Origin of the sequence: Erythrobacter ani (assembly GCF_019204025.1) — a bacterium.
In the GTDB taxonomy this organism is placed as follows: domain Bacteria; phylum Pseudomonadota; class Alphaproteobacteria; order Sphingomonadales; family Sphingomonadaceae; genus Erythrobacter; species Erythrobacter ani.
In genome coordinates, this window is sequence record NZ_JAGSPB010000003.1 from 394,766 (window position 1) to 451,939 (window position 57,174).

The window sequence follows — 57,174 nt, forward strand, 5'->3', positions numbered from 1 at the left end:
GACGATTTCAGCAACGAGAAATGACGTAGCAATCCAGGTGCCTTCGGCGCCTGTGGCACCGATCTCGCCCTGAATGACGGGGAGTGCGGAATTGACGATTGATATGTCCAGCGTCGCGAGCATGGCGCCAAGCGCGCCCGCGGCCACAGCGACCCAGGCAGTCACGTCTGCGTTCTTTCGGCCCCCGGCCGGCCCGATCGAAGTGTCCTGCGCTGCCAGTATCTCGGTCATTGAGTCCGACTCGAGATCTCTTCCAATTCGCCGGCAGCATTCCGGGTGTCGACCGTAGCCACTACCGACATGCCGGGAACGAGCAGACGCCGCACTTCAGGGGGAGCATCGATACCGATGCGGACGGGTATCCGTTGAACGATCTTGGTAAAGTTGCCGGTGGCATTTTCGGGGGGGAGGATGGAAAATTCCGCGCCCGTTCCCGGCGATATGCTGACCACTCGCCCCGCGATCTCAAGGTCGGGTAGGGCGTCAACTTCGAGCCTGACGCTTTGGCCGGCCCGGATCAGGCCGACCTGCGTTTCCTTGAAGTTTGCCGTCACGTAGATCGCCCTCACCGGAACCACCGTCATCAAACGTTGACCCGGTTGCACGAACTGGCCCACCCTCACCGAGAGATCGCCGACGCGGCCGGCCTTGCTGGCGCGCAGCAAGGTCGATTCAACCGTAAGGTCGGCTGTTTCCAGCTGAGCGCGAGCAGCGTCCGCCTGCGCCTGGGTCTGGTTGATCTGCTCGAACAGGGTCCCTCGGCGCGCGGTCGCGGCAGCCACCGCTGCCTGCGCGGCGACGAGTTCGGCCCGCGCTTGCCGCGCCTGCGCCTCATACTGGTCTAGCTTTTCCCGCGGTTCGGCTCCTGTCGCGGCAAGGGGCCGATATCGCGCCACCTGGTCGTTCGCGAGGTCCAGTGCTGCGCGCGCGGCGGCGAGTTGGCCCCGCGCCTGGCGAATGGCTGCATCCTGTTCGGCTACCTGAGAACGGATTGTGTCGGCACCGGCCAGGGTCGCAGCGATCTGTGCGCGCGCCTGTTGCGCTTGCGCCTGATAATCCCGCAGATCCAGTTGTACGAGGGCTCCGCCGCGAGCAACCTGCTCGTTCTCCCCCACGAAGACCTCTTCGACGTATCCCGCTACCTTGGAAGAGATAACGACGCTGTCGGCAGCGACATAGGCGTTATCGGTCGTCTGCATGTACTGTCCGTAGGTTACGTGCCGGTAGTACCACCAGATCCCGCCAAGCAGCACGGCAAGACCAACGATGATTAGCACGATGCGCAAGCCACGCCGCGATTGCGGTTTCGTTGGGGTTGTGCCCTCCTGCTCCGGTTGGTTGGAGTTATCGGTCATCTGACTCTTTCGGCAGCCTCAGTAAAAGGTGAACGCGTCTCGCGCCCTATGAGCCGTGAGTCAGATAGTAAAGGCATTTAGCAGTTTGCATTTGGGCATCCGAGGCTATCCGACTACACAGCGCTATGGATGAAAAACCAGATACCATGTCACGGTCTCAGCGTCGGCAGAAGTTCATCACCGATGATGACCGCATTCTCTATCTTATGGACGAGATCAGTCGCGGCGCGCGCAGAGTGTACGATGCGAGGGTCGCCAGGATCGGTCTCAATCAGACACAGTGGAGGATCATCGGACAACTTCTTCGCGATCCTGCCCTTACGCAGGCTGAAATCGCCAAGAAACTGGAACTGGAATCGGCGACCATCGGCCAGGCGGTTGCAGGTCTTTGCGCACGCGGGCTGATGAAAAGGCTTCGAGCTGAGACGGATCGGCGAGCGTGGCAGCTCATCCTCACGGAGCAGCTTGACGATCTGCTGCCCGAACTGAGAGGCTCCGCGGATAGGCTTCATGGTCTGCTTTGGCGCGACATTGCCGCCGACGAGAAGCAAACGTTGCAGCAGACTCTTGAAAGGGTATCGGAAAATCTGGACCAACTCCGGGCCGAGGCTGAGTAAAATCATGGCATCGCCCCCGGAAAAGCCTATCAGCAGCATCGCTCGCGCCGCGGAGATCGGCCAAATCCTAATGAGGCACGGCGCGAAGAATCTCGCCGGAGCCCTCGGATTTATTCCCTCTTCGAGCAATGTCATCGATCCTCGCGAATTTCATCCGGCTGCAGTTGTGGCGTTCCTCCGTGACATCGGGCCAGTCGGCATAAAGCTGGGGCAACTCCTCGCCACCCGAAGCGATCTGTTTACCGAACACTGGATCACGGCATTCTCAACCCTGCACGATCAGGTGTCGTCAGTGCCCTTCGCAGATATCGAGCCCGTACTTGCTTCAAGCTGGGGTGAGGACTGGCGGAGCGACTTTGCGCAGTTCGACGAAAAGCCTTTGGCCTCTGCCTCCATAGCGCAAACCTATTCCGCCAGACTGCGGGACGGAAGCGAGGTCATCGTGAAGGTTCGGCGGCCAGGCACTGCCGCTCGGATGGAGGCTGATGTGCGCCTCCTTATACGCCTTGCCGGGATCGTGGAAGCACGGTCGCCGGACATCGCGCGTTACCGGCCAGTCGAGTTTCTGCGGACCTTCGGCCGCAATCTTGCCTGGGAGATGGACCTCGCTGCGGAATCCCGAGCCTGCGAGCGGATCGGCGCATATCTCGATACCATCGGCGTCAGGTCCCCGGCCATCCATTGGGAACTGACCGGGCTGCGGGTGAACGTTCAGGAACGCCTGTACGGCAGGCCCGCGTCTTCGCTGGGCAGCCCATCGGGCGACCCGCGGGTGGCGGCTTTCGCTAAAAGCTATGCCAACGCTGTCCTGCGGATGATCATCCTGAACGGCGAATTTCACGGCGACCCCCATCCCGGTAACGTCTTCATGATCGGCGAGCAGGATGTCGGCTTCATCGACTTTGGATCGGTCGGGACGCTCACCAAGGCCAGGCGCGACGAGATCGTCCGCCTCGTCCTTGCGATCGCTGGTGAGGAAACCAGCGATGTCGCGAATGTCCTGCTCGCATGGGCGGGGGAGCCGAAGGTGGATCGCGATGCGCTCGCGGTGGATCTGGATCAGTTGATCGGAGAGTTCAGGGGGACCGTGCTATCTGGCATCGAGTTCTCGCAGATTTTTTCCCGCGCTTTCGACCTGTTGCGGGATTATCGACTGGTTCTGCCACCTGATCTGGCCATTCTTCTGCGTACCTTGTTGACTGCAGAGGGCTTCGTCCGATCGCTGGCACCGGACTACAACATCGCCGAAGAGACCCGGCCGATCATCACGGAGCTTCTCGCCGAGCGGTTCTCGCTCGGCAGCGCTCGGTCGGGTTTGAAGAGACTTCGCGGTCAGCTGCTGGGTTTGTCGGCGTCCTTGCCCGACATACTTGCCACTGCGAACTCGATCGCAAAGTCAGGATATGTGCCGGTTCAGCTCGATCCGCTCAGTATCGAGCAGCTCGCTGGACTTCGCAATGAGCGTCAGTCCTTGAAAGGCCCTCTAGCTGCCGCATTGATCATAGCTAGCGCGTTGCTTGTCGATCAATCCTGGCTTCTGGCTGGCGGCGCGCTTGTGATTGCTGGGGTGGTGCTCATCCGAAAGTCATAATGAAGGAGCAACTTAATTCGTGCACGGTCACGATACGGCAAAGCCGAACTTAACGAGGATTTCATGCGCCTCACTTCAGCGACCAAGACGCATCGCGAAGAAAATTTTTCGACCTATTGCGATTGAAGGCTTATTTTCCCTCAATCAGACGAAACTTTGGAACGGCAGCTTTCAAGCGTGTCCTGGCCTGACTTTATGGCCGCTATTGGGGCGCATAGCTGCCATCGACGCTAGTCTGAACCAACGGCAGCTTTTGGGCGAAAATCGTGACTACTCGAATGACCGGGATTAGGGCGCATTGCCGCCGTTGGCCTTCCTGACTGAATGGCAGATCTCTGGGCGAAAGCTCTGTCATCGAAAGAGCGGGAAAAGGCTCTTTGAAGTGACGACGGCTCACGCTTTATGCGCGGCAAACACTACCCATGATATGCAATGGCCTATCATGGGTAGTGTATATATGCCATTGCATATCTCTATTGCCTTTCTCAACGATCATGGTATATGCTAAAACATATAGACGTAGGCCAGCATATGTAGAAACATATTTATGAGCACGACAATCGAGGACATCGCCGCAAGCATCAAAGCGGCACGGATAGCAAAAGGCTTTACCCAGAAACAGCTGGGTGAACGGGTAGGCTTGCCTCAAAGCCATATCTCCAAAATCGAAGGCGGGAGTGTAGACCTACAGATTTCCAGCCTCGTCGAAATAGCGCGCGCGCTCGACCTCGAACTGAAGCTAGTGCCTCGAAGGACCGTACCGGCGATCGAAGGCGTAGTTCGCTCACAGCGCGAAAGAAGCGAGGCAAGTCGAGTGCTCGCAACGATTGCCGAAACCAACCGGTTCGCCGAGCGAGTACGGGAGAGCTATCCGAGCGTCACCGAAGTGACCGAGCTTCAAAGCGCACTTAAGGATATCCAGGCCGTTAATTTCACTCCCGAAACGCTCAAAGCCATCGAGCAGGCCTTGCAGCCCGTCGCTCATCTGAAAAAGCATCTCCAGGATCTCGGCTGGGCGCTTGAGCAGCAAGAGGGAAGGAAGAAACTCACCCAACAGATCGCAGCATCCACGCGTGCCCTCCAACACGTCAGAAACTCGCAGGTTCAAGCAATCGGTCAAGACAGTGCCTCAAGACGGCCTGCTTACCGCCTTGGGGACGACGCCACATGATCGACGCAGCTGCTCTCGATATCTTTCTGGGTAAGACGCGCGTTGGAACCATTGCGCGCCTCGATGGAGATGCGAGCATCTTCACATTCGACGAAGTCTACCTTGCCGACCAGGATCGGCCAACGCTGTCGCTGGCCTACAAGGACGCGAACGGCGAAATCATTGCCGAGACACGCAGCTATCGAACGAAGATTGAGCCGTTCTTCTCCAACCTCCTTCCCGAAGGCACGCTTCGCGACTACCTGGCCCGCCGCGCGGGCGTGAAAGCCATGCGCGAGTACCACCTTCTCGCACAGCTCGGGCACGATCTTCCCGGCGCAGTGCGCGCCGTCGCCGTCGATGCCGAGGAAACGGAGGCCGACGAGCTAGATGAAGAAGCGGCGGGGAAGCAGGCAGAGCGCGCGCTGCGCTTCTCGCTTGCCGGCGTGCAACTCAAATTCTCGGCGATCAAAGCCCAGGGCAAGAATGGCGGACTGACGATCCCAGTCACAGGCAGCGGCGGCGACTGGATCGTCAAGCTGCCCTCTGCGAGACATCCGGACGTGCCCGAGGCTGAATTCGCAGCGATGAAACTGGCGGCAAAGATCGGGATCGACGTACCTGAAATCGACCTTTTGTCCCTCGATCAGATCGATGGCATACCCGAAGGTATCACCCGTTACGGAGAGTCCGCTTTTGCCATCCGGCGCTTTGACCGGGGGGAAGAAGGACCAGTGCACACCGAAGACTTCGCCCAAGTGTTCGGTGTCTTTGCAGACGATAAATACGAGAATGCGAGCTACCGCCAGATCCTCAATGTGCTGGCGATCGAGACCGATGAGCAAAGCGTGGTCGAATTCGTCCGCCGGCTCACCTACTCGGTGCTGATCGGTAATGGCGACATGCACCTCAAGAACTGGTCGTTGATTTATCCGGACCGGCGCAACGCGCTGCTGGCACCTGCCTATGACTTGCTTTCGACGCTCGCCTATATCCCAGGCGACGATGCTGCGCTCAAATTTGATGGCTCGCGCGAGTGGGCGTCCTACACCTATGATGTACTCGAGGCGATCGCCGACAAGGCAAGGCTGCCTGCAAGGCTGATCACCGCGACAGCGAAGGATGTCGTTGCACGGTTCGATGACGCCTGGAGCAGCGAAAGCGGACACCTGCCCTTCCCCGACGATGTGCGAAGCGCGATTGAGAGGCATCGCAAGACTCTTGCGATCTGAGAGTAGTTCCGAAATCCGGCCGTTCGCGCGCGGGCACGACCCTAAAGTACTGCCGGACCCAACGCGTCTGAAATTTGCTGCGCAAGGCGGCCTTTCAAATCCCGAAATCCAGTGTCTTGCTCTTGCTTCGGGCGATTTCCTTTTCGGCCTTGTTGGCCTCTTCCGGTTTCAGCTGATCAAGTTCGCCGTTTTTCTTTTCTGTCGGGGCCACCTGTGCGGTGACCTCGAGGGCCGAGGCCTTCTCTCCTTTGTTGCGTGCCACGGCTGCTCCGAGCCTGTCCGAACTATCGACGACCAGTGTCAGGTGATCGCGCAGCCTCGTGATCGTCACCAGGAACGTCTTCTGGTTCGACAGGTTGCGCTCGCGGCTGTCCATGACGGCTATGCCGCGATCGGATGTCAGACCCTGCGCCATGTGGGCGTTGAGCGCATAGGCAAGATCGATCCGCTTCAGCATCGGATCGTCCTTTTTGAGCTCGACCTGGTCTCCCTTGGAAGTTTCGAAAGTGACCTTCCCGCCGACAACGGCAACCACCCTGGCCTGGTCGGCATTGAACAGGCCGCGGCGATGATCGTTGCGGGTCCATCGGATCCGGTCGCCTTCATGGATCTCGAGCTTCCTCGGCTCATGCAAAGTCAGATTCTGGTCGCCCTTCCCTGCCCTGATCCGTGCCGGGTCGAACCGGAACCGCTTGCCGCGCTTGTCCGCAACTTCGACCTGCCTGCCCTTCCGGTCCTGTCCCAGGACACGATACTCGCCCGCTGACAGTCCCAGGGCCTGTTGCTTTCTCGAGACCTCGAGCACCCGGCCAGGCTGGTAGGCTGACAGATGTCGCAGTTCTTCGCGGGTCGTGTTGACGCGATCCAGCACTCCAAGCTCGGCCTTGCCCGGTCCGATCTCGCCATTGGCGAGAAGTCCCTGCTGGACGGCAGCATTGACCGCAGAGCGGATGGCGCGGCCCGAAGCGTAGATCGAGGTGCGCGAGCGGGTGTCCTTGTCGAGCGCCAACCAGGTGTTAGCCGCGACCAGCGCGCCATCGCCCCTGGCCTCGAGTGTGTGCGGCTGCAGGTGACGCAGCGCCGTGCGCACATCGCCCGCCTGCGCTGCCGCCTGCGCCTCGCGAACGACAGGGTCGCGCGCGCGCAGGTTGGTCGCCATTTCAGCGCGCGCCATGCCTGTCCGCTGCAGGAGCGCGAAGGGTTTGCCCGCATCGACTGCGCCGAGCTGCTTGCGGTCCCCCATCAGGACCAGGCGGTGAACGTCAGCCAGATTGGCGAGACGGACGAGCTTTTCCTTGTCCTCGTTTGAGACCATCGATGCTTCGTCGAGCACCAGCACATGGTCTTTCAGTGCCGCCTTTGCCTCCGCGCGAAGCGCCGCGTTGCCGGGATCGTCGAGCAGCTTTTTCCAGCCACCAAGAAAGCGGGCCAGCGTCTGCGAGCCGATACCGGTGTCGCGTTCGAGCATCTGGACGAGAGTGTTTTGGATTGCGAGGCCAATGACCGAGTGGCCCTCGTCGCGCAGCACCTCAGCGACTGGCTTCAGAACACTGCTCTTGCCGGCACCGGCAATTCCCTGGACCGCGATCGTTCGATCCTCGGACGTCAGGATCAGCTTCGCCGCCCCGAGCTGACCCTCGTTGAGACGGAACCCCTGCCCTGTCATTGCAGCGGCCTGGACACGATCAGTCGCGCTTTCCGGCTCAACTGCAGATGAGCTCGCACCCTTGCCGGCGGCAACCTCGGACACGATCCGCTGCTCGGTCAGCACCTCGTCACGCGAGGCGAGCCAGTCCTTGTGCTCTCCCATCCCTGCTATGAGATCGCCAGAGCGCACCAAGGCGCGGGTCCGTTTCTCGATATCAGCAATCGTCGCTGGCAACCCGAAATCGAGCGCAGCCTTGTAGAGCGCGGTGCGCTCGAAGGCAGCCTCGCGCTGCGAAAGATGACGCACCGCCGAAGCGACGGCCTGTGCCGCTGCGATCGTTTCACGGTCCTGTCTGAGGACCGACTTGGGCACAAGCGGATCAGCCGGATCGCCCCTGACATGCGCGACGAAGCGTCCCAGCCATGCGCGCCCGCGCTCGACAAGCGAGCCGAACCTGCCAGTTTCGATCGACTGTTTCAGTGAGCGGGTCTGCGCCCGCTCGACCAAGGGCGCGAGGTCCAGCCCGATCGATTTCGCGGTGTCGCTCCATTGCATGCCGAGGGCCTCGCGGTCCTCGATCCCGTCCTTGCTCGCGCGCGTATCGAGCGCGGCAATGCGGCCCGCTTCAAGACCAGAACCGCGCCGTGCATCGAGCACTTCCTGGCGGCGGCTCGAGAACGCCATGACCTGTTCGCGGGTGATACCGCGCGCTTCGAAATTGCCGTGCTTGAGGGTCGGTCCCGGCTCATAGCCAAGCTTCTCGACCGCGACGCGAAAGCGCGCCATTGCGATAGAATTGAGCGTGGTGTTGAGCTGCCAGAGCCGATCATTCTTGAGCGTTCGCCACTTGCCGTCCTTGCCTTGCGTGACATTGGCGATGACCGCATGGAAATGGAGGTTCGGCTCCTGGTTACGGTTGGTGTCGTGCTGGAACAGGCCGATCGCGAGGTTCCCGGTGGCCTGTGTGACGGTTTTGCCTTTCTCGACCATCCGGGTCTCGGCCGCATTCTTCTCAGCCCAGTGCAGCGCTTCGAGGACGGCTTCGCGGTAGGCGGCAATGATCCGCTCATCCTTCCCGACGAGCGCCAGCAGCGACCAGCTCTTGGGAACGGAGAAAGTGAGGTCTGTACCCGGGCGGTGTGCCTGCCCGGGATTGCCGACGCTGCTGCCGTCGGGCAGCTCGCCTCTCAGCAACGCGTCGAACGTTTGGGCCTCGACCTTGCCATTGAGACCAAGGCGCTTTGCACCCTCGCCCACCCACTGCCCCGAACGGTCGGCATCGGCGCTCGCGTAGTAATTGTCCGAGGCGAAGTAGCTCGCCGCGGCCGAAGGCGAGCGGACATTGGCGACGGAAAGCATGTGCTGGGATCACTTTCTCTTGGCCCTCGTCCCCTCCCCTGTTGGGCGTCACATGTCCGGATCAAAGTCCCCGTAATCGTGACCATGGTCCTGCCCCTGATCGGCATCGCGACCCTGCTTCGCTGCACCGCCAAGCAGCGACTTCTGCTGCTCTTCCTGGAGCCTCTGGTCAGCCTTGCCGCGCGCATCCTGCGCCCGCTGATGCGATGCGGGATCGGGAATGTCAGACCTCGCTGAAGGTGCATCCCGTTGCTCCTTGCCGCGTTGCTCCTCGGCTTTCGAAGACAGAGGAAGGTCGGATTGAGCCGGCCGCTGAGGGTCTGATGTCCCCCTTTCCTCTTGCGCATTCGGATCGCGACGCTTCCTTGTCTGGTCCGGTCGAGCCTGATCGCCCTTGTTGCTGCGACGGGTCCGGCGCAGTTCCTTTTTGTCTTCCTGGTCGGCTTTCTTTTCAGCGCTGTCGGAGCGATCGTGCGCGACCCTCAACCGTCGAGGATCACCATCATTGTCGCCTGTTTCAGAGGCTGCTCCGGCACCGCCACCTGCTCCTTCTTTGTCATCACCGTGGCGGGCCTGTGGTGGTAGCTTAGGCATATCCCGGGGAATGAAGCCTTCGGCCACCCGAGGCCAGTTGCGCGGTTCGAGGACCACGGGTGCCGCCGGAAATCCTTCGGGAAACTTGATGAAACCATGTAGGTTCTTGAGCTTCATCAGCTCGTCGGGAAGCAGCAGTGGGACGACCTGGCGCCGGGGCGTCAGGCTGACCGCATCGCGCGCATTGTTGTAGCCGTAGCTGTATCCTTCCTCCATCTCGCGAACCTCGCGGTGGCCGATAATATCGGAACACCAGGTGGCGGTCTCGCGGTCTGCTGTGCCGAGGATCAGCTTGGTTCGGGCAAGCGAGGACAGGGTCATGGCCATGTTCTCGCCGTAGACATCCTTGAGCTTGGCAAAGGCATGGATCCCGGTGACGATCGCGCCCCCGAAATTGCGCGCGGTCTGGAGGCCCTTCTCGAGCGAAGGCAGGCGATGCAGCGCGCCAAGTTCGTCGATCAGGAACCAGAGCCTGATGTCCCGCGAGCGCTGGCCCGCCATCAGCGTAATGATCGCGGTGTCGAGCCACAGGGTGAGCAGCTGCGAGAGCACGCTCATGTCGATGTAGCGCGCGGACAGAAACAGGATAGAGCGCGGTTCACCTGCCCCGTTGACCCACTCGCGGACCGAAAAGGGCGTCCCGTCTTCGGGCAGCATCTGGAGCGCCTTGGCGTTGACATTGAACACTGCACGCACCGATTCCGCCATGCGCGCCGCGCTCGGCGTGCTGATGGGACCGGCCATGGTATCTTCGACGAGACGGTGCAGATCGGAGAGATCGGCGTTCATGAGTTCGTGGGCGAGCGCGGCGTTGGTGCCCCGCCCTGCTTCGGCGAGCTTGAGACAGGTCTCGACGAACAGCGTGCGCGCGGCGAGCACCCAGAACTGTTCGGCGCCGCCCCCATCGTGCGGGACGAGGGACTCCGCTGCGGCATGGAATTCGGCACGCGTGGAGCAATCGTTGAACACGCTCCAGGCGGGGCAACGCGCGTCGAGCGGGTTGAGAATGATGTCGCGTTTGGGATCGTAGAAGGTTTCGACAAAGGCCCCAGTAAGATCGAAAATGACCGCACGTTCGCCCCGTTCACGGATCTCCCTGGTAAGCTCGGTTAGGACGACGGTCTTGCCTGTCCCGGTTGTGCCAACAAGCATCGCGTGACTCTGCTCAAGCCGCCAGGGCCAGCTGACCCCGGCCAGATGCGCGGGAGAATAGAAGCCCGCATCCCGCAGCGAAGCCGACCCGGCCAGACGCCAGCGCCAGCCCAACGCATCGCCATACTCGCGGGCACGGGCATCGCGGTTGTGTGCAGCGATCTCGCGGCTAAGGTCGCGCAAGGTAGCAAGCTCCGCCCCGCGTACATGCTTCTTTTGTTTGGACTTCTCGCCGAAGCGTTCGGCAACCCACCAGAAGAGCGCGAAGAGCGGCGCAAGAATGAACCCTGCAAGCCACAAGGCGCTGATGACCGCGCTCTGGAAAAGCGCGACCGCTTCGCGCATCGGCGGGTAATCGGTCACCACGGAAATGGGAAATGCGACGAGGCTCCCATCGGCCAGCTTGAGGTTCACAAGCTTGTCTGGATCGAACTCCATGAAGGCATAGCCAGAGGCATAGGCATGCATCCACAGGAGGTAGACATGGTACTCGTCTAGCGCCCCGCTTACGTCCCAATAGACGAGGCCGAGAACGACCAGGAGGGTCACGATCAGGGGCCCCTTGAGGCCTGCGGCAAACATGAAGCCGAAATGCCCGAGGAGCTGGCTGCCACGGGTGAAGTTGACGAGATTATGCTTCATCATCGCCTCCCATGGGTCGGGGTGCAACGATACCGAGGCGCTCCAGCCGGCGCTGGTAGGCTGCGACCGTTCTGTCGCGCAGTGTGCTGTCGGGATGATGCGTAAGCAGCGCATCCAATGCGACCGTGATGAAGATGTTCTGGCGCACTGGATCGGTCGCCGGGGTCCTCAGATCAGCTTCGGTTGCGCGCTGCCAGGCATCGAAGATGCAATCGCAAACAACGATACTCGCGCTGACCCTGCGCTCTTCTGCTTGTTTCCTGATCCATTCGGCGATCAGGGGCGTGACATAGGTCACGAACCGGTGGTGTCTTTGCATTTTTCCAAGTTCCTTGTGTTCAAAGAACCTGGCTCACCCTTCGAAAGGCAAGTGCCACTCTAGGCCGCAGCATGGGGTGTAGGAAAACGGAAAATTCACATCGCTTTTCAGCAGATTAAACGGATCTGTGCCGACTCGGCACGGACGAGAAAGCAAGTGGACCGCATCCGGCACAGAAGATGGTATCAGCGCATTTTCGTGAATTCGTGAAGCAATTCCGCGCCTTCCATTGCAGCACCCGCTGCGTACGGTGTGCTGGGTCAAGCCCATTCTCAAGTGCACGTCATTGACCAGGAAATTTGCCCGAAAGAATCCCGCAGAAAATTGTTGGATTTCAAGTTGGATAGGCGGCGGCGCGCGACAAACGAGCGCCATGTTTCCTCAAAAATGCGCGTCCACAATCGGCCCCAAGGTTCATTCAATGTTCCAGAACGGGGACCAAATAGCCAACACCAGTCCTGAAGCCAAAGACGCCGCGCTTCAATTCCAATGAACTTCGCAAGCGAGGTATTCTCGAAGCACCATCCTGACCCGCAACCCTGATTCCACCGTGACCTTAAAACGGTAGCGACCAGGTTGAATATCCAGCCAGCCTTCGCTGAAGGCATTGTCTTCGGCAATTAGGAGGCGATGCATCCCGCGGCTGCCCACTTCGGGCCAAACCGCCACATCATTTTGATCGTTCTCGAAAGCATCTAATGCCTCTGGAGCCATGAGGGAAAATGGCTGAAACCATATACCATCCGGCTTGTCGATCCGAGGTTCATTCATCTCATATGCAACATGGCAGCGAGCCAGCTTCAGCACCACATTTTCAATTCGTTTTTGGTCAAATGAGAAGACGACGCATTCATCTTCATACCGCTTCAACGCGGCTATTTCGGCTGTCAATTTGGGTCTGCCGCGCATCAATGCAGCGATTTTCTCCCTTTGCACTAACGCAGGGTTAGCATCCCCTACCATAACGCATTCCAGCAGGCAGGCGACGTAGGCTTCATCATTCGAGAAACCCTGGTTACAAGCCGCGCAAGAAGGACTGGCTGGCAAATCAGGGGGCAGCGGTTCGTCCAGAAAGACGACGGAAGGAGCGTGATCGCGAGTCTCGTTGGGGCCTCCGCAGTGCACGCAACTTCCCTTGTTGCGGTTGTCTCCCAGGTTTTGGATTTTACGCATCAATCACCATCTTCGAGGAACGAGACGAGATGTGTCCGCGTTGATATCAGCATTCCCCAGTTCGCACTCCCAAACAATCGCCACGGACCAACCAAGGTCCTTCAGTGCCTCTTGTGAGCGAGCGCCTCATGCGAGGTGCCGTTCACCTTCACCGCACGGATTATTCGGCTGCGGACGGGATCGGCTTGGTCCATCTCCTATGAGCGTCTAATCGCGGTTGGTCCTGATTGTTGTGCGATTGCGCCATCGCGCGTTATCGTCGTAGTCCTGACGGTTTCGGAACCTTGATGAGCTACTTTGAAGTCAACGTAGCTCACTTCGGCATCATCGCCTCCGAAACATTTATGGAAGGCATTGAGCAGCTCAACATCGTCCAGCTTCTGCGCTGGTGGGTGTGAGTTATTTCTCGGGCTAGGGGTGGTCGCGGGCATCACATAGATGCATGCGGGCGGGAGCGAGAATGGGCCAACTTCTGTCGTTCGTTCAGGCTGGTTCTCAAGTTTCGGGCACGGGCGACCCAGAGTGCCGCAGACCATATCCCAAACGACAACACCGTCTACCCGTTGTTCCCGATAAATGATTTCGGCACTCAGGCGGGTATGGATGCCCGACCAAGCGTTATGGCGTGGATCGGCACCAGGATTTGTGCAGACGCTCCAGATAATGAATTCTTGGGCATGGGGCGGGCGCTCGAATATGTTGGTGTTATTGCCATCCAGACAGCCTTTGAGTTCGATCACCGCAGTCTTGCCGCTATTGAGCTTGACGGCATAGTCATGACGGTTGGCCTCCCCCGCAGACTCCCAGTCGACGATAAAGCCGCCATCTTGCATATAATTCAGGACGTGCTTTACGAACTCGCGCTTGTCACGCATCGTAGCGGAAAACTGACCTCGAACGCGTTCGATCGCCCCGCGAAACAAGCCGCTGTTATAGAACTCCTGATCATCCAGTCCGTGATCACCGAGCTTATGCGCTTCGGTTTTTAGTGTCTCCGCGAACGCCTCGATCTTCTTGCGAAGCTCCGCGTTCTGACAGCATGGAATTACACTCACGCAGCCTCCTTCATGTCTCTTGGCTGCGCCCTCAGAACAGGCTCGAATATGTGTGCTGCCAAATATCTGACCACCGGTGCCACAACGCCATCGCCCGTCAAATGGTAAGCTTCATTGTAACGTGAAGGAAGTATGTAGTCGTCAGGCAAGCCCATTAGGCGAGCAGTTTCACGCGTTGAAATGAGACGCGATTTTACCTTGTCACCATCGACTACCATGATGAGTTGCCGGCTCGAACCACCTGCAGGAGTTCGCAAACAGCCGGCCACTTCGTCGAAACGGATCTCGGCCCTTTGGACCTTTGCGCCGGTTTCGTCGTGACGGGTGCGTTTGTAGATTGCGCCCACCATTCGACGACCGACTTTTTTGGCAGCTTTGACCTTCTCAAGGTTCACTTCGCTCATCATTGCAATAAGCTGCTTGGTCTCTGCTGCGGTATGCCAGCTTACGCTTTTCGGATTGTCTTCGATCAGATCGGCGAAGCGAGAATTCCTCACTGGCGGGGTCGGCATCGTCCACCACAGCCAGCTGCTCTTCGCTACCGGCGAAAGCTTTGCATACGCATTGCGCAAGCCTTGCGTGTGCCAACCGCTCGTGGGCCCGCTTGCGATCACGCCGTCGGGCAGGATCACATCATCGCGAATACCAATTATGAAAAGCCTTGGCCGTGATTGCGGCACGAAATTCGCCGCGTCTATTACCATCGCCCCACAGCGATAGTTCTCACGCGCGAAGGCCGCGCAAATGGCAGCGAAGTCCTTGCCCTGGTGCGAAGTAAGCGCACCACAGACGTTCTCAAGCACGATGATTGATGGCGCGCGGTCTTCACGCATTAGCGATTGCATCAAGCGCCAGAACGGCCAGAATGTGCCCGAGCGTTCGCCTTTAAGGCCAGCCCCACCGCCAGCCAGCGATAAATCCTGACACGGGAAAGAGCCCCAGACCAAGTCCGCTTGGCCAGGGAGGTCTTTCGCTTCGACCTTTTTCACATCACCGACCGTAAGCGCCCCTACACCCCAGTTGGCTTCATAAATTTCGCCCTTCTTACGGTCGAAGTCGTTTGCGAACAGACATTCCCAGCGGCTGCCAAGACCGGCCCGCGCCATGCCTCCACCCGCAAAAAATTCGTAAAAGTTAGGCATTGGCGACTCTCCCGGCACGAGCATTAGCGACATCGCGCTCCAGTTTCTCAAGGACCGCTTCAGTTATCCACGTATTGCGTGAGATACTGCCCGGTCGTTCATCTCGCGCCTGATCGATCCTATCCCACAAGTTTTTGTCCAGCCGGATGTTTTGACGGATACGTTCGCCTCTCTTTGGCTCAGCTCTTGTCATAGCGGTCTCCATCACCCGACTAGGCGCCCTTTTGGCGCCAAAATCAAGAACAATTTAGGAACATGCAGCAATTTCTGGCACAAGACACGCCAAGCGGCACCGCTTTGTTGACATTGGTCTGTGTACGCCGTACACAAATGTGTACAACGTAAACAGAAGGATTCGACCTGTGGAGCATGATATTGTTGGCATTAACGAGATCGCCGAGATGGCAGGTGTTTCTCGTCAGGCGGTAGTTAACTGGCGTTCACGCGCGCCAGATTTCCCACGCCCCCTCAAGGAGTTGGCCTCAGGTCCCGTCTTCCGGCGCGCACAAATCCGCGTCTGGCTCCGGCGCAACAATCGAAAGTTGGACGACTTGCAAAAGGGTCCGCAGTTCTACGCTCGCTTGAAGAGCTTCCGCAACGACAGCGACGAACTCGCCGAGTGCATTGAACGTGTTGTCGATCAGCTAAACAGTTCGATGACCTCCGACAGCCTTCCCGGCATGCTTCTCGGAAAGATTCAATCTGGTAAGACACGTGCATTCGTAGGTGTGATCGCAGGCGCATTCGACCACGACTTCGACATCGCACTTGTATTGACTAAGGGCACCAAGACACTTTCTGCGCAAACCGTATCGCGCCTTAATGCCGACTTTGCCGAGTTCATCGAAGAAGATGAGTTGATCGTGCTGGACATTATGAACCAGCCGGGCAAGCTTACCCGTAGTGAACTTCGTCGCAAGATCGTCATCGTGGCGAAGAAGCAAGTTCACAATCTTGCAAGACTGATCGACTTTGTAAAGAATCAGCCAGGTCTGCAAAAGCGCAAGGTCTTGATTGTCGATGATGAGGCCGACCTCGCAAGCATTCGCTTCGTCAAGAACAAGGATGATCCTGACATCGCTCAGGGGCGTATCGCGTCGCAAATGGACGAACTTCGCGACTTGAGTGACGGTATCGCTTTCTTGCAGGTCACCGCGACACCGTATTCATTGTATTTGCAACCAGCGAACTATGAGGATCCGGCTTCGCAGGCGAATTACGTCTTCAAACCCAAGCGCCCTGCCTTCACCGAACTGCTACCGATCCATGGTGGCTATGTCGGGGGAGATCATTATTTTGGATCTTTTGACGACGACGATCCCAGCTCACACTTGATTGTCGAGGTGGCCGAGCACGAACAAAATGCTCTCCGCAAGATGGATTTGCGGCGTATCAGTCAAGATCGCGTCCTCGATAGCGACAACACCACAGGCCTTCGCCGCGCCATTACAACATTCGTGGTCGCCGCTGGTGTTCGGCAGTGGCAACAGCGCGAAAATGGGGACCGGCAACAGAAGTATTCGATGCTCATCCACAACGATACGCAAAAGGCTGCCCATACATGGCAGAACCAAGTGATCGACTGGATTTGCGAAGAAATCATCAAGGCAGCCGAAACTGATCCAGCACGTTTGCGCCCTCTTTTTGATGAGGCTTATGAGGATCTTGAGTCATCGGTTGTGGCGAATGGCGGGGCGATGCCGCCGCATGACGAGGCATTCGACGAGTTTATTGACGCCCTGCAAAACGATGACATCGTGGTGGAGAAAGTGAACTCAGACGGTGAAGTTTCAGCCCTGCTGGACGAAAAAGCCGAATTGAAGTTGCGCACGCCCTATAACATTTTCGTCGGCGGTAACATTCTTGACCGAGGCATCACGATTCCTAACCTCATTGGATTCTACTACGGTCGAAATCCAAAGACCACACAAGCAGACACAGTCTTGCAGCACTCGCGGATGTACGGAAACCGTCATTTGGATGACGTCGCGGTCACCAGGCTCTATATTTCGCGCGCCGTCTACGATCGGCTATTCGCGATCAACGAGTTTGAAAATGCACTGCGCAATGCGTTCGAATCTGGCGCGCACGACCAAGGCGTCGTTTTCATTCAGACCGATAAGAAGGGGCGGATCCGGCCATGTGCTCCGAATAAGGTCTTGCTGTCCGATGTCGTGACGGTTTCGCCCAAGACCTTGTTGCTGCCGTCAGATTTTCAGACGCGCGGTGGCAAGCGCATGGCCGAATTGCAATCGAAACTCGATGTTCTGATCCCCCTCGCTTGGCGAGACACTGGTGAGTTTGTCGAAGTCGACCGTGACACTGCTTATGAAATCATCGCTACAATCCAAGAGACGATGGAATTTGATAGCGTAAAGTTTGAATGGGACGCCATGCGAAGTCTCATCGATTATTACACGGAGAATGGCGAAACAATTCTTGTCCACGCGGAAACCGGCAGAGGGCTGGATCGCGCCAAGTCGGGCGATAAATCGGGTCGTTCTATCCTCGGTCCAGTGCTGAGAGGGAAAATCTTCGGTGAGCGGAGAACCAAACCTGCATTGGTCTTGCTGCAACAAAAAGGCGGTCGTGAACGGGGCTGGACAGCACATTCCTTTTGGTGGCCGCTGCTTGCGGCGCCCACCGATGCAGAACCTTGCGTTTTTGCCGCCAAAGCAATGGCCTAAGGTCTAAGGTATATCTCACTCTGGCGTTAAGAGCCGTTCGAGTAAGATGCCCACCTGCTGTGCTGATTTAAGTAGGTGCGCATCGTCAAGGTGGGCGTACCTCGCGGTGGTCTGCACGTTGGCATGACCGAGCAGGCGTCCGATCATCGGCAATGTCTCTTTGTTCATCGCCGCGTGACTCGCGAAGGTATGGCGCAAGTCGTGGATGCGAACGCCGGGTAGTCCGGCTTCTTCTCTGAGCCTGCGCCAGAAGCCATTCACGCATCGAAGGGGCTTGCGATAGCTGTAGTTCCAGAACGGATATGGAATCCTCTCGAAGCGCGGTAACGCGGCGATCACCTCGCGCGCTGCCGATCCAAGCCAAACCGTTCGCGGCCCGGTCTTGCTGTCGCGCAGGTGTAGCCGGTTGCCCTTGATGTCGCCCCATTCGAGCGTGAGGATTTCGCTCTTGCGACAACCGGTCAGCAGCAGGAGCGTGATAGCCGCACCCGCGCATTGCTTCGTGCGATCGTCCGATGATCGAAGCTTCGCAAGTTCAGCTCCCAAGCGAGCAAGTTCTTCGTTCGTGAGAAAGCGCTCGCACTGGCGCTTGCGGTTGGGCCTCACCGACCGGCACGGATTCGTATTTTCGAGCCGGTAGCCCCATTCTTCCGCCTTGTTGAGCATGTGCTTGAGGATCTCGAACGTCCGGTTCGATGCTCCGGGCCCGGTCCGATTGTTGAGGTCTGCGAACCAGCTCGTGACGTGGCCCTCGTTCAATTCGTCGATGTAGACGCCAGCAAACGCATCATCGAGATAGCGGCGGCGATAGCCGGTGTGCGTTTCCAGCGTCGACGCTTTCCAGCGCGGCGCCCAGCGATCCCAATACTCGGTCACGAAATCGGCGAAGCTCGGCGCGGACCGGATGCGCTGGCGTTCGGTCGCTGGATCGCGACCGACCTGCGCGTAAGCGATGACGCGGCGCGCGACCATCTGCGCCTGGTAACGAGTAAGGACCGATGCAGGCCCGATTGTGACCGTACGCATACGGCCAGCCATGCGGGTCTGCACGATGTAGACGTTGCGACCGCTCGGATAATGCCGGATGCCAAAGCCGTGCTCAACACCTAGCCAGGTCGTGGTCCGCGCCTTTCCCTTCGGAACGAGCTTGAAGTTTACGCTTGCCCCGACCTCGGCAAGCGCCTCCTCGACGATCCGCTTGAGACTGGCGGCGGTCATGGCCTGAGGCCAATCGCCTGCGCCAGAGAACCAGAAACCCGCTCGGCGGCTTCGCCGATCACGTCATCGGAAAGGTGGGCATATTTCGCGGTTGTCTCGACGAGCTTATGTCCCAGTAGCTTGCCGATGGTCGATAGTGGTACGTTGTCCATGATCGCGGTCGAAGCGAAGCTGTGGCGCAGATCGTGGATACGAACGTCAGGCAGAGCGCATCGCCGCCGGAAACTATACCACCACATCTCGAAATTGACCGGGCGCTGGCCGGTCTGATTCGGAAACACCAGCTCGCTGTCTTCGCGCCGCTCGATCCCCGCAAGGATATCCTGCGCCTGCGTGTTGAGCCAAATCACCTTGGGACCGGTCTTGCTGTCAGGCAGCATCAGTCGGGGCGGTTTCACCCAGCCCCAGCGGAGATTTGCAATCTCGCCCACGCGCGCACCGGTGAACAACAGCAGTCGAGCGATGGCAACTTGTGCAGGCTTATCGACCTCGACCTCGCGCAAGGCAGCTCCGATCCTGCGATACTCGGCTGGCGTCAGATAGCGCTCCATGCTCGGCCGCTTGTATCGCGGCATCCCTCGGCAGGGGTTCGAACCTGGCCGACGCATCTTGAGCGCCTCGGCATACTTGAACAGCGCGGAAAGTACTGGAACGGCACGGTTGTACTTAACCTCGCTCTCTCCCGCGCATCCATCGCGCCAGCGGTGGATGTCTGGCGGAAGGATGTCTGCTACGCGCGTGTTGCCAAATGTGGGCTTGATGGTGAGCCGCCATGCAGCCCAGTTGCGCTTCGTAGTAGATGGCTTCCAGACGCGCGAAAGATCGTCCCAATAGGCCTCTACGAAATCGGTCATCGTCGGGGTGGCCTTCACCACCGCGCGCTTGGGCAAACCATCGAGCGCGGCTTCGGCGAGGATGCGGCGGGCCTGTGCCCTCGCCAGCCTCGCCTCAAGCTCATCTGTTCGCCCAAGGGTGATGCGGCGATGCTTGCCGCGATGGCGCAAGCGAACGAACCAGAAGTAGTTGCCGCTCGGCCTTACACGCAGTCCGAAGCCCGCAAGCTCGGTGTCCCAGATGCAGTATTCGTGTTCGCGCAGCGGCAGTTTCCGACGCGCGAAATTACCATCGAGTAGTGCCCGGCGTGCGGGCTTTCGCCGCTTGGGGACCATATGGCATTCCCCCTTACTCGAACTGCCCTCAAATGTCGCCAGATTCCCGTCATTTGCGGGGACCGGGCAGCATTCAGCAGTGCCCTCTCTGCCGAGCACCTTGAGCGTTTCGCGCACTGATTTTATTGCACTTTTCCCCAAAACACAGCAGTGCTACTGCGTACGGTGTGCCAATTCTGTTCCCCATTGTGCGGCGAAATCCAGTGATCATGGTCGCTCCTTTCTCTAAGGCATTTTCCAACTGAGCCCTCGGAGGCGCGAGCATCCAGTTCGCGACCGTAATTGAGCCTGATCTGCGTTTGAATGAATACCACGCACAAGGACCGCACACCCCGCAAAGGCGGCGGCAAAGGAGCGCGTGCGGTGCCCGGGACCGGGGCCTGTCGGTTCCCGCGGCACCGCGCCGGTCCGACCCGCTGTCGTTCGGGCGTGCGTGCGGGGCCCAGAACAAGAAGGCCGCGCCCGCAGGAGCACCGCCGAAGGCGGGGCGGGACCGAGCGCGACCCCAGCCCCGCTCCGCTTTTCGTCCCGCTCCAGTGCCAGCGAACACGAAAAAAGGCAGGAACCGTCACCGGCTCCTGCCCTCGTATGGTCGTCAGTATTCGTCCAGCATGGCTCCATGGACCGTGTGCACCACGCGGCTGGCGAGATGCGCAGGCAGTGCGTTGTAGTCACCCTCGTCCAGGGCGAAGTAGCCCAGGTCTTCATCTTCCACCACGTGCTGGTCGAAGAAACTGTGCTGGGCGCGCCTTTCGGCAACTGCAAGCGCTTCGAAATAGCTGTGCGCGTTCATGTCCAAGGTGCTGAGTGTAGTCATGATATCCTCCTGAAACCTGTCGCTGAGACGACAGGAAACAGGCGGAGGGGCATGGGGCCGGCGGGTCAGGGATCGCCCCGAGGGCGACCGCGAAGCGGCGGTGGGGGCAACGATTTTGTCGGACCGGAGCAAAGCGCAGGGGAGGCAAAATGGTGGGGCCCCGCCGTCCTTGACGCGCCGGCCCCATGCCCATCACCCTTGGAATTCGGTGAGCCAGCCCCCTCCCCCGCTCCGTTACGTAGTGCAAGGGACGACCAGCGCGATTGGACTTTCCTACAGGCTGTGCCCGGGTGCATGTTGATCGAAGGGAGGAACCACCGAGGGGTGCAGGAAAGGAACCCCGATGCCAACCAAACGAAGCGCTGTCGCAGCACTCCGGAAACTCGAGGCCGACCGGCTGGCACTTGCCGAGCGCCAGAAGCTACTTGAAGCTCAAGCCGCCCTAGAACTGGGACGCATCATCCTGGGAACGGGGCTTGAGACCTTCTCGAAGAAGGCGCTCGCAAGAGTTGCCGGAGAGCTCGGAAAGCTCGGTGAAGAGGCGTCTCTGCAGAAGCTGCTTCCACCGGCTCGCTCGTCTCCTCGCACCGAACAGCCATCCGGAGAGTAGGAACAGCAAGAAGGGGCCCTGTCCGGTTGGACAGGACCCCTTCGGGAGGGAGATCGACGGGAGAGTTCAGTCGATCTCGGGAGCATCTTTGTTGTCGTCGTTCTCGCCGGAGCCGTTGCCGCGGGAGAGGAAGTCGACCTTGTCGGCGAGGATTTCGGTGCCGTAGCGGGTGACCCCGTCCTTGTCCTCCCACTGGGTGTAGTGGATGCGGCCCTGGACGCTGACCAGCTGGCCCTTGGAGCAGTACTGGCCGACGGTCTTGGCAAGGCCGTTGAAGCAGGTCACTCGGTGGAACTCGCTTTCCTTGGCGGTGTAGCCGTTCTCGTCCTTGTATGTCTTGCCGTCCTTGTCCCGTGCTGGGCGATCGGTGACGACGGTGATCCCGGTGACGTTGGTGCCGCCCTTGGTCTCGCGGGTGTCGGGCTCGCGGGCGATGCGACCGGTGAGGATTGCGATATTGGTCATGGTGTAAGTCCTTCAGTTCCTCAAACCGGAGACCATCTCCGGCTTGCGAACATCCAGAAGAAGCAGGGCATGGGAGGACTGCACCGCAGGAGCGAAGCTCCAAGGGAAACCTGTTCATGACGGGTGGTGCGGGCAGGCGCGCGAAGCGCGACAACACGGCCGTCAAAGGAACGGGTTGCTGTCCTCAGCTGGCCTGGTTCAGGACTGTTCGCGACAAAAGCCGGATGGGTATCGGGTGCGGGTCTGAAGGCTCGCGTGTTCCCGATGCAATCAGCTTGCCCCATCGTCTTCCGATGCCGCTAGGAGATCCATAAAGTTGCGCGCAGCTTCCCGGTCTTCCTCGTTCTCGAACGCCACATCGAGGTCGGGGGCGGACCCGAACATGTGCAGGAACGACCACAGTGCAAAGCGCTTGCCCCGGTCCTCCTCAAGGCCGAAATCGACCCGGCAATGCTCGATGCCGGCTGCAAATGTGTCGGGAGCAACCGCGGAGAGGTCGGTGGTAGCAAAGTAGCGCTGCAGCAGATCGTCAAGTTGCATGACCTCATGCATAGTCGGGTCGGCGCCGAATGCACATCCAGGCAATTCTCATGCAGATGATGAAGGGCCCCTCAGGACCCGGGAGAGGTGCCCAAGTGGCCACGACGATCGACCACGGTGATCCGGCGCGCCTTGGCATCGATGACGAGCCGTTCGGTCACGCCATTGCCCGGAAAGGCGACAACGTAGCGCGGATTGAGCGAGAGCATCTGCTCGTTGCGCTTGAATCCGGCGCGGGCACCAAGCCGACGATCAAGTGAGTAGGTCAGTTGCTGTACTTCGCGGCGCTCGGCCCAGCTCGCGGCCAGGCGATCGGCACCCTTGCCGTCGCCACCATGAACCAGGAAGAGATCAGGAACCACATCGCGAACCTTGTCCAGCGTCGCCCAAACATTTTCGGCATAACGCTTCGCATCCTCGGCGCTCTCGAAGCTTTGGCGACCACCGGCAAAGACTACCGGAGTGCCCTCCGGAATCAGGGCATGACGCCGGTTCTCCGCGCGTGCGCGGAGGAAATCGCGGGCATCGATCACGGCCGATGTGAGATTTCGCGAATGGTTCGTGCGCGAGCCGGAAACGGGCTTCCACGAGGAACCGGTCTCGTCGCGATAAAGTGCTGCCGTCGCCTCGCGCATTTGCTCGAAGGCCAGCATGCTGGCTTCGGCAGCCTGCGCGCGCTCGACCTGCTCTTCCAGATTGCTCGAATGCACTTCGGATCCATCAGCGGATGCCAGCAGAGTCCGGATCTCGTCGCTGGCCCGATCCAATTGAGCCGACTTACGGCTGGCTGCGCGGTGAAAGAGATTGACCATGCCCCAGGCAATATCCTCGGCATCAGCCTCCAAAGCAGTGTCGGAAAACATCGCGAAAAGGTCGGACCATACGGCGCCAAGTGTCTGGTCGATCGCGTCCTCGCAGGGAAAGTCGGTTGCATTGAATGGGGCGGGCCTGATGCTGAGGCTTGAAAGGTCAAGGCCGCTCAACTGGTCGATGAAGCTGTCGTACATGGGGTGTCTCCTGATCGCGGGGACAAGGAGAGGAGGCACCATTGCCTCGGCCCTGTCCGCCGGAGCCCGATCAGAGCCGGGAGAAGGGGCGAGACGCACCGCGCAGCGGGAAACCTGCGGCCCTAGGCTGGCGCGGGCAACACGGGCCGACGGGCCGCAGGTTGCGGCTCGCCACGACCGGCCCAAGGGCCTCTCCCGGCGGACTGGGATGAGGCAGGATCAGGACCCGCTGTCGCAGGTGGATCGGGAGCGCTCGAAGATCGCTTCACCATTCGAGAACCGCCCAACCAGGCGCAGCTCACCAAACAGGTCGATGAACTTTCCTGACACCTGGGCGAGCCAGTGCCGTGCCCTTGCCGTTCTTGGGATGTAGAAATCCGCCTCCCAGTACCGGGCATCATCGCGTTCGGCGAGCCAGATCGCGGCGAGCCCGCAATAGGTCGATATGCCGCAATCGGCGAAGGCGTTTCGCAGGAGGATGCGGTCCTCGCGGCCGCGCCATCCATCGAAGCGTTCAAAGGAAGGAAAGGTCGCCTTCGTGATATCGATGACCTCGTCGACCAGGCACTCGTAGACCCAGTCGACATCGCCGCCTTCGCCCTCATCAAGCAGGCGAAAGGCCACCACGGAGCCAGTTGGATAGCTGACGGAACGTCCCATCTCACTGCTCCTCAGGCTGCATCAGAGAGATCGATGTCGGCCTCGCTATCGCAGGATTGGTGACCCCCAAGCTCGAGCAACAGGCTTGCCGCTTCCTCGGCCTTGGCCGCAGCGGTCAAGATCGCGCGCTCGTCCGATTTGAGGATCTTGAGCCAAGACGCGATGTAGCTGGCGTGATGGTCGAGATGGGTAACAGGAAGACCCAGTTCTGCCCCGAGAATGGCCGAGGAAAGTTCGGCGATCAGTTCCTCGGCGGCATAGGCGTCGCTGCCGAAGCGGTTCTTGAGATCGCGGTCGAGCCGCGAAGAGTGACCCGTCCAGTGCGAAAGCTCGTGTGCGAGCGTCGCATAGTATTGGTCGTAGGCTTCGAAGAGTTCGGCTGGCGGCATGGTGACCCGGTCGCGCAACGGCTCATAGTAAGCCTGCGCGCCATGGTGGCGCAGGTGTGCGCCGACATGAGCAAAGAAGGTATCAAGGCGATCTTCTCGTCCATAGGGCTCCAGCGCGGCAACCAGTGGCTCTGGATGGTAGAAGTCGGGGAGGCCGTCGCACTGGTCGGCATTGAACACGGCATAAGCCTTGAGCACGCGCCGGTTCTCGGTGTCAGCTTCGCCTTCGGCGCTCTCGACCTCCTTGGTGTAGCTCTTGTAAAAGATTGCGATGGTCGACTTTTCGCCCTTGCGGACCTGTCCGCCGAGCTGCTGGCACTGGCGGTAGGTCATCCAGTAGGGCGAGGCGTAGCCACAGCCATCGGCCACCGTCCACAACCAGAAGGTGTTCATCCCGCGATAGGGGGTCCCGCAGGAGCGTAAGGGCCGCGAAACCGGTACGCCACGCCACGGCTTGACCCAGGGCTTTGTGCCTTGCTCGAGCTTTTCGATGATGGCAGCGGTAATGCGCTGGGCTGGCGAAGTCGAAGCACTGCGGCGATACTTGGTCATGGGAGTTCTCCTGATGGCCGGGACGGACATATCCCGGCTCAGGATGAGCAAAGCTGCCTCCTCTCTCCTTCAATGATGACCGTTATGCGCCCCAATTCTGGTCGTAGGCCGCACATTGCAAGGTGCCCGAAAGCGGACCGCTTGCTTTTCTGATCCGGCAGGCTGCGCCAATTTTGAGTGCTGGGTGGAAACCCGTTGGTCTGTAGCTTGAATTCGCTGGGCTAGCCTTCGCCCGCGAGGCTTTCCAATACCGGGCACCGATCATTGCTCGTGGTGCCACATTGCTCGATCAGTTTAGCGAGAGCGTTCTCCATACGCTCAAGGTCGGCCCGCTTCGCACGGATGTTTGCGAGGTGCTGTTCGGCGATCGATTGCACCTCATCGCAACGCACTTCCTGACCTGGCGTTAAGTCAAGCAATGCCCGCACCTCTTCGAGGGAAAATCCGAGTTCGCGCGCGCGCCGAATGAAGCGGAGGCGCTCCGTGTCGTGAGGACCATAGTCGCGGTAGGCGCCCCTTCTCGGCGGAGCATCGATAACGCCTATCCGTTCGTAATACCGGATTGTCTCGATGTTACACCCGGTCCGCTTCGCCACTTCGCCAATTTTCAAAGCCAACCTCTTGAGTCTGTAGTTGCTACAGACTGTAAATAGGTGTGCGAATCGAGGTTTGCAAAAGGACGATCGATGCGCGGCATCAGCACATGGTGGAACGGATTGGCGACGGGCGGAGGTATCTTTGCAGCCTTCGGGGCAGCTGCATGCTGTGCACTGCCCTTGATGCTCGCGTCGGTGGGTGTGGGCTCGGCGTGGCTTGGCAGCATCTCGCCGGTCCTGGCCCCCTATCGCGTCCCGTTGCTGACCCTGGCGTCGGCTCTTCTTCTCGCTGCGACCCTCCGTTTGCTCTGGCAGTTTCGGCAGGCACGAACATGCCCGGCGGACAGTGCATGCGGATCATCGACTTATCGAGCGCTGACCGCCATAGGAATTGCCATCGGTGCGGCGCTGCTGACAGGTGCCTTCCTCTATGGCTGATCCGATCCTGATCTCGCGCTTGCGCTGTCCCGAATGCGGTCATGAGGAGGACATGGAAATGCCGACCAACGCTTGCCTGTTCTTCCATAACTGCGCGGGTTGCGGCGTTCGCCTTCAGCCGCTCCAAGGCGATTGCTGCGTGTTTTGCTCGTACGGCACCGTTCCCTGCCCCCCAATACAGGAAGGGGATTGCTGCCATGGCTGAGGCTTTCGATTTCGTCGCCATCGGATCGGGAACTGCTGCGCAGGTCGCGGTCCACCAGATGGCCAACGCCGGGAAGCGCTGCGCGGTTATCGATTATCGGCCTTACGGTGGCACATGTGCGCTTCGAGGGTGCGACCCGAAAAAGATGATGGTGAGCGGAGAGGAAGCGCTCGCGGCATACAGGCGAATGAAGGGGATGGGCATCAAGGGCTCGGTTTCAATTGATTGGGCCGACCTCCAGGCATTCAAGCGCAGCTTTACCGACCCCGTCCCTGAAAAGCAGGAAGCTCGCTACGAGCGTAAGGGCGTCGCGACTTTTCACGGCGCGGCACGCTTTGCTGGCCCCGACAGGATCGTGATAGGCGACCGGGAACTGAGTTTCTCGCACGCTCTTATCGCAACGGGAGCAGAGCCTCGACCGCTTGGGATCGAAGGTGAGGAATTGCTGATTCACAGCGATGCATTCCTAGAACTCAAAACCCTTCCAGATCGGATCGTATTCGTCGGCGGCGGATACATTGCCGCAGAATTTGCCCACCTCGCCGCGCGCGCCGGTGCAAAGGTCACAATCTTCCAACGAGGCCGCATTCTGAAAGCCTTCGACCCTGACACGGTCGATTGGCTCATGCCAAGTTTCGATGATCTCGGCATCGAAATTGTGGACGCTGAAGTGGACCGCGTAACGAAGAAAGGCAGCGTGCTGACCGTCCATGCTGGCGACCGCAGGATCGAAGGGAGCCTGGTGGTGCACGCTGCCGGAAGAATCCCTGCGATCGGCTCGCTCGATCTGGAGGCGGGAGACGTCGCCTGTGACGCGGGTCGCTTGGCACTTACCGCCCAGCTACGGAGCCAAAGTAACCCCAAGGTCTTCGCGGCAGGTGACGCTGCTGCAAATGGCCCGCCACTGACTCCAGTCTCCAGTAACGATGCCAAGGTCGTGGTAGAAAACATACTCGATGATACCGGTCGAACTCCGAACTATCGAGGGGTGCCAAGTGCACTTTTCACGGAGCCGCCGGCGGCCAGGGTCGGAATGCTGGAAAGCGAGGCGCGTGAGGCAGGGCTGGATTTCACGGTGCATGCTGGCTCGCACCCTGGTTGGTTCTCGGCGAGGCGGCTGAACGAAGAGATCTACGGCCACAAGCTGCTGGTCGAGAACGGAACGGGACGCATCCTTGGAGCCCACTTGGTCGGCCCTGACGCCGACGAGCTCGTCAATATCTTCGGCTTGGCCATGCGCCATGGGCTAAACGCGGACGACATCAAATCTACCATGTTCGCTTATCCGACGGCGGCCTCCGATGCAGGGTATATGTTGGGATGAGCAACGCGGAAGCCACCAACAAGCGTGACTTGGCCGCCAACCGTCTGCACCGTATCCTAATCTGGGGCGTGCCGTTTGCGGCGCTAATCGGCCTAAACTTTACCGCAGAACTTCTGCAACCGAACGAGAGGGTGGAAATCGCGGCGGTGCTGTTCCTATGGATGGGGGCGGCGTGCTCGTTAAACGCTTTGCGTTGCCGTCGGCTTCACTGCATGATCGCAGGGCCAGCATTTCTGATTGGTGCTGCGCTTTTTGCCATGGTGGCATTCGGCTTGGCTGATTTCGGGAAACACGGTCCAAGCGTCATCATCTGGGTCACGTTTGGGGTAGTTGCTGGCAGCTTTATCGCCGAACGGATAGCAGGGAAGTATTGGCGAAGACCGGCGTAAGCTCAGGTTTCTGTTCACAGCGAAATAGAAACGAGACCCTCTCCACCAAGAACCTTTTCAAAGCGAACACGAGCGGGTGGTCTCGATCAAGCAGACTGCCGTCTGCTTCTGCTGCGCAGTCGCCTGGGAGCGGACTGTTAGCAACCGGCCCAAAATTTGACATGGAAAAGGCGGCCCGTCCCGATTGGGACGGACCGCCCGCCGAGTGACCTGGACCTGTCAGGAGGGGTCAGGCAGCCTGCTCGGCAATTTCGTCAGTTGCTTCCACGTTGGCCGCCTCGTCGCCTCCGTGGTCCGCCAGTTCGGCTTCTTCAGAACCGGCGAAACGCATTATAGGTGGAACCCAGGCCTGCGCCCGTTCCTTGACCTCGGGCTCGCCAATGAAGTTGCCGGAGAAGATGCGCTCGGCAGCGCTCGCCAGTTCGGCCTTCTTCGATGCGGCATAGCGACTGACGAGTTCGGGACCGCCGGCGCCATCGAGCGCTTCGAGCGTGCGAGCCTTGGCCACGCGGTCGAAGTAGTTGGCCGCCGTGGGACGCCACCAATGCGCGGTCTCGATTTCAAGTAACGAGCCAAGCGCCTCGTGCAGCGGCACCGAACGTTCGCCTTCGCACGCAAGGCTTGCAACTAGAGTGCGCGAGACGACATGGCCGAGCCAGGCCGAACGCGCCTCATCGGAAAGCGCCCGGAACCTCGCAAACCGCTTCACGTCGCATTCACCAGCACGCCAGCTTTCATCGAGCGACCCGGCAAACTCGGCCAGGGCAGCGCTCGCCGGCGCATCCTTGGCCTCAAACCCGGTGACCGGGCCGGAAGCGACAGAGCCGACCAGCGTCGACGCTTTCTTGGCGCGCCAGTCATGTCCATCGACATCGGCAAGCGTGAAGACCATGAAGTCGAGCGCCAGTGCCGGATCGTTGGCGAGATGGATCGCAAGGATGTCGCGGCGCTGCATGGCCAGTTCGTCGAGCAGGCGCTGGGACAGCGAGCTGCCCTTGGGCTTCGCCGCACCGCTCTCTTCAATGGCCTCGATCACGCCTTCGTCAGCGATGACTTCGGTCTCGGTGTAGAACTGCGGGACCAAGGTCGGCTCGCCATTGCGCGAGAGGACTAGGAAGGCACCAGCCTCGGATTTCAGTTCGTCAGCGAGGACCGGCGGCCGGTCATTGAGCGCGCGCATGGCGCGGTCGATGACGACGAGTTCCTGTTCGGCCTTGGCGACCTCGTCCTCGTCGCTGTCTTCGTCTTCGAGCACGGCGGCGACGCGGTCGTAGTCGGCCTCGAGCTCACCGAGCTCCTGCGCTTCCTGCTCGGTCATTGGCGCAGGCTCGCAGGGCAAGCGACCGAGACCTTCAACAAGGTCGTGGCTGACGTAGTTGCCAAGCGTCGGCCGGACCCAGGCAAGGCCAAATTCGAGCGCGGTCTTTTCTGCGGCTTCGTCCATGGCCTTGTGCGCGAGGTCTTCGAGCAGCGCGACATCGATCCAGCTCTCGCTGGCGTCATCGTCGAACAGTTCGCGCTCAATCCGGCCGCCTGCGGCGAGATAGGCATCGCGTCCGACAAGCACGGCCCGCGGATCGGAACCACGCACCGTGGCATCAAGCACCATGCGGCGGATCGTGTCAGGCGTGATCTGGTACCAGGCATCCTGCAGCTCGGCATAGACATGCGCCTGGCGCTCGACGTCGGAGATCGCGCCGTAGGCCTTGGCCATGTCGAGCGTGATCGTGCCTTCGGCGAGCGCTTCGAAGACGCAGGGTGCCAGACTTGCCAAACGCAGGCGCCCTTCGACGAACCGGACGGTGAGGCCGAAGCGTCGCGCTACGTCTTCCGTCGTAGCTCCTGCTTCGATGATGGAGGCGAAGGCCTGCGCCTCGTCGGCCGGGTTCATCGCGAGTCGCTGGAAGTTCTCGGCGAGGCTGGCTTCGCGCACTTCGCTTTCCTCGCCTTCGATCACGAGGCAGGTGACTTCGTGCGTGTCAGGCAAGGTGCCCTCTTCGGCCAGCGCCTGCAGCGCGGCGAGACGGCGACCGCCGGCCTCGACTTCGAATTTGCCGCGCTTTCCTTTGCGCACGACGAGGTTCTGCAGCAGGCCGCGCGCAGCAATGTCTGCCCGCAGCTGGAGGTCGGCCAGCACGTCGCTCGACTTGCGAACGTTGCGCGGGCTCGGGACGAGCTTCTTCAAGGGAATCGAATGGATCATGGGTGTTCTCCTGATGGAATGAAGGCGCAGGTGAGGATCACGAGGCCCACAAGCCCAAAGGGCTCCCTCCACTCTCATTCTGAGATTGGGGTCTGCCCTAAGGATCAGGCGGCAAGCGCGGGGAGGACCGACGAGGCTCTCGACACCGGGACGAACAGCCGCGTGCGGTAGCGGATGATCTCGGTGAAGCAGCCCTTGTTCTTGTACCAGTCGAGCCGATCGGGGGAGAAGCCGATCAGTTCAAGGCGCTGTTCGCCGCCGACCAGCGAGCGTTTCACGGTGAGTGGATCATGGCTAGCAAGGCCCAGCGGTTTGCCGCTGGCAATCACAAGCGCGCCGATCTGTTCTGCCGATGGTCCGGTAACCCCGGATAGACCAAAGGTATCGGCGATCGCAGCGAGATCGATATCGAGCACTTCGCGACCGATGATCGACTGACCATCTTCGGCAACGAGCCGGGTGACCCGAACATGATCGCCTGGGAGGCGCTTCCAGACCGGAAGCAGAAGTCCGGTAGCGAAATGGACTCGCTCAGTGACCGGTGATTTGGCCGCCTCTTCTTCCTCGGCCCGCCAGGCGCTGGTGAACGCAGAGACGCCAATTTCCTCCCAGTGGCTCTCAGCGAGTGCCTCAAGGGTCCAGTTCGCGGACTTGAGCGGGCGCAGCAGGCGCCTGCGTTCAATCACGGCCCCGTCGTCGGCGATGAGGCGACGGGCTGGAACCGACAGCGCGACCTTGCCTGACCGCATATTGCGCATCGGGATCGCGTGCCGACTGCCGATCTCGTGCATCCGCACCAGGCGCTGCAATTGCAGAGGCCGAAGGTGCCTCGTCACTTCGAGCGAGACGAGGCGGGTCTCGGCTCGGGTCACGGGATCGGTGCGCAGGAGTTCATCTGCCAGGACCGTAAAATGATCGACCCTCACGGTTTCCAGTCCCTGGTCGAGCGTTCCGGCCTCGCGCGCAGCTTCGATCCGCGCTTCGACAAGTCCGAGATACTCCTCGAAGATCGCGTTCTGGAGCGCGATCGGCAGCGCAAGAATGCGGTTGAGCCAGCGTTGGATCGTGGGGAGATTGTCGGTCAGTCCACCATCTGGACTTTCGAGCCGGAGGCCCGTTCGCTCGACGAAGTTGCCGAATGTGGTGGCTTCGAGCCTGCCGTCATAAAGCAGCTGGAACCATCGGGTGAGCGCGTCGCGCGCATAGTCGCTTTCGAGATTGTCTGCCGGGTCGAACAGGTTTTGTCCGCCGGTCTGGCGCTGGCCGCGCGTCAGCGCGCCTAATGCGTCGAGCCTTCGCGCAATGGTCGATATGAACCGGCGCTCGCCCTTCACGTCGGTGGTTACCGGCCGGAACAGCGGAGCCGAGGCCTGGTTGGTGCGGTTGGTACGACCGAGACCCTGGATAGCGTTGTCGGCGCGCCAGCCCGGCTCGAGCAGGAAATGGACCCGGCGTTGCTGGTTCCGGCAGCCGAGGTCGGCATGGTAGGAACGCCCCGTACCGCCCGCATCCGAGAAGACCAGGATGCGCTTGGTCCCTTCCATGAAGCTTTGGGCTTCGGCGACATTGGCGCTGGGGCTACGCCGTTCGAGGCGCTGCTCACCATCGCGGCCCAGGACAAGCCTGCGGGTCCGGCCCGTGACTTCGGCCACGGCGTCGGTTCCGAAATGTTCGATAATCGCATCGAGCGCAGTGGCGATGGGCGGCAGTGCGCAAAGCTGTTCGATCAGCGCATCGCGCGCAGCAATTGCGCGCGGGCAGAAAACGGGATTGCCCTCTCCGTCGCTCATCGCCTCGGAGCGAAGATTGCCGTCCTCGTCGGCGAAGACCTGCATCAATCGTATCGGGAAGCTCTTCGTAAGGTAGTCGATGACGTATTCACGCGGGGACAGATCGATATCGAGAGCTTCGCGTTCTTCCACGGTAAGGTCGGCAAGGCGCCGGTCGAGCATGGCCTCGGCGGTCGAGACCAGCTGCACGACAACCGAATGCTCTTCGCCAAGCGCTACTTCCATCGCGGGGATCAGGCTCGGCAATTTCATCGAAAGCAGGAGCTGGGCAAAGAAGCGCTGCTTGGTGCCTTCGAAGATCGATAGCGCCGCAGTCTTGGCATTGCGGTTGAGCGTGTCGCCGCTGTCCTCGTCGACCACGCGGGTTGCTTCGAGCGCCGCTTCGAGGTTGCGGTGGATGATCGCCCAGGCATCAGCATAGGCATCGTAGATCCGTACCTGTGCTTCGGTCAGGCTATGTTCGAGGATGTCGTACTCGACCCCGGCGAAGGACAGCGCACGGGCAAGATAGAGGCCCTGGGCCTTGAGATCACGGGCGACGAGCTCCATCGCCGCGACGCCGCCAGCGCGGATCTCGGTCATGAATGCCTCGTGGGTCGGAAAAGCGGTCTCGGGTCCCCAAAGGCCGAGGCGGGAAGTGTAACCGAGGTTGGCAATATCCGAAGCGCCAGTGGCAGAAGCATAGAGCACGCGGGCGCGCGGGAGATGGTTCTGCAGCCTGAGGCCCGCCATCCCTTGTTCGGAGCCCTTGGCCTTGCCGCGGATTGAAGAGCCCCCGAGCGCATTGGCCATGGCGTGGGCTTCGTCGAAAGCGATCACGCCATCGAAATCCTCGCCCGCCCAGGCAAGGATCTGGTCGAGCCGCGTATCGTCGGCGCGCCCCGAGCGCAGCGTCGGGTAGGTGACGAAGAGAATGCCTTCGGACATCGTGACGGGCTGGCCGAGTTTCCAGCGCGAGAGCGGCTGGAGATCGAGCGGCAGCCCGCCAAGCGCTTCCCAGTCGCGGCGTGCATCTTCGAGCAGCGCCTCGTTCTTGGTGATCCAGACATGGCGGCGCTCGCCTGCGAGCCAGCGATCCATGATGACTGCGGCGATCTGTCGTCCCTTGCCCGCTCCGGTTCCGTCGCCGAGGAAGAAGCCCTGTCGGTAGGCGTGCCCATTCCCCGACAATTCGAGCGAGGTGCCTTCCTGGCTGACCTTGAAGCGCCCCGGGAGATCGCGTGCGAATGCCTGGGCAGCATAGACCAGTGTCTCGCATTGCGCTTCGGACAAGAGGCCATTGGCCTGCCAATTTGCGGGGAGACGCGGGCTAACGTTCGGCTGCGGAGCCGCAACCGACCCCATGGCGACCGATTCCACGAGTGGGGTGGGATGAACCGGCGCGCCTTCGAAAGCGATTCGGCTTGGCCGGTAAGGTAGGTAGATGCCTGTCTGTTCGGGCACCGGCGCGGGTTCGGCGAGGACCGAATAGGTGAGGTCGATCGCATTCGCTGCGGCTTTTGATGTCGCTGCGAAAGGCGCCAACGGCCGGACCGGCGTGCGTTGGTTCGAAGTCTTGCCAACGAGGCGCAATGGTTTTCCGACTGGCAGGCGATGGAGGTTGGCGGATATATTCGCCCTTGGCGAAAGCTTCGTGACAAGCGCGTGGAGCGCGATCAGGTCGCAGGTATCCCCGTTGATTGCGGGCGAAGACGCAGTCGGCGTCTTGTCGATGACGACCAGGCGAACGGCAATCCCCGTCCCTGTCCGGCGAAACATCTGCTGCAAGCGAACATGGAGGAGCAGCGACGCTTCTTGCTGTGACTTGGCGAAAGTGGAAGCATCGAAGCCTTCGGGCATGATGGCGACTATCCTTGCGCCACTGGCCGCGGCCCGGATTGCACTACGAAGGTGGCGCTGCGCCGTCTCGCCATCCTTGCCGCGTTCTTGGCTACGCGCGAACGGCGGATTCATCAGGACGACCGACGGAATGGGGCCGCGATGCAGGTCGGCGATCAGTTCCCCGTCATGCGCAGTGATCGTGGCCGAAGGGAAGATGTGGGCCAGACCATCTCGTCTTGCCGGATCGATCTCGTTGAGGAGCAGCGAAGCATTCTGGAGGGAGCTCCAGAGAGCGAGGGCGCCATTGCCGGCGGATGGTTCGAGGAGTGTGTCTTGCGCGCATAAAGCTGCAGCCTTCGCCATCAGCCAAGCCAGCATCGGCGGGGTCGAGAACTGCTGGAGCTCGACCTGTGTTTCGCTGCGCACATGCCGCGGCGGCAAGGCTGCTTCGAGCCAGTCGAGCCGCGCGTCGGCTTCGTGCACGCTTGTTGCCAGATCGATGCATGAGGACTCCCTAAGCCAGAGCAGTGCGCCGATCTCGACCGCGTTGTTGTAGTCATCGATGGTCCAGGCGCTTCCCCAGTCCGGGGTGCCGGTCTCTTCGGCGAACAGCCCGGAAATGTCGGCACGGGTAAGATGCCGTCCCGAAGCGAGTAGTTCGGCAACTCGGGTGCCGATAGCGTAGGCCAAAGGCATTGACGGCAACTGCTCGCCGGTGGGAAACAGGTCTGATTGAAACATGGCAATTCGTCCTCCTGATGAAGGCATCGGGACACGCCCTCTGCCGGATCAGGAATTCGAGAATCCCTCTCTCCTCTACGGCGCCGCCTTGCGGCGCAGCCATGCCGTGAGTTCGTCGTTCCAATCGGTGTCGCGTGATGACGGTTTGCGGACATGTACCGTGCGTCCATCGCAAGCATAGGCGGACAGGCCACGCGACGCAGCCAGCTCGCCGCCAGCGTCGTGATCGACGAAGAGATGAAGCTCGGTCACGCTCTCGGGCACACTGACGAGGCCGAAGCGCTCATTCCCGAGGGTCGCCCAGACGGGGACACCGGTGAGAGCATAAGCCGACATTGCGCTTTCAATGCCTTCAGCAAGGCCGAGCTTGCCAGAGGCCGGAGCGAAGAGGCGGACAGCAGATTCACCGAGCGCGCCAAGCGCGCGTTTCGGCTTGTCGAAAGCGGCCTTGGTATTGCCCGAAAGGAACGTGCGATGGACGGCGACCGGCCCCTCGTCGAGGCTGACTGCCGCGATCAGGGCGGGCAAAAAGCGGGTCCGTCCTTTTGGACCAAGCGGCGTTCGTGGATGGAAGCGGAGCGCTGGAGATGCGGCGAGGATGCCGCGGCTCTCAAGATATTCCTTTGCCGGACTGGCACGCAGTGGCTGTGCATCGCGCCAGATCCTCAGCGCTGCCGCCGAGGGTTTGCGGGTGCTGGTCGGTTCGGGGCCGTTGGTGGTCGCAGAAGCTGAAAAAAGCGCCGGTGCCTCGAATCCTTCACGCGCCAATGCAGACAACACGCTCTGCTGATCGCATCCCGCAAAGCAATGGAAGAGGATGGCCTGTCGGCCGAGCGACACACCGAGTGACGGCGTGCGATCATCATGCGCAGGGCAGCAGGCCATGCCCTTGGTGCCGGACCACTTGCCGCCCCGGCTTTCGCAGATCTTGCGGGCGGTGTCCTCAAGCGAGGTACGTGACAGGGTTGAATTCGAAACGGGCATACCGGCTCCATCGCCTCACAATTGCCCCTCCAACCGACCCTCTCTCCTCTCGGATAAGCACGCAAAAAAGCGTTTTCCTACACCTATTTGTTCTATTTATGTTCTCTTGCAGATCGAGGCAAGGTGAAAGGTTATGCGATGCGAATGTATCTGGTGGCCTGCGGTTGCGGTGCGCTAGCGATTGCGATAGCGATAGCGATTTCCGGGTCTGCGCGGGCGCGGGAGTTTCAAGTCTTCGACCATGACCTCAGCAAAGTTGAGGTTACAACCGACAAAGGTCTTGGCTTTAACCCGACTGCAATCGACTTGGCCAAACCAGAAGGCGGCAAGGCTTATATCGATAGAAGCTTCAAGGAAGCTTTGTACGAGCCACTCATCCGGCAAGCTGAAGCGCGATACCAATTACCGCCTCGACTGCTTCAGGCCCTGATTTGGCAGGAATCGCGGTTCAACCCGATGGCGATCAGTCCGGCTGGCGCCGCTGGTCTCGCTCAACTGATGCCGGGAACGGCAAGAGAACTCGGTGTCAGCAATCGCCACGATCCGGCTCAGAACATCGACGGTGGCGCGCGGTATCTGAAGCAGATGCTAGAGCGCTTTGGTGCGATCCATCTCGCGCTGGCCGCCTACAACGCTGGACCCGGCGCCGTGTCGCGAGCCGGCGGGATACCGAAAAATCGGGAAACGCCTGGATATGTGAAGAGCGTTATCGACCGATGGATGGCATACAGCTCGATATGACTACGAATCGGAAAAGGATCAGCGGACGGCTCGAGCATCTTCCTCGGGGAGCTGCAATTGTAACCGATGCCGGTGATCACTGGGTTCTTGAAGACTATGAACCCTCAAACGATGACTTCGGATTTGAAGTTACCGCAGAGGGTATTGTCGTCGGGTTCGACCGGCTTCGCGTCGAATGGCTTGGTCAGGTGTCCGCTTAGGAGCAGGTCAAGCGGCCCTCAAGACCGCAATGTTTTGCGGCTTGCCGCCGATGGAGTCGAGGAAGTCTGCCCAATCCTGCAACATTGCACGCCGAGGAGCGAGATATTCGGCAGCATTGTATGCTCCGCGAACTTCGTTTTCTTCGCTGTGTGCCAATTGCAGTTCGACCCAGTCTTCATGATATCGACGGATCCACATCGGGGGATCGCCGACCTCGACAAGCTGCTCATTCGCCCAGGTGCTCGCCAGACCCCTGAAGCCGTGAACAGTTTGCCGCCCGTGGTAACCGAGCCGATAGAGGCCATAGATCATCGTATTCTCTGAGAGCGGCATCTTGGGCTTCTGGCCTGGAAAGACGTATTTACCTTCGGACTTGCTGATCAAATCCTGAGCAAGAGAAGCGGCTTGTCGCGACAGTGGCACGATATGCTCGCGGCCCATTTTCATCCGGTCAGCGCCAATGCGCCATACTGGTGAAGGTCCACCCATATCTTCGAACTCGTGCTTCTTGGCGAATCGAAGCTCCTTCGTCCGCACCCATGTAAGAAGAGCGAAATTCAATGCTGCCCGGGTAATCTCGGAGCGTCTCTCACCCTCTTCTTGATATTGCCCGATCTTAATCATCAGCTCGGGTAGCTGCGCGAGAGGTAGCTTCGCCATATGCTTGACCCGAGGCCGTGGCTTCAGTGCCCCGCGAAGATGCGCAGTAGGGTCGGAATCACAAAGGCCGCTGGCAATAGCGAACTGGAACACCTGTCCAATACATTGCTTTGCCCGCCGACTGATGTCGAGCGCGCCGCGCTCTTCGATTTTCCGAATGACCTTTAGCACTTCTGGTGGAGTGATCTCATGCATCATGAGCTCGCCCAAGTCAGGAAACACATCCTGGTCCATGCGTGACCAGACACGCTTCGCATGCGCGGGATCGAGACTACTTGCTCTGTTCTGATGCCACATGGTGGCGATCGCCCTGAAGGTCTTGGCCTCTTCGAAGTCCCGACCCGGTTTGTGGACCATCGGGTCCCTGCCCTCAGCCAGCACACCTTTGGCAACTTTCTTGAGTTCTCTTGCTGCCGCTATTCCTACTTCGGGATAGGCGCCGAAAGAAAGCAGCTTCTCCTTACCGTGGTAACGGTATTTCAGCCGCCAGAGCTTCGAGCCGTTCTTTTGAACAAGGAGGAATAGACCCTCCCCATCCGCAAGCTTGTATGGGCGCTCTGCCGCCTTCGCTTTTTTGATCTGAATCTCACTCAAGGCCATTGGGGGTATCGCTCCTTTTCGCTACCCCCGGAAAATACCCCCAAAATACCCCCACACCAAATCCGGCTTCAAGCGAATGCAAGCGCACGCAAGCGGACGCGAATCGCTCACATCATTCTGTTTTAATTGAATTTTGCGGATGCATGCGGCCCCAAGCGAACCCATGCGGATTCGAGAATGGTAGCGGAGGAGGGACTTGAACCCCCGACACGCGGATTATGATTCCGCTGCTCTAACCACCTGAGCTACTCCGCCCCATTCGGGCTTCCGAGTCGATTATGACGACAGGGATTCGCATGGGCTTTGCCCTCAGCGAGCGGCGCATTTAGGGCGCGCCTTCGCGATGGTCAACCGTTGTTACGCCAACCTACGCTTGCAGCATTACGGGCGGGCGCTACCGCGGAACGGAATCGTCTTCACCGTCTCCCACGGCCCGCCAAGATATCGGTGCAATTCCAGAGCCGGGAAGTGGAACCTGCGAGGTTCGATTATCGAAGCCAGGTCGGCTTGAAGTGATTGCGCCTCTTTCCTCGTCACTTTGTTCTGGATCGTGATGTGCGGACGCGGCTCGTGCAAATCCTGGTCGGTCAGGCTGCCGTGAAAATGCTCGGCAATCATCGCCCTAAGGGCCAGTAACTCCGGCGATTCCAGTCGGATTGCGGTGCCCTTCCCCAGATCCATCAGGCCAGTGATCCGCGCTTCTGGCGGGGCGTACTCGCGCGCAATCTGGGGCAGGAAATCCCTCAGTTCATCAAGCAGGGAGGGCGCAAAAGCGTGAAACATCGTGACATGCGCGTGAAGGTGGTTCCGTTCTGGCGGAAAGTGCTTTCGCCGCAGGGCATCGGCCCAGCCGTGAATGTTTGGCGGCAGTTTGGCGGTGACGATGAAAGGTTGAGGCATAGCGCCGACTACATCTCGCCTCTTTCCCGGCGAAGGGCGTACCATTTTGCGACCGCCGCGTTGTGGGCATCGAGCGTTTCGTTGAACTCATGCCCGCCGGTACCGTCTGCGACCATGTACACATAATCATGCTCTTCTGGGTTCAGGACAGCGGCGATGCTCTCGCGTCCCGGATTTGTAATGGGGCCTTCCGGCAGACCCACGCGGGTGTAGGTGTTGTAATCGTTGACGGCATCGATTTCGGATCGCCGGATACGGCGGCCTAGCGGCTTGCCCTTGGTAATCGGATAGATGATCGTCGGGTCAGCCTGAAGCATGATGCCGCGCTTTACGCGGTTGGAGTAGAGGCCTGCGACGGTTCTGCGCTCGGAAGCTGTTCCTGTCTCTTTCTCGACGATCGAGGCGAGGATCAGAGCGTCACGCGGATTATCGACTGCAATGTCTGGTGCGCGCTCCGCCCACGCTTTGGTAAGAAACGCATCCATGGCTGATCGCATCTGTTCGATGATCTCTGCGCGGTCCTGACCGCGCTCGAAGGCATAGGTGTCGGGCAAAACAGAACCTTCTGCCGGGACAGCGATTTCTCCCGTCAACAGTTCCTCTTCCATCAGTTTTTCCCAAACGAGGATTGACGGCATACCTTCGGGAATGGTGACGAACCGGCGGATCACGTCGCCGTTCTGGAACGCGGCGAGGATATCGCCCTGGTCCATTTCAGGGGTCAGCTCGAATTCGCCCGCCTGAATTGGCTCAGCGGAACCGAACAGCCGCGCGCGCAGCAGAAAGCCGTCTCCGGAGGAGATCAGCCCCTCTTCTTCAAGCTTGTAGGCGACCTTTCCGAGCGAGGACCCGGCCGGGATCGTGAACGGTGTCTCTTTTTCGATCGTCGCGTCGCCAAGATACGAATTGGCGAGGATCAATCCCACCGCCGCCAGCATGAAAAGGCTCACGACGAACAGACCGAGGCGTTTCACCGGATCAATCGACCTTTTGCATGATCAGCGAGGCATTGGTCCCGCCAAATCCGAAACTGTTGTTGAGCACGGCGCGCACTTCGCGCTTTTTCGCCTTGAGAGGGACGAGATCGATACCTTCAGTGCCGTCGTCCGGGTTGTGAAGGTTGAGTGTTGGCGGGACGATCCCGTCACGCATCGCGAGGATACAGAACACCGCCTCAACTGCGCCAGCCCCGCCGAGAAGGTGGCCGATAGCCGACTTGGTCGAGCTCATGGATGCACCGCTAAGATCGTCGCCCAGCACGCGCTTGACCGCTGCGAGTTCGATCGTGTCCGCCATCGTGCTGGTGCCATGCGCATTGACATAATCGATATCTCCCGGCCCCAGGCCAGCTTTTTTCAGAGCCATCCTCATTGCGAGTTCGGCACCCTTGCCCTCCGGATGAGGAGCGGTGACATGATAGGCATCTCCCGACAGGCCATAGCCAGTGACTTCGGCATAAATGGTCGCCCCGCGCGCCTTGGCTCGCTCGTATTCCTCAAGCACGACAACACCTGCGCCTTCACCCATCACGAAGCCTTCGCGGTCCTTGTCATACGGTCGGCTCGCCTCGGTCGGGCGGTCGTTGTAACCGGTGTTGAGCGCGCGCGCCTGGGCAAAACCTGCAATGCCCAGAGGGTTTACTGTGCTTTCCGCGCCGCCAGCGAGCATAACGTCGGCATCGTCCATCGCGATCATGCGCGCGGCATCACCGATCGAATGCGCGCCGGTTGAGCAAGCCGTTACGACGGCATGGTTCGGGCCCATGAACCCGTATTTGATCTGCACTTGGCCGGTGACGAGGTTGATCAAGCGGCCATGCACAAAATGCGGGCTGACACGGCCCGGGCCGCGCTCATGCAAATTGACACTTTCGATCTCGATACCCGGGAGTCCGCCAATGCCAGCCCCAATTGAGCAGCCGGTGCGCTCCTTTTCGGCGTCGGTCATATCGGTTAGGCCCGCATCTTCCAGAGCCTGTCCAGCAGCATCAATGCCGTAGACGATGAAGGGGTCTACCTGCCGCTGTACCTTGTGATCGACGCGTTTATCAGGATCGAACCCCCAGAGGTGATCCTTGCCCTTCACTTCGCAGGCGATCGTTGCCTTCTGCCCTTCGGGATCGAAACGCGTGATCTGCCCGGCACCGCTTTCACCAGCGATAAGATTCTGCCAACTGGTTTCGACATCACCGCCAAGAGGGGTCACCAGACCCAATCCGGTTACGACAACACGGCGCATTCAAATCTCCAATTGCATTCCGGCCAATCGCCGGTTGGGTGTCCTACGGGCAAATCGCAATGGCCCTGAAACACTACAGGCCCGGGACCCTCTGCTAAGAGGGCACGGGCCTGTCGGTCAGACGCCCGCGAATGCGGGCGAACTGAGGGCGATTAGCCCTTATGTTCTTCGATATATTTGGTGGCATCGCCGACCGTGCTGATCTTCTCAGCTGCATCGTCGGGGATTTCAACGCCGAACTCTTCTTCGAACGCCATAACCAGTTCCACGATGTCGAGGCTGTCTGCGCCAAGATCGTCGATGAAGCTTGCTTCTTGAGTTACTTTATCGCCTTCAACACCCAGGTGCTCGACGACAATTTTCTGCACGCGGTCGGCAGTATCGCTCATGTGTGTCCCTCTTGTATTGGGGTTAGAATATCAAAAAGTGCCCTAAAGGCCGGTTCGATAGAGCGCAAGTGTAGATCACAAAAGCCCCCGTTCCCGCGCTTTTCACCCGAACAGCGAACGGGCCGATGTCAGCTCGATATCGCTGCGCAGCATCAAGGCGCGCTCGATCATGTATTTATGCCATGCGCCGAAGATCACAAGGGCTTTGAGGCCTTGGCCACTGATCCTGTCGAGCGCATCCTCGATCAAATCGGTGTGCGCACGGTTGATCCGCGTCCACCCACCCGGCCCAAGATCAGGGTCGAAATAGACCTGATATGGTGTCTGCGCCCGCTGGACCAGAACGTCATATTCGGGTGTATGAATGAACTTGGGGTCTTGCCCGCTTCCATTGATCGATTGCGAATACTGTTCCCTCGCCGCCTGGTGCTCCGTCCATTGCGAAGCGCGTGCGGGGTCGTTTTCAATTCTTGTCAACGCGGCCGACCGGTTGGCGGCCAGCTCGCGCGTCCAACCGGCGGTTCCGGCGATGGTGAAGTCCATCTCGCGCGAAAGGGGGAACACGACATCGGTCAGTTCGGGAAATACCCGGGTGCGCTCTTCGGTGACCTCGCCGGTTTCGGCAAAACTCTTGCGGGCTTCCTCGATCCGGTCGGGAGGTATCTCGCTAAGGACGATATCAGGCTCGAACCTCTCCACAGCTTTGCGCAAGACCTCCAGCGAATACTGACGGCTGTCGCGGTGCGTCCCGTGGATGGCGCCGATAACGGAAACGGATGTGAGGGTGTCCGTCGCCGCTTCATCGAAGCTGCAACTGGCAAGGGTCTGAGAGGCGGCGCTTGCCCCGGTTGCAGCGGCGAGGCTGCCGAGCATCGCGCTGCGGCGGGTGGTTTTCATATCGATCCGATCGCCTTTTAGACTTCGACAAAGTGCAGTGTGCGATCCGAGGCGGCTTATATCAAGCCTTTGGCAGCCAGCTGCCATTCACCGCGTTTGCGGTTCTCGATGCGGCGCAGCCCAGTTTGCGGATAATTCCTGCCAGGATCGGCAATCAACGCCCGTTCATAATATGCAGCGGCTTGATCCAGCCGATCTTCTGCCTCTTCGCATAGTCCGATATTAAACAGGACCGAGACATGGCGGGGATTGCCATCCTCCAATTGCCGAAACAGCAGGCATGCGCCGAAGGGGTCGTTCTTGGTCAGGCGTAATGCTTGCTTGAAGACACGGCGATCCTGTTTGGACAGACCCTTGCGCCGCTCCAGTAGGCGCGGATCGGAACGTTTGAATTCAGGCAACAGATCGCGGCGCACACTCTCAGCATAACGCGCGGCGAGTGCACCGATCATGGCATCTGGATCGGGAGAACTGTCCCCGTCACGGCAATAAGTCTGTGCGCTCGTTAGAACCGCGCTGTCATCGTATACGCGCGTGCCATCGGCCTGTATGATCGCGACGTGGGCATCGTAAGCCACTGTCATTTCACGGCAGGGAATCTCGACCTCTTCGTGCTCAATGCATTTGTTCTCACCATCGCGGCGGATGCATTCTTCGACCGTCCTTGGCGCGGCGTGTACATCATTGATCCTTGAAAACGCCGCTCCCTGCAGCACCGCGTCAGGCGTTTCGCGGCGTCGATCGGTGACCTCGATGAAGGGCACTCCGTCGCCGCTCGTTGCGGCCGAATCAATGACGTAAATCCTGTCGCGGGCAGCGAGAGCCGCCGGGATGACCCGAAAGAACGGCGCGTCGGCAATGATCGGCTGAATCAAAAAGCCGGTCACGCTCTCCTGCAGTCCATAGCCCCAATCGCCGGCAAAAGGTTCGGCCACGAGCACCTCGATTTCGGCAGGGATATCGGCTTGGGCGCCATAAAATCCCTCGACAGACAGAGTTTCGGCGAACGCGGGACCACCGATGACCAAGACCAAAGTTGATAGGAAAGCGCGCAACATCGCGCAAAAGCTGACTGACGTGGAATAAGGCATGACGCACCCCTGCTTGCCATGTCGAACCTGTCGCGGGTCCACTTTATACCGGGTGAACGCGCGGTAAATCAAAGAGAAATCCGGTGATCTGCATCCCTGAGCACGACTCGTCGCGGCTGGTGACCGCTTCAGCGAACCATCGGAACAATTATGTACGATGAGCCGTTAAGTCATTGAAACCGCAATGCAAAAGGCTTGCGGATCATTGATACAAACCGATCAAGGAGATCCATGACTAATACAGTCGAAATTCTGAAGAACCTTACCCAAACCACATTTGATTCTGTCGAGGGCTATCGCAAGGCCGCAGACAAGGCCGACAGCCCGACCCTGATCCAGGCTCTGGAACGCCGCGCAAGCGAACGTTCGAAGACACTGGACACGCTGAACCAAGCACTGACATTGCGCGGTGAAGACCCCATCAAATCGCCGAGTACGATGAGCCAGATGCACCAGACATGGTTGTCGATCACCGAATCGTTCTCGAACGGTAACGAAGCTGCTGCCGAGCGCGTGGAAGAAGGCGAAGATTATCTCGTCGAACAGTTCCGCGATGTGCTCGAAGATGACGGCAACGAATTTGACAGTTCGACCCGGATGTTGATCCAGTCGGCCTACCGCGAAGTTCGCGAAGGTGAACGCTTTACCGATATGCTTGAAGAACAATTTGCATAATCGCGACGGCAAAGGACGCGTGGATGAGCGTCCTTAGGGTGTAGAGCGCCGCAGCATTACGTTGCGCCGCGCTCCGCCCGCAACCGACACGGGATTGGCGTTGAGCACGCGAACTTATTTGGGGAGCGCTGTCTTCAGCGAAACGCGCTGCTCCGCCAAACCTCTTTCATCCCGATCTGGAATGCGCTCGGTCTATCGACCGGGCGCATTCTTTGTATGAAGACAGCTTATCTAGCTGTCCTTCACCGCATTTTGGGCAACGATCCCATCTTTCTTCGGCGGCTCAACAGTGCGCAAGAACAGCTCGCGCAATTGTGCGGGCTCGGCCTTGCTCGGCGCGCTCATCATCAGGTCTTCGCCTTTCTGGTTCATCGGGAAGGCGATAACTTCGCGGATCGCTTCTTCGCCCGCGAGCAGCATTACAATGCGGTCGATACCAGGCGCCGAACCACCATGCGGAGGCGCGCCCAGCTTGAACGCTTCGATCATGCCGGAAAATTCGCGGTCGACCGTTTCCTTGTCATAACCGGCGATTTGGAACGCCTTGTACATGATCTCTGGCTTGTGATTCCGGATTGCGCCCGAAGAAAGTTCATAGCCGTTGCAGACGATGTCGTACTGCCAGGCCTTGATCTCGAGCGGGTCCATGTTCTCCAGCGCTTCCATCTCGCCTTGCGGCATGGAGAAGGGGTTGTGGCTGAAGTCGACCTTTTTTAGCTCCTCATCGTACTCGAACATCGGGAAATCGACGATCCAGCAGAACTTGAAGCAATCCGGTTCGATCAGCTCCAACTGCTCGCCGACCTGAGTGCGCGCGGCACCAGCCAGCTTGGCTGCGTCCTTTTCCTTGCCCGCTGCGAAGAACAGCCCGTCGTCGGGGCCAAGGCCGAGTTCATTGTAAAGCTCTTCCATGCGCTCCGGCCCGTGGTTCTTGGCAATAGGTCCACCAAACTCGCCTCCCTTGCGCGTGACATAACCGAGCCCGGCAAAGCCTTCGCTGCGCGCCCAATTGTTCATGTCATCAAAGAACTTGCGGCTCTTCTCATTGGTTTTCGGAGCCGGAACCACACGCACCACGCCGCCGCCGCCTACGATCTTTTCGAAAAGGCCAAAGCCCGACTTCTCGAAATGGCTTGTCACATCACTGATGGTCAGCGGGTTACGCAGGTCCGGCTTGTCCGTACCGTATTTCAACATCGCCTCAGCATAGGGAATGCGCGGGAAGTCACCTGATGCAGTAACGGTCTTGCCGTCCGCGAATTCGGCGAATACGCCAGCAAGCACAGGCTCGAGTGCCTGGAACACGTCTTCTTGGGTGACGAAGCTCATTTCAAAATCGAGCTGGTAGAATTCGAGGCTGCGATCGGCGCGCAGGTCTTCGTCGCGGAAACATGGTGCAATCTGAAAGTACCGGTCGAAGCCCGACACCATCAACATCTGCTTGAACATCTGCGGCGCTTGCGGGAGAGCGTAAAAATTGCCCGGATGCATGCGAGAAGGCACAAGGAAGTCGCGTGCGCCCTCTGGCGAAGATGCGGTCAGGATCGGCGTCTGAAATTCGGTAAAGCCCTGACCAATCATGCGCTGACGCAGCGAGGTGATGACCTGGCTGCGTAGCATGATGTTGCGATGCATTGTTTCGCGCCGCAAGTCGAGGAAACGGTATTTGAGGCGGATTTCCTCCGGATATTCCTGCTCGCCTGCCACTGGCATCGGAAGCTCTTCCGCCGCGCTTTGAACGGTGATCTCACGAGCAAATACTTCGATCTCGCCGGTCGGCAGGTCCTTGTTCACCGTCTCCGGTGTGCGTGCTTTCACATCGCCATCGATCGTTACGACCGATTCGGTCCGCAGCTTTTCCAGCACCGGCAATGCTGGCGAATCCTCGTCAGCGACGATCTGGGTGATGCCATAATGATCGCGCAGATCGACGAAGAGAACACCGCCATGATCGCGTTTGCGATGGACCCAGCCCGACAAACGGACGGTTTCACCGACATTTTCAGCGGAAAGCTGTGCGCAAGTGTGCGTACGATAGGCGTGCATCTAAACTCTTGTCCTGTTTGAGCGTATGGCGCTAAAGGCGCGCCAGCATTTTGCGGGCTTCCGAAAGCCTCGCGGATATGGGCGCGCTAACAGGGCATGACCCGCACTTTGTCAAGACGGCAAGGTGCACCGTAGCAAGCCTCTGGGACACTACCCGAGAGCGGTACTCCGCTCAAAACAACAAGAAGACAAATGAAAATACACGAACTGATCACCACCACCAAAGCTCTCACTGACTTGTGTGAGCGTCTCTCCCAATCAGAATTCGTTGCGGTGGACACAGAGTTCATGCGCGAAAACACGTACTGGCCTGAACTCTGCCTCGTGCAGATTGCCAATACGGAAGAAGCGGCGGCCATCGATCCGCTAGCCGAGGGTATCGACCTCACGCCCCTGCTGGATCTGATGTGCGAGAACGAAGATGTGCTCAAGGTCTTTCACGCGGGCGGTCAGGATGTGGAAATCATCGTCAACCTGACGGGCAAGACCCCCTTCCCGATCTTCGACACACAGATCGCGATGATGGCGATCAGCCAGTCCGAACAGATCGGTTATGCGAACCTCGTGGACACTTGGCTCAACATCACCATCGATAAAGGCGCGCGCTTCACCGATTGGAGCCGCCGCCCGCTAACCGACCGACAGATCGAATACGCCATCGGCGATGTGACTCACCTGTCCGAGATTTTTCCGAAGATCCTCAACAAGCTGATCAAGACAGATCGTGGGAATTGGCTCAATGCGGAGATGGAAAAGCTGGCGGACGCGAGCAATTATATCATAAATCCGGATACCTCTTGGAAGCGCATCCGGTCCCAAGGCCGCAATCCTCAGGTGCTGGGCCGGCTGAAATCGCTGGCCGCCTGGCGCGAGGGCGAAGCGCAGCACAAGAACATCCCACGCGGCCGGATCATGCGCGATGAAACGCTTGCCGACATCGCCAGCCATCCGCCAAAGAAGCAGGCGGATCTGGCCAAGGTGCGCGGACTTTCCGCCGCTTGGCGCGACAACGATATTGGCAAGCGGCTGATGCGGGTAATCGCCGATGCGGAACCGCTGCCGAAAAATGAAATGCCGGCGAAAATGAAACGCGGTGCCCCGCTGGGAAAAGAGGGCGCGCTGGTGGCTGACCTGCTCAAGCTGCTTCTAAAAATCCGGGCACGCGAAATCGACGTCGCCACACGTTTGCTGACGCGAGCAGACGAGATGGAAGCGCTCGCGGCCGGTGTTCGCGATCTCAAAGTGCTTGAGGGATGGCGCTACGACGTGTTCGGCAAGGACGCGCTTCAACTGGTCGAAGGCAAGCTGGCCTTCGCAGTAGAAGGCGGCAGGCTCAAAATGACTCATATCGACGACATGCAGGCCAGCATGGAAGAAGCGTTGGCTGCAGAATGATTGGGGCGGCGAAGTAGTTTGAGCACGTATCTGCCCACGATCAAGCAGCTGCAGTATCTTGTCGCTTTGCACGAGCACGGTCATTTCGGTCGCGCCGCCGACGCAAGCTTCGTGTCTCAATCGACGCTTTCGTCCGGCATACGCGAGCTTGAATCGCTTCTAGGAGTGACGCTTGTCGAGCGTAGTCGGCGGGTTGTCCGCTTTACGGCTCTGGGGGAGCAGGTGGTGGCCAAAGCGAACCGATTGCTGCGCGAAGCCGAAGAGCTGTCTGATCTGGTTCAGGCCTCGGGTAAACCATTGTCCGGCCAGCTGCGAATGAGCGTGATCCCGACAATAGCACCGTTCATGATCCCGCGTATCCTGCCCCGGCTCAGAAAAGAACGACCCGACCTCCAATTGATGTTGCGCGAAGAAACGAGCCAGGACGCGATTGAATCGCTCCAGCATGGCCGCGTAGACTGCGTGTTACTGGCCCTTCCCTTCGACACGGGTGATGTCGAGGTTGAACATATTTCCGATGACCGGCTCTATGTCGCTTTTCCGAAAGACGATCCCCGCGATCCACCGGCCCAGATTCCGCCTGACATGATCGACCAGGGACGATTGCTGCTGCTGGAAGACGGACATTGCTTGCGCGACCATGCACTTGCCGCATGCAATCGCAGCGAATTGCGCGGAAGCGCGTCGATGATCGGAACCAGCCTGCATACGCTGGTTCAAATGGTCAATAATGATCTGGGACTGACAATGCTGCCGGAAATGGCGATCGAGGCGGGCATCTTGAACGGCACCGATGTTGTCGCGCGCCCGGTCGAAGGCGACACCGCTAAGCGCGAGATCGTATTGGTCTGGCGGAAGAATTCCCCGCGCGAGGCCGACTTCAAACTGCTCGCAGAGGAACTGCGCGCAGGCTAGGCTGGCTGGGCCGCAGCTTTGCGTTGCACATACGCATCAAGCTTTTTGGCGGCAAGAAGCGGCACGATCACCGAGAGCGCTATGCCCGCAAGCGTGCTGAAACCGACCCATAGCGCTACGAGCGATCCGCCGGATTGAACCATCGCATAAAGCACCGGCACGGCCAGAATAATGCCGCGAACTTCGTTGAGGACCAGCGCGACTGCGCCCATCTTTAAAAAGGCGCTGAGGAATGTGGGAAGTGAAAAGCTCATATTTCTCACCTAACTCCGAAGAGTTTAGAGAGAGTTGACGACGTCTCGTAATGTTCTTGCGTAGGCGCGCGATCATTCATTTTACATTCCGGGAATTCCAGCATCGGTTATGTCTAACCAATTAGTGCTGAACCCCCGGAAAGGTTTCACCCCGTCCGCGAAAGATTAGTGATGTCGCGCCGAGTTGAAGCTTTATCGCGTTGCGCTGAGACTCATCTACGGCCGCTTCAATCCATGTGTTTGAGGCCCACCCTTAGGTAGTCCCAGCCGGTGACACAGGTGAGCACGGCCGCGGTCCAAAGGCTGACCAGTCCGACGATATGTATCCAGCTTTCAGTGAGGGTTGTGCATGGAACACCTAACGACTGGCACGGCTGGCCGTGCACTGCGCCGCCCGCGATAAGAGCACCGAGGGCTATCAGCTGGAACGTCGTCTTCCACTTGGCGAGCCGGGAAACGGGAACAGATACCTGCAACCCGCCAAGAAATTCGCGCAGTCCCGACACCGCGATTTCGCGCATCAGGATGACAAGCCCTGCAATGACGTGAAAGTCCCCGACATATGGGCCGCGCAAGTACCCCTGGGCGGTCAGAATAAGGATCACGGTGGCCACCATGATCTTGTCCGCAATGGGATCAAGGAAGATGCCGAGTTTCGACACCGTCCCTTGCGCCCGAGCCAGATAGCCATCGAAGAAGTCGGTTATCGCGATCAGGCAGTACAGAGCGAAGCCGATCGCATATCCGAGCTGCCACTGCGGCCACCACAGGAAAAAGGCCAGTAACGGAAGCGCGAAAATGCGCGAAAGAGTCAGGATGTTGGGCACAGTCAACATAGCGCCTACCGCTCTAACCTCCCTTTCGACCGCGTAAAAGGCTCCTCGCACCGCTTGTGAACGCTCTTGTCATCACCCTTGTGCATGTGAGCGCGTTCGCTATGTGAAGAAATCGAGGAGCGATTTCGACATTCTGATATGACCACTACGACGCACCTCATGCGCTCCAAGCGCTTCCTGCCCTTAATGGCGACCCAGTTTTTCAACGCATTCAACGACAATCTCTACAAGACCGCACTGGTCCTGTTCGTTGTGTATTCGGTATACAATTCGGAAAAGCACGAGGCGTTTTTCAGCGGTCTCGCTTCGCTGGTGTTCATCCTGCCATTCGTGTTGCTGTCCGCCCTGGCGGGACAGTTGGCCGATACACGCGACAAGGCGCGTATCATCCGTATCGTTAAGCTCTGCGAGATCGGCTGGGCCACACTGGGCGCAGCCGGGCTTTTCATGGCGTGGCAGGGAATAGCGGTTCACATGTTCGCGATCCCGCTGTTGCTGTTTGTCGTTTTCCTGGCGGCGGCTCAATCCACCTTCCTTGGCCCGATCAAGTACGCGATCCTGCCGCAGCACCTCAAAAAAGACGAAGTCCTTCCGGGCACCGGGCTGGTCGAAGCGGGCACGTACATTGCAATCCTGACCGGCACGATCCTGGCCGGATTTATCTATGTCGAGATCGCGATGGTCCTGATCATCGTAACGGCGGTCGCTGGATATTTCGTCAGCCGCTGGGTGCCCGATGCTCCCCCGCAGAGCGATTACGAGATGCACTATCCACTGCTCGAACCCTATGCGAAAAAAGTGCGCAATCCGGTCCTTCGATGGCTGGGATATGCACCTGTCGCTGTTGCTGATCAGGCAGTCATGAGCTGGCGGCTTGTTCGCGATACCATGCACAACCGCGAGATTTTTCTCGCGATTATCGCCATCAGCTTTTTCTGGACCATCGGCGCCGTTCTTTTCATCCAGTTCCCGCCGCTGGCGAAAAACCAATTGTTGGCTAGCAAGGAGGTCGCCAGCCTCTTTCTCGTCATCTTCTCCATCGGCATTGCCATCGGATCGGTCGGCGTAAACGCATTGTTGAAAGGCGAAGTCTCCGCTCGGTTTTCACCCGCATCAGTCGTCGTGATGGGCGTTTTCGTGATCGGGTTCTATCTCGTTGCCAAGGCGTGGTCGCCCAACGCTGCCGGCGAGCTGCTCGGCGTGGGCGCGTTCATGATGGAACCGCTTGCGATCCCGTTGATGCTGATGCTGTTGGGTATCTCGACCGCAGGCGGGTTCTTCGTGGTGCCGCTCTACGCTTTCCTGACGACCCGGTGTGCGCATGATGCCGCATCAAGGACGATTGCAGCCAACAATATAGTCAATTCGCTGTCGATGGTTGTAGGCTCGCTCATCGCCATCGGCATGACTACGGTGGGCATCCCGGTCGCGGAGCAATTGTTGCTCGCAGCCGCCATGTCGCTAATTTCTGCATGGCTCGGCAGGTTGCTGTTCAATGCCGAACGAGCAGCGCTCGCACCAGCTTGAAGCGCCGCCTAGATCAAAAGATAAACACCAGAATTGCCGCTGTTGCCGCGACATAGGCGCTAGCGAAACCGCGAACATCATTCGTCGTCAGCCGCCAGAGGCTCTCTGCCGGAATGTCGATGATGTCGTTGGCTACGTGCGGCGGCAAAGTCTTCCGAAACGGATGACGATTTGTCTCATTCGTTAGCACCAGGCTTCTGCGCATCGTTCTCTCGACTCCTTGCGTCCCGATAGTGAGGATACGCGGCTTTAACGATTTATTAACCCCTTGGTGCCGGACCTCTTTTCATCTGTCGCACAGTGGGACAGAACGGGCCTTGCGCTAACCACCTCGTGTTGAATGCGGCGGTACGTTGCGCGCACACGCGGCTGGGTCTAAGCGCGGCGGCACATAACCTATGGGAGAATTCATCCGTGAAAAGCGCCGCTGAACTGCTGGTCGAATGTCTTGCCGAACAGGGGACCGACCGCATCTTCACTGTGCCGGGCGAAAGCTTCCTTGCAGTGCTCGATGCGCTGCACGAGAACACGGAAATCGAAACTGTCACGTGCCGGCAGGAAGGCGGGGCGGCATTTATGGCATGCGCCGACGGAGCGATGACCCAGCGCCCTGGCGTCGCATTCGTGACACGCGGGCCGGGCGCAACAAATGCAAGTATCGGCGTGCATGTCGCGCATCAGGATTCGCAGCCGATGATCCTTTTCGTTGGCGATGTCGCGCGCGGAATGCGCGACCGGGAAGGGTTTCAGGAGATCAATTTCGAGGCGTTTTTCGGGCCGATTTGCAAATGGGCCGCGCGTATCGATGACCCTTCGCGCATTCCAGAATACGTTGCGCGTGCTTATTCGGTAGCAATCAGCGGTCGCCCCGGGCCGGTTGTGATCGCCCTGCCCGAGGACATGTTGTGCGATCCCGTGGACTCGGCAATCGCACCGAGACCGCTGGTCACGCGCCCTGCGCAAGCGGCCTGTCCCGATGCGATGCAAACCCTTTTTGGTCTGATCGCCGATGCAGCCAGTCCCATTGCGATCATCGGAGGTGCCGGATGGAATGCGAAGGCGCGCGACCATTTCCAGCAATTTGCGGAAAGCATTGGCCTGCCGGTCGCAACCGCTTTTCGCAGACAAGATGCGATTGCACCCTCCTCACCGGTCTATGCAGGTAATCTGGGATATGGCCCGAATCCCAAGTTGGTTGAACGGGTCAAATCATCCGACCTCGTGATCGCTATCGGCGCACGATTGGGCGAAGCCACAACCGACGGATACGAACTCCCCACGCTCGAGCACGCTGACCAGTTCCTCGTCCATGTCCATCCCGACCCGGAAGAATTAGGACGCGTCTACAAGACAGAGCTCGCGCTATGCTGCGCGGTCGACGAATTCGCTGAAACTGCTGCGCTCTGGGAAGATCATTCGATCATCCCCTTCGATGCCGGTGGAGAAGCTCACCTTGAGTGGGAAGAATGGTCAGCGGCAAGAACGCCCGACAATCCACCAGCGCTCGATATGGCAGCATGCGTTTCCTCCATGCGTGAAGTCGTGCCCGCCGACAGCATCATCTGCAATGGAGCGGGCAATTTCGCGGGCTGGTGGCATCGCTATTGGCGTTACAGCGGCTATCCGAGCCAGCTCGCGCCTACGGCAGGGGCGATGGGCTATGGGTTGCCCGCCGCAGTTGCAGCGAGCCTCCGCGAGCCGGAACGCACGGTGATTGCCGTGGCAGGCGACGGGGACTTCCTCATGAACGGGCAAGAACTCGCTACCGCCGCCCAACACGGTGCGAACCTGCTGGTGTTAATTGTCGATAACGGCGCATACGGCACCATCCGGATGCATCAGGAGCGCGAGTATCCGGGACGGATATCTGGCACTCAGCTTTCAAACCCCGATTTCGCAATGCTGGGCGCAGCCTTCGGTGCATGGAGCAAGGCGGTATCGACGACCGATGAATTCCGCCAAGCGCTTATCGAAGCGAAAGAACGCATTGGCCTCAGGTTGATCCATATGAAGATCGACGTGGAGCAGCTCGCTGCCAGCGGCGCGACGGTCAGCGGGCTGCGCGCTCGCTGACCGCAGACATCGAAGTTACCGCATCGTCATGCCGCCATCGACCATATATTGCGACCCGGTGACGTACGAACTCTGGTCCGACAGCAGGAACAACGCCACCTGCGCAACCTCGTCGGCACTACCCAGCCGGCCAAGCGGAACCGCTGACTGGATTTGATCCAAGAATTGGTCCTTTTCCTCTTCGGAAAGACCCATACCGTTCATGAAATTCGTATCGATCGGACCCGGCGCGATGGAGTTGACGCGGACGCCCCTGGGAGCGAGCGCCGCCGCCCAGCTACGGGTCAATCCGGTCACCGCGCCCTTGGTCCCTGCATAAACTGCACCTTCAGCCTGCCCGAGATAGGGAGAGACTGAAGATGTCACGACGACCGAGGCATTGTCGTTTAAAGCCGGAATCAGCTCAGCCATCTGGAGCACGGGACCGCGCACATTCACGTTGTTCATATGGTCGAAGAAGTCGGCGTCCATCGCATCATTCGGCCCGAATTTGCCATATCCGGCATTCAGCCAAAGTCCATCGATGGTGCCCATCTGATCCTTGACCTTATCGCCAAGCTCCTTGGCGGCAGCGGGGTCGGCCGCATCGTTTCGCAGGACAAGTGAGCCCGAAGGCAGGCTCCGACCTGCTTCGTCGAGGTGGTCCTGGCTGGTGCCAGTAACCGCGACCTCACCGCCTTCGTCCACGATCATCTTGGCAGCGGCAAGCCCCATACCGCTCGTGCCGCCAGTGATAAGAATGCGTTTGTTTTCGAACCTGCTCATGATTGCTCCGATGATTTGATATCTGTTTTCAAACCAACGAGATATTCGTCAGGCAAGTTCCAAGCTTTTTTCGGAAGTCCCCGTAATCAGCCTTCAGCCATCTTGCAAATCATGTCCCATTCGGCCGGCTTAATCTTCGCGACGGACAGGCGTGACAGGCGGACGAGTTCGCAGTCGGCCAGTTTAGGCTCGGCCTTGATCTGTTTGAGCGTGACTGGATTTTCGAACTTACGCTTTGGCTTCACTTTTACTGCCGCCCATTTGCCAGTCTCATCGGTGGGATCGGTGATTCCAGCGACGCTCACTTCGCAGATACCAACGATCTCCAGCCCTTCCCTTGAGTGATAGAAGAAGGCCTCGTCGCCAACTTTCATCGCCGCCAGGTTGTTCTTCGCCATATGGTTACGCACTCCGTCCCAAGTGCCCTCTTTTTCAGCGACCAGGTCGTCCCAGCTGTACTTGAACGGCTCGGATTTCATCAGCCAGTAGTTGCGGGCGGATCTGGTCACGGGTGGCACTCCTAAATGGGTCGAAAATATATTCGGGATTTAGCCCTCTCACGGCGCACCCACCAGCCCTGATCGGGACATGCAGCTCAATTAACCCGATTTTTATTGGATCCACTCATACCAGCACAGATTTTGCACTTCTTGTGGGGGCAACCCGATCATCGGGGAGGGATCGACCGCAGACGGTTCGGGTGAGATGGCAGTGGACGCAAAAGAGATCGAGAATAAAGCATTCGGCAAAGCCGAGAAGGACTTCGTGGCGCTCGGCATTGCAACGGCCGCCATCATTCTTTTCGTCGGAACCGGGGGCTCGATCCTGCCCAGCGTGATCGACGCTGTATTTTCCGATGGCAAGGGACCGGACCGTCTGCTTGCCTCGGCTCTGCTGCTCAACATCGCTCTCATTATCTTCGGCTGGCGCCGATACCGCCAACTCGCCCACGAGATTGCCGAGCGCAAACGCGCCGAGAGCCAGGCCCGCGAACTGGCGGAAATCGATCCGCTCACGCACTGTCTCAATCGTCGCAGCATGACAGCAGCAACGCAGCGGCTGCGCGAACTGGCAAACGATCGCGGCCAGGCAGTCGCGTACACGATGATCGATCTCGACAATTTCAAACAGATCAATGACATGCATGGCCATTCGATCGGTGACCAGGTGCTCGTCCTGCTCGCAAAGCGGCTCAAGGACGAATTGCCCGATGAGGCTATCCTTGCGCGCCTAGGCGGCGACGAGTTCGCATTCGTCATCGCATATGACCCGTATCAACGGCGTCGGATTGATGATCTAGTCATTCGGTTGTTCGATCAGGCTATCCTTCCGTTCCGGCTGGGTAACCTCGTCATCGATGCAACCATGTCGATGGGGGTTGCGACGGATCACGAGGAAGCGGGGCTAAGTCCCATACTCGGCGATGCAACGCAGCTCATGCACCGCGCAGACATTGCGATGTACCACGCTAAAAAACAGGGCAAGAATCGCTATTTCTGGTTCGAGGCGAGCATGGAAAACGAGCTGCGCTTTCGCAATGAGCTCGAACTCGGCATCCGCCGCGGAATCATCGAAGACGAGTTTGTCCCGTATTACGAACAACAGGTCGATCTCGAGACCGGAGAACTGGCAGGCTTCGAAATGCTCGCGCGCTGGGAATCGCCGCAGCTCGGCCTTGTCAGCCCCGAGGTCTTCATTCCGATTACCGAGGAAATCGGGATGATTGCGGAACTGTCCGAAAAATTGATGGATCGCGCTTTCAAAGACGCTCAGGATTGGGACGAAGCGATCACATTGTCGGTCAATATCTCACCGGTCCAGCTGCGCGATCCATGGTTCGCACAAAAACTTCTGAAGCAACTCGTAGCCAGCAATTTCCCGCCGCACAGGCTGGAAATAGAGATCACCGAAAGCTGCCTCCATGAGAATGTGGGCATGGTGAGATCGACGATCACGAGCCTTCGGAACCAGGGCGTGAAAATCAGTCTAGATGATTTCGGGACCGGTTATTCGAGTCTCGAACAGCTCCGGTCGCTACCCTTCGATCGTCTCAAGATCGACCGGTCATTCGTTCGTGAACTGCGCGGATCGGAAGGGTGCAGCAAGATCGTGGACGCGATTATCTCGCTAGGACGCGGGCTCGGCCTGCCTATCACCGCTGAAGGTATCGAGAGCGAAGAGATTTTGGCCACTTTGAAGGATATGGGCAACCTCAAGGGCCAAGGCTTTCTCTACGGCGAGCCGGAGACTGCAGAAGAGGTCTGCGCCCGGCTGAAGAAAATCGGGCGACTGTCGAAAGCCTCGGAACCCGCAGCGGAGCCAGTCCCGTCCTCCGGATCTGAGTTCATCGAAGTCTCGAAAAGACAAGCGAGTTTCTGAAAGGCGCGCGCGCCACCTTGCAGACAGTCTGTCGAGCCACACTAGACGTAGCGGTTGACCATGCATAAATGCGCGCAAGCTATGCGCGTATCCTTCATCAAAATGCACGGACTCGGTAACGATTTCGTCGTGCTCGACGCGCGCGAGGATGCCTTGCCTGACATAAGCCGCAAGATGGCTGCGAGGATTGCAGACCGGCGGGAGGGGATCGGCTGCGACCAGTTGATCGTCCTCGAAAGGAGCGAGAGCGCCGCCTTCCTGATGCGCATATTCAATGCCGATGGCGGCGAGGTCGAGGCGTGCGGCAACGCGAGCCGGGCGGTCGCCTTGCTACATGGCGAAGCGGCCACAGTCGAAACTGCGGGTGGCAATATCTCGCTGGAGCCGACCGCTGGAGGCGCGAGCGTCGATATGGGCTCGCCACGCTTCGATTGGGATGCGATCCCCCTTGCCTACGCCGTCGATACTGCTGCGATGCCGGTGGCGTGGGAGCCGTTACAACAGCCCATGGCGGTCAATATCGGCAATCCGCACGCGGTTTTCTTCGTCGACGACGCGGATGCGATCGATCTCACCGCTCTTGGTCCCCTAATCGAAAACGACCCGCTTTTTCCCGAACGCATCAACGTGAATGTCGCTAGCCTCGTTGGCGAGAACCACCTGAAGTTGCATGTGTGGGAACGGGGTGCCGGATTGACGCGTGCGTGCGGCACCGGTGCCTGCGCAACCGCTGTCGCTGCAATCCGCAAAGCTGTCGCCCAAAGCCCGGTGACAGTTACGTTGCCCGGCGGCGATCTAACTATCGAATGGAAATCGGGCGGGACGATCCGCATGACCGGACCTGCGGCAGAGGCATTTCGAGGCACGTTTGAGTGGGACGACTACGCGTGAGCGCGCCTGTGGACATCAAGCCTGAGATTATCTCGCTCGGGTGCCGTCTCAATATCGCCGAAAGCGA

At 59.3% G+C, this 57,174-nt stretch carries 52 protein-coding genes and 1 tRNA gene (1 of these 53 running past the window's edge); 19 read left to right on the forward strand and 34 right to left on the reverse strand.

Features of this window, described 5'->3' with window-relative positions; all coding sequences use genetic code 11:
- A protein-coding gene (locus KCG45_RS14735) for an MDR family MFS transporter (protein WP_051051456.1) crosses the window boundary here: on the reverse strand, positions 1–231 show its 5' end (the start). It extends 1,341 nt beyond the left edge of the window; the window shows 231 of its 1,572 coding nt (coding positions 1–231); its start codon is at positions 229–231; its stop codon lies beyond the left edge, outside the window.
- Positions 228–1,355 carry an HlyD family secretion protein gene (locus KCG45_RS14740; protein WP_061926347.1) on the reverse strand — a complete coding sequence of 376 codons (1,128 nt, stop codon included), beginning with the start codon at positions 1,353–1,355 and terminating at the stop codon, positions 228–230. Before KCG45_RS14740 ends, KCG45_RS14735 begins: the two co-directional genes overlap by 4 nt.
- A 146-nt stretch (positions 1,356–1,501) precedes the next feature.
- On the opposite strand from KCG45_RS14740, the gene KCG45_RS14745 reads away from it, so the two are divergent.
- The 4 genes from KCG45_RS14745 to KCG45_RS14760 all read left to right on the forward strand — a co-directional run bounded on the left by KCG45_RS14745 (position 1,502) and on the right by KCG45_RS14760 (position 5,945).
- Positions 1,502–1,972 carry a MarR family winged helix-turn-helix transcriptional regulator gene (locus KCG45_RS14745; RefSeq protein WP_172970221.1) on the forward strand — a complete coding sequence of 157 codons (471 nt, stop codon included), beginning with the start codon at positions 1,502–1,504 and terminating at the stop codon, positions 1,970–1,972.
- 4 nt (positions 1,973–1,976) lie between these two features.
- Entirely contained in the window at positions 1,977–3,563 is a 1,587-nt protein-coding gene (locus KCG45_RS14750; protein ID WP_090483096.1) for an ABC1 kinase family protein, read from the forward strand.
- Between the two features lie 547 nt (positions 3,564–4,110).
- Entirely contained in the window at positions 4,111–4,734 is a 624-nt protein-coding gene (locus tag KCG45_RS14755; RefSeq protein WP_090483105.1) for a helix-turn-helix domain-containing protein, read from the forward strand.
- Entirely contained in the window at positions 4,731–5,945 is a 1,215-nt protein-coding gene (locus KCG45_RS14760; protein ID WP_218317981.1) for a type II toxin-antitoxin system HipA family toxin, read from the forward strand. Before KCG45_RS14755 ends, KCG45_RS14760 begins: the two co-directional genes overlap by 4 nt.
- Positions 5,946–6,039: 94 nt before the next feature.
- Here the strand turns inward: KCG45_RS14760 and mobF are convergent, their stop codons facing one another.
- From mobF to KCG45_RS14790, 6 genes are all read right to left on the reverse strand, one after another.
- Positions 6,040–8,952: a MobF family relaxase gene (gene mobF / locus KCG45_RS14765; RefSeq protein ID WP_010412510.1), complete on the reverse strand. Its 2,913-nt coding sequence runs from the start codon at positions 8,950–8,952 to the stop codon at positions 6,040–6,042.
- A 48-nt stretch (positions 8,953–9,000) separates the two neighbouring features.
- The gene (locus tag KCG45_RS14770; RefSeq protein WP_090483114.1) at positions 9,001–11,340 is read right to left on the reverse strand and encodes a type IV secretion system DNA-binding domain-containing protein; all 2,340 of its coding nucleotides are present in this window, start codon (positions 11,338–11,340) and stop codon (positions 9,001–9,003) included.
- Positions 11,330–11,659, reverse strand: coding sequence for a hypothetical protein (locus KCG45_RS14775; protein ID WP_029140019.1), 330 nt, complete (start codon positions 11,657–11,659; stop codon positions 11,330–11,332). Before KCG45_RS14775 ends, KCG45_RS14770 begins: the two co-directional genes overlap by 11 nt.
- A gap of 480 nt (positions 11,660–12,139) precedes the next feature.
- On the reverse strand, positions 12,140–12,832 hold the full coding sequence (locus tag KCG45_RS14780; protein ID WP_218317982.1) for a hypothetical protein: 693 nt from the start codon (positions 12,830–12,832) through the stop codon (positions 12,140–12,142).
- 197 nt (positions 12,833–13,029) lie between these two features.
- On the reverse strand, positions 13,030–13,887 hold the full coding sequence (locus tag KCG45_RS14785) for a hypothetical protein (RefSeq protein WP_218317983.1): 858 nt from the start codon (positions 13,885–13,887) through the stop codon (positions 13,030–13,032).
- Positions 13,884–15,029, reverse strand: coding sequence for a DNA cytosine methyltransferase (locus KCG45_RS14790; protein ID WP_255548252.1), 1,146 nt, complete (start codon positions 15,027–15,029; stop codon positions 13,884–13,886). Before KCG45_RS14790 ends, KCG45_RS14785 begins: the two co-directional genes overlap by 4 nt.
- A 362-nt stretch (positions 15,030–15,391) precedes the next feature.
- On the opposite strand from KCG45_RS14790, the gene KCG45_RS15625 reads away from it, so the two are divergent.
- Positions 15,392–17,716: a Z1 domain-containing protein gene (locus tag KCG45_RS15625; RefSeq protein WP_218317985.1), complete on the forward strand. Its 2,325-nt coding sequence runs from the start codon at positions 15,392–15,394 to the stop codon at positions 17,714–17,716.
- A 15-nt stretch (positions 17,717–17,731) separates the two neighbouring features.
- On the opposite strand, the gene KCG45_RS14800 is transcribed toward KCG45_RS15625, so the two are convergent.
- The 3 genes from KCG45_RS14800 to KCG45_RS14810 all read right to left on the reverse strand — a co-directional run bounded on the left by KCG45_RS14800 (position 17,732) and on the right by KCG45_RS14810 (position 20,920).
- Entirely contained in the window at positions 17,732–18,934 is a 1,203-nt protein-coding gene (locus KCG45_RS14800) for a site-specific integrase (RefSeq protein ID WP_218317986.1), read from the reverse strand.
- Entirely contained in the window at positions 18,931–20,220 is a 1,290-nt protein-coding gene (locus KCG45_RS14805; RefSeq protein WP_369410801.1) for a site-specific integrase, read from the reverse strand. Before KCG45_RS14805 ends, KCG45_RS14800 begins: the two co-directional genes overlap by 4 nt.
- 478 nt (positions 20,221–20,698) lie before the next feature.
- Positions 20,699–20,920, reverse strand: a complete 222-nt coding sequence (locus KCG45_RS14810) for a hypothetical protein (protein WP_029140018.1) — start codon at positions 20,918–20,920, stop codon at positions 20,699–20,701.
- Between the two features lie 343 nt (positions 20,921–21,263).
- On the opposite strand from KCG45_RS14810, the gene KCG45_RS14815 reads away from it, so the two are divergent.
- Complete coding sequence (locus tag KCG45_RS14815) at positions 21,264–21,530, forward strand: DUF6437 family protein (RefSeq protein WP_083825588.1); 267 nt, start codon at positions 21,264–21,266, stop codon at positions 21,528–21,530.
- A gap of 66 nt (positions 21,531–21,596) precedes the next feature.
- Here KCG45_RS14815 and KCG45_RS14820 read toward each other — a convergent pair whose 3' ends face one another.
- From KCG45_RS14820 to KCG45_RS14845, 6 genes are all read right to left on the reverse strand, one after another.
- Entirely contained in the window at positions 21,597–21,995 is a 399-nt protein-coding gene (locus KCG45_RS14820) for a single-stranded DNA-binding protein (RefSeq protein WP_011413783.1), read from the reverse strand.
- Positions 21,996–22,265: 270 nt separating this feature from the next.
- Complete coding sequence (locus KCG45_RS14825; RefSeq protein WP_090481660.1) at positions 22,266–22,535, reverse strand: hypothetical protein; 270 nt, start codon at positions 22,533–22,535, stop codon at positions 22,266–22,268.
- Positions 22,536–22,606: 71 nt separating this feature from the next.
- Entirely contained in the window at positions 22,607–23,542 is a 936-nt protein-coding gene (locus tag KCG45_RS14830) for a DUF2493 domain-containing protein (RefSeq protein ID WP_090481505.1), read from the reverse strand.
- 219 nt (positions 23,543–23,761) lie between these two features.
- Positions 23,762–24,202: a hypothetical protein gene (locus KCG45_RS14835; protein ID WP_090481503.1), complete on the reverse strand. Its 441-nt coding sequence runs from the start codon at positions 24,200–24,202 to the stop codon at positions 23,762–23,764.
- 11 nt (positions 24,203–24,213) lie between these two features.
- Positions 24,214–25,143, reverse strand: coding sequence for an ArdC family protein (locus tag KCG45_RS14840; RefSeq protein ID WP_090481500.1), 930 nt, complete (start codon positions 25,141–25,143; stop codon positions 24,214–24,216).
- 221 nt (positions 25,144–25,364) lie between these two features.
- Positions 25,365–25,754, reverse strand: a complete 390-nt coding sequence (locus KCG45_RS14845) for a MerR family transcriptional regulator (RefSeq protein WP_007163748.1) — start codon at positions 25,752–25,754, stop codon at positions 25,365–25,367.
- A gap of 75 nt (positions 25,755–25,829) precedes the next feature.
- Between KCG45_RS14845 and KCG45_RS14850 the strand changes: the two genes are divergently transcribed.
- Genes KCG45_RS14850 through KCG45_RS14860 form a run of 4 tightly spaced genes read left to right on the forward strand, consistent with a single transcriptional unit; the run spans position 25,830 to position 28,095 of the window.
- Complete coding sequence (locus KCG45_RS14850) at positions 25,830–26,177, forward strand: mercuric transporter MerT family protein (protein WP_007163747.1); 348 nt, start codon at positions 25,830–25,832, stop codon at positions 26,175–26,177.
- Positions 26,170–26,382, forward strand: coding sequence for a GDCCVxC domain-containing (seleno)protein (locus KCG45_RS15555; protein WP_081432306.1), 213 nt, complete (start codon positions 26,170–26,172; stop codon positions 26,380–26,382). Before KCG45_RS14850 ends, KCG45_RS15555 begins: the two co-directional genes overlap by 8 nt.
- Positions 26,375–27,706, forward strand: coding sequence for a dihydrolipoyl dehydrogenase family protein (locus tag KCG45_RS14855; RefSeq protein ID WP_218317987.1), 1,332 nt, complete (start codon positions 26,375–26,377; stop codon positions 27,704–27,706). Before KCG45_RS15555 ends, KCG45_RS14855 begins: the two co-directional genes overlap by 8 nt.
- Complete coding sequence (locus tag KCG45_RS14860; protein ID WP_011414916.1) at positions 27,703–28,095, forward strand: hypothetical protein; 393 nt, start codon at positions 27,703–27,705, stop codon at positions 28,093–28,095. The genes KCG45_RS14855 and KCG45_RS14860 overlap by 4 nt, the downstream gene beginning before the upstream one ends.
- A 229-nt stretch (positions 28,096–28,324) precedes the next feature.
- Here KCG45_RS14860 and KCG45_RS14865 read toward each other — a convergent pair whose 3' ends face one another.
- The 3 genes from KCG45_RS14865 to KCG45_RS14875 all read right to left on the reverse strand — a co-directional run bounded on the left by KCG45_RS14865 (position 28,325) and on the right by KCG45_RS14875 (position 35,634).
- The gene (locus tag KCG45_RS14865; RefSeq protein ID WP_011413774.1) at positions 28,325–30,298 is read right to left on the reverse strand and encodes a ParB/RepB/Spo0J family partition protein; all 1,974 of its coding nucleotides are present in this window, start codon (positions 30,296–30,298) and stop codon (positions 28,325–28,327) included.
- Positions 30,299–30,402: 104 nt separating this feature from the next.
- The gene (locus KCG45_RS14870) at positions 30,403–34,650 is read right to left on the reverse strand and encodes a strawberry notch-like NTP hydrolase domain-containing protein (protein ID WP_218317988.1); all 4,248 of its coding nucleotides are present in this window, start codon (positions 34,648–34,650) and stop codon (positions 30,403–30,405) included.
- A gap of 75 nt (positions 34,651–34,725) precedes the next feature.
- Positions 34,726–35,634: a DUF7146 domain-containing protein gene (locus KCG45_RS14875; RefSeq protein ID WP_011413771.1), complete on the reverse strand. Its 909-nt coding sequence runs from the start codon at positions 35,632–35,634 to the stop codon at positions 34,726–34,728.
- Between the two features lie 144 nt (positions 35,635–35,778).
- Here KCG45_RS14875 and KCG45_RS14880 point away from each other — a divergent pair, with 144 nt between their 5' ends.
- Positions 35,779–36,375, forward strand: coding sequence for a lytic transglycosylase domain-containing protein (locus KCG45_RS14880; RefSeq protein WP_011413770.1), 597 nt, complete (start codon positions 35,779–35,781; stop codon positions 36,373–36,375).
- On the forward strand, positions 36,372–36,575 hold the full coding sequence (locus KCG45_RS14885; protein WP_081432275.1) for a DUF5818 domain-containing protein: 204 nt from the start codon (positions 36,372–36,374) through the stop codon (positions 36,573–36,575). Before KCG45_RS14880 ends, KCG45_RS14885 begins: the two co-directional genes overlap by 4 nt.
- A 7-nt stretch (positions 36,576–36,582) precedes the next feature.
- Here the strand turns inward: KCG45_RS14885 and KCG45_RS14890 are convergent, their stop codons facing one another.
- From KCG45_RS14890 to KCG45_RS14925, 8 genes are all read right to left on the reverse strand, one after another.
- On the reverse strand, positions 36,583–37,836 hold the full coding sequence (locus tag KCG45_RS14890) for a tyrosine-type recombinase/integrase (protein ID WP_011413769.1): 1,254 nt from the start codon (positions 37,834–37,836) through the stop codon (positions 36,583–36,585).
- 178 nt (positions 37,837–38,014) lie between these two features.
- Positions 38,015–38,091, reverse strand: a tRNA-Met gene (locus KCG45_RS14895).
- Between the two features lie 126 nt (positions 38,092–38,217).
- Positions 38,218–38,736 carry a 2'-5' RNA ligase family protein gene (locus KCG45_RS14900; RefSeq protein WP_218317989.1) on the reverse strand — a complete coding sequence of 173 codons (519 nt, stop codon included), beginning with the start codon at positions 38,734–38,736 and terminating at the stop codon, positions 38,218–38,220.
- 8 nt (positions 38,737–38,744) lie between these two features.
- Positions 38,745–39,710, reverse strand: a complete 966-nt coding sequence (mltG, locus tag KCG45_RS14905; protein WP_369410802.1) for an endolytic transglycosylase MltG — start codon at positions 39,708–39,710, stop codon at positions 38,745–38,747.
- 4 nt (positions 39,711–39,714) lie between these two features.
- Positions 39,715–40,974 carry a beta-ketoacyl-ACP synthase II gene (fabF, locus tag KCG45_RS14910; RefSeq protein WP_218317990.1) on the reverse strand — a complete coding sequence of 420 codons (1,260 nt, stop codon included), beginning with the start codon at positions 40,972–40,974 and terminating at the stop codon, positions 39,715–39,717.
- A 152-nt stretch (positions 40,975–41,126) separates the two neighbouring features.
- Entirely contained in the window at positions 41,127–41,363 is a 237-nt protein-coding gene (locus KCG45_RS14915; protein ID WP_160779455.1) for an acyl carrier protein, read from the reverse strand.
- Between the two features lie 102 nt (positions 41,364–41,465).
- A complete protein-coding gene (locus KCG45_RS14920) occupies positions 41,466–42,260 on the reverse strand; it encodes a hypothetical protein (RefSeq protein ID WP_218317991.1) in 795 nt (264 codons plus the stop codon).
- A 56-nt stretch (positions 42,261–42,316) separates the two neighbouring features.
- Entirely contained in the window at positions 42,317–43,351 is a 1,035-nt protein-coding gene (locus KCG45_RS14925) for a hypothetical protein (RefSeq protein WP_218317992.1), read from the reverse strand.
- Positions 43,352–43,582: 231 nt separating this feature from the next.
- Here KCG45_RS14925 and KCG45_RS14930 point away from each other — a divergent pair, with 231 nt between their 5' ends.
- Positions 43,583–44,026: a PA2169 family four-helix-bundle protein gene (locus KCG45_RS14930; RefSeq protein WP_218317993.1), complete on the forward strand. Its 444-nt coding sequence runs from the start codon at positions 43,583–43,585 to the stop codon at positions 44,024–44,026.
- A 231-nt stretch (positions 44,027–44,257) separates the two neighbouring features.
- On the opposite strand, the gene aspS is transcribed toward KCG45_RS14930, so the two are convergent.
- Positions 44,258–46,072 carry an aspartate--tRNA ligase gene (aspS, locus tag KCG45_RS14935; RefSeq protein ID WP_218317994.1) on the reverse strand — a complete coding sequence of 605 codons (1,815 nt, stop codon included), beginning with the start codon at positions 46,070–46,072 and terminating at the stop codon, positions 44,258–44,260.
- A gap of 192 nt (positions 46,073–46,264) precedes the next feature.
- Here aspS and rnd point away from each other — a divergent pair, with 192 nt between their 5' ends.
- Positions 46,265–47,467 carry a ribonuclease D gene (gene rnd / locus KCG45_RS14940; RefSeq protein WP_218317995.1) on the forward strand — a complete coding sequence of 401 codons (1,203 nt, stop codon included), beginning with the start codon at positions 46,265–46,267 and terminating at the stop codon, positions 47,465–47,467.
- 18 nt (positions 47,468–47,485) lie between these two features.
- Positions 47,486–48,382 (forward strand): hydrogen peroxide-inducible genes activator, encoded by an 897-nt coding sequence (locus KCG45_RS14945; RefSeq protein ID WP_218317996.1) that lies wholly within the window; start codon positions 47,486–47,488, stop codon positions 48,380–48,382.
- On the opposite strand, the gene KCG45_RS14950 is transcribed toward KCG45_RS14945, so the two are convergent.
- Together KCG45_RS14950 and pgsA are read right to left on the reverse strand one after the other, a co-directional pair.
- Positions 48,379–48,636, reverse strand: coding sequence for a hypothetical protein (locus tag KCG45_RS14950; RefSeq protein ID WP_218317997.1), 258 nt, complete (start codon positions 48,634–48,636; stop codon positions 48,379–48,381). The two genes, KCG45_RS14945 and KCG45_RS14950, sit on opposite strands and share 4 nt — an antisense overlap.
- Before the next feature lie 227 nt (positions 48,637–48,863).
- Complete coding sequence (gene pgsA, locus KCG45_RS14955) at positions 48,864–49,472, reverse strand: CDP-diacylglycerol--glycerol-3-phosphate 3-phosphatidyltransferase (RefSeq protein ID WP_218317998.1); 609 nt, start codon at positions 49,470–49,472, stop codon at positions 48,864–48,866.
- 138 nt (positions 49,473–49,610) lie between these two features.
- On the opposite strand from pgsA, the gene KCG45_RS14960 reads away from it, so the two are divergent.
- On the forward strand, positions 49,611–50,999 hold the full coding sequence (locus tag KCG45_RS14960) for an MFS transporter (protein WP_218317999.1): 1,389 nt from the start codon (positions 49,611–49,613) through the stop codon (positions 50,997–50,999).
- Positions 51,000–51,012: 13 nt separating this feature from the next.
- Here the strand turns inward: KCG45_RS14960 and KCG45_RS14965 are convergent, their stop codons facing one another.
- Entirely contained in the window at positions 51,013–51,204 is a 192-nt protein-coding gene (locus KCG45_RS14965) for a hypothetical protein (protein WP_218318000.1), read from the reverse strand.
- Between the two features lie 209 nt (positions 51,205–51,413).
- Here KCG45_RS14965 and KCG45_RS14970 point away from each other — a divergent pair, with 209 nt between their 5' ends.
- A complete protein-coding gene (locus KCG45_RS14970) occupies positions 51,414–53,072 on the forward strand; it encodes a thiamine pyrophosphate-binding protein (RefSeq protein ID WP_218318001.1) in 1,659 nt (552 codons plus the stop codon).
- A 15-nt stretch (positions 53,073–53,087) separates the two neighbouring features.
- Here KCG45_RS14970 and KCG45_RS14975 read toward each other — a convergent pair whose 3' ends face one another.
- Together KCG45_RS14975 and KCG45_RS14980 are read right to left on the reverse strand one after the other, a co-directional pair.
- A complete protein-coding gene (locus KCG45_RS14975) occupies positions 53,088–53,837 on the reverse strand; it encodes an SDR family oxidoreductase (RefSeq protein ID WP_218318002.1) in 750 nt (249 codons plus the stop codon).
- Positions 53,838–53,923: 86 nt separating this feature from the next.
- Entirely contained in the window at positions 53,924–54,316 is a 393-nt protein-coding gene (locus tag KCG45_RS14980; RefSeq protein ID WP_218318069.1) for an EVE domain-containing protein, read from the reverse strand.
- A 226-nt stretch (positions 54,317–54,542) separates the two neighbouring features.
- On the opposite strand from KCG45_RS14980, the gene KCG45_RS14985 reads away from it, so the two are divergent.
- Together KCG45_RS14985 and dapF are read left to right on the forward strand one after the other, a co-directional pair.
- Complete coding sequence (locus KCG45_RS14985; protein WP_218318003.1) at positions 54,543–56,216, forward strand: putative bifunctional diguanylate cyclase/phosphodiesterase; 1,674 nt, start codon at positions 54,543–54,545, stop codon at positions 56,214–56,216.
- A gap of 81 nt (positions 56,217–56,297) precedes the next feature.
- A complete protein-coding gene (dapF, locus tag KCG45_RS14990) occupies positions 56,298–57,107 on the forward strand; it encodes a diaminopimelate epimerase (protein ID WP_218318004.1) in 810 nt (269 codons plus the stop codon).
- Positions 57,108–57,174: the final 67 nt, after the last annotated feature.

Coding starts and splice junctions, on each gene's coding strand:
- KCG45_RS14960 (WP_218317999.1), top strand. CDS start 49,611: ATGACCACTACGACGCACCTCATGCGCTCCAAGCGCTTCCTGCCCTTA.
- fabF (WP_218317990.1), bottom strand. CDS start 40,974: ATGCGCCGTGTTGTCGTAACCGGATTGGGTCTGGTGACCCCTCTTGGC.
- KCG45_RS14860 (WP_011414916.1), top strand. CDS start 27,703: ATGAGCAACGCGGAAGCCACCAACAAGCGTGACTTGGCCGCCAACCGT.
- KCG45_RS14865 (WP_011413774.1), bottom strand. CDS start 30,298: ATGATCCATTCGATTCCCTTGAAGAAGCTCGTCCCGAGCCCGCGCAAC.
- KCG45_RS14930 (WP_218317993.1), top strand. CDS start 43,583: ATGACTAATACAGTCGAAATTCTGAAGAACCTTACCCAAACCACATTT.
- KCG45_RS14815 (WP_083825588.1), top strand. CDS start 21,264: ATGCCAACCAAACGAAGCGCTGTCGCAGCACTCCGGAAACTCGAGGCC.
- rnd (WP_218317995.1), top strand. CDS start 46,265: ATGAAAATACACGAACTGATCACCACCACCAAAGCTCTCACTGACTTG.
- KCG45_RS14855 (WP_218317987.1), top strand. CDS start 26,375: ATGGCTGAGGCTTTCGATTTCGTCGCCATCGGATCGGGAACTGCTGCG.
- KCG45_RS14750 (WP_090483096.1), top strand. CDS start 1,977: ATGGCATCGCCCCCGGAAAAGCCTATCAGCAGCATCGCTCGCGCCGCG.
- KCG45_RS15555 (WP_081432306.1), top strand. CDS start 26,170: ATGGCTGATCCGATCCTGATCTCGCGCTTGCGCTGTCCCGAATGCGGT.
- KCG45_RS14825 (WP_090481660.1), bottom strand. CDS start 22,535: ATGCAACTTGACGATCTGCTGCAGCGCTACTTTGCTACCACCGACCTC.
- KCG45_RS14775 (WP_029140019.1), bottom strand. CDS start 11,659: ATGCAAAGACACCACCGGTTCGTGACCTATGTCACGCCCCTGATCGCC.
- KCG45_RS14840 (WP_090481500.1), bottom strand. CDS start 25,143: ATGACCAAGTATCGCCGCAGTGCTTCGACTTCGCCAGCCCAGCGCATT.
- KCG45_RS14890 (WP_011413769.1), bottom strand. CDS start 37,836: ATGGCCTTGAGTGAGATTCAGATCAAAAAAGCGAAGGCGGCAGAGCGC.
- KCG45_RS14810 (WP_029140018.1), bottom strand. CDS start 20,920: ATGACTACACTCAGCACCTTGGACATGAACGCGCACAGCTATTTCGAA.
- KCG45_RS14885 (WP_081432275.1), top strand. CDS start 36,372: ATGACTACGAATCGGAAAAGGATCAGCGGACGGCTCGAGCATCTTCCT.
- KCG45_RS14755 (WP_090483105.1), top strand. CDS start 4,111: ATGAGCACGACAATCGAGGACATCGCCGCAAGCATCAAAGCGGCACGG.
- KCG45_RS14850 (WP_007163747.1), top strand. CDS start 25,830: ATGCGCGGCATCAGCACATGGTGGAACGGATTGGCGACGGGCGGAGGT.
- KCG45_RS14870 (WP_218317988.1), bottom strand. CDS start 34,650: ATGTTTCAATCAGACCTGTTTCCCACCGGCGAGCAGTTGCCGTCAATG.
- KCG45_RS14745 (WP_172970221.1), top strand. CDS start 1,502: ATGTCACGGTCTCAGCGTCGGCAGAAGTTCATCACCGATGATGACCGC.
- KCG45_RS14920 (WP_218317991.1), bottom strand. CDS start 42,260: ATGAAAACCACCCGCCGCAGCGCGATGCTCGGCAGCCTCGCCGCTGCA.
- KCG45_RS14925 (WP_218317992.1), bottom strand. CDS start 43,351: ATGCCTTATTCCACGTCAGTCAGCTTTTGCGCGATGTTGCGCGCTTTC.
- mobF (WP_010412510.1), bottom strand. CDS start 8,952: ATGCTTTCCGTCGCCAATGTCCGCTCGCCTTCGGCCGCGGCGAGCTAC.
- KCG45_RS14950 (WP_218317997.1), bottom strand. CDS start 48,636: ATGAGCTTTTCACTTCCCACATTCCTCAGCGCCTTTTTAAAGATGGGC.
- KCG45_RS14835 (WP_090481503.1), bottom strand. CDS start 24,202: ATGGGACGTTCCGTCAGCTATCCAACTGGCTCCGTGGTGGCCTTTCGC.
- KCG45_RS14980 (WP_218318069.1), bottom strand. CDS start 54,316: ATGAAATCCGAGCCGTTCAAGTACAGCTGGGACGACCTGGTCGCTGAA.
- KCG45_RS14790 (WP_255548252.1), bottom strand. CDS start 15,029: ATGCCTAACTTTTACGAATTTTTTGCGGGTGGAGGCATGGCGCGGGCC.
- aspS (WP_218317994.1), bottom strand. CDS start 46,072: ATGCACGCCTATCGTACGCACACTTGCGCACAGCTTTCCGCTGAAAAT.
- KCG45_RS14800 (WP_218317986.1), bottom strand. CDS start 18,934: ATGACCGCCGCCAGTCTCAAGCGGATCGTCGAGGAGGCGCTTGCCGAG.
- KCG45_RS14880 (WP_011413770.1), top strand. CDS start 35,779: ATGTATCTGGTGGCCTGCGGTTGCGGTGCGCTAGCGATTGCGATAGCG.
- KCG45_RS14975 (WP_218318002.1), bottom strand. CDS start 53,837: ATGAGCAGGTTCGAAAACAAACGCATTCTTATCACTGGCGGCACGAGC.
- KCG45_RS14875 (WP_011413771.1), bottom strand. CDS start 35,634: ATGCCCGTTTCGAATTCAACCCTGTCACGTACCTCGCTTGAGGACACC.
- KCG45_RS14985 (WP_218318003.1), top strand. CDS start 54,543: ATGGCAGTGGACGCAAAAGAGATCGAGAATAAAGCATTCGGCAAAGCC.
- KCG45_RS14760 (WP_218317981.1), top strand. CDS start 4,731: ATGATCGACGCAGCTGCTCTCGATATCTTTCTGGGTAAGACGCGCGTT.
- KCG45_RS14740 (WP_061926347.1), bottom strand. CDS start 1,355: ATGACCGATAACTCCAACCAACCGGAGCAGGAGGGCACAACCCCAACG.
- KCG45_RS14770 (WP_090483114.1), bottom strand. CDS start 11,340: ATGAAGCATAATCTCGTCAACTTCACCCGTGGCAGCCAGCTCCTCGGG.
- dapF (WP_218318004.1), top strand. CDS start 56,298: ATGCGCGTATCCTTCATCAAAATGCACGGACTCGGTAACGATTTCGTC.
- KCG45_RS14780 (WP_218317982.1), bottom strand. CDS start 12,832: ATGCGTAAAATCCAAAACCTGGGAGACAACCGCAACAAGGGAAGTTGC.
- KCG45_RS14915 (WP_160779455.1), bottom strand. CDS start 41,363: ATGAGCGATACTGCCGACCGCGTGCAGAAAATTGTCGTCGAGCACCTG.
- pgsA (WP_218317998.1), bottom strand. CDS start 49,472: ATGTTGACTGTGCCCAACATCCTGACTCTTTCGCGCATTTTCGCGCTT.
- KCG45_RS14830 (WP_090481505.1), bottom strand. CDS start 23,542: ATGTACGACAGCTTCATCGACCAGTTGAGCGGCCTTGACCTTTCAAGC.
- KCG45_RS14820 (WP_011413783.1), bottom strand. CDS start 21,995: ATGACCAATATCGCAATCCTCACCGGTCGCATCGCCCGCGAGCCCGAC.
- KCG45_RS14965 (WP_218318000.1), bottom strand. CDS start 51,204: ATGCGCAGAAGCCTGGTGCTAACGAATGAGACAAATCGTCATCCGTTT.
- KCG45_RS14900 (WP_218317989.1), bottom strand. CDS start 38,736: ATGCCTCAACCTTTCATCGTCACCGCCAAACTGCCGCCAAACATTCAC.